We start from the raw sequence: 57,671 nt of genomic DNA on the forward strand, positions 1-57,671 counted from the left end.
TGTTGGCAAGGGCTCTGGACTGATCTACCTGGGCAGCTTCTCGAAGGTGCTGTTTCCGGGGCTGCGAGTAGGCTGGATAATCGCTGATCAAGCATTAATCGACTTTTTGGAAAGCATGAAGCGTGCGCGAAGCATCCATACCTCGACGCTGGATCAATCATTGCTTTATCAATATTTAAGCAATGGCCATTTCGAGAAATACCTGAAACGGGCACGCACCGAATACAAACGCAAATACGAGCTGGTCGTGCGCTGTCTTAAGCAGCATCTGCCCATGTGCAGAATATCCGGGGAAGGCGGACTTCACTTGTTCGTTCAGTTCCCTGAGGCGTTCAGCACGCGAGAGCTGCTGGAAGCATGCAAGGCAAAAGGGGTTACCTTTATGCCGGGCGATACTTTTTACTTGGAGGAAGGCCAGGGACAGAACACCATGCGTCTCGGCTTCTCCAGGGTGAGCGACGAAAACATACGCAAAGGCATTCGCATTATCGGTGAAATAGCGGCCAAATGGCGCTGATCCGACATGGGTGCAGAACGTGCACCCGAAATCATAAGGGAGGGCATTACATGAAAGTGGGCGTGATTATGGGCGGAACATCTTCGGAGCGGGATATTTCCCTGCTGACCGGAAAGGAGATGATTGCCCATCTCGACAGGCAAAAATACGAGGTCGTCCCGGTGGAGATTAACAGCAAACGCGATCTCATTGACAAAGCAGCCGGTTTGGATGTGGCCTTGCTTGCTCTCCATGGAAAATACGGGGAGGACGGCACCGTACAAGGCACGCTCGAATCGCTCGGCGTACCCTATACGGGATGCGGCGTGCTCGCGAGCAGCCTGTGCATGGACAAAGACTTGTCCAAACGTATTATCCAACATGCGGGCGTAACCACCGGAGCATGGCTGCAAGTGAGCAGCCTGGATGAACTGTCCGGGCCTTCGGTACAACAGCTGTCGTACCCGGTCGTCGTCAAACCCAATTCGGGCGGCTCCAGCATCGGCACGCAGATCGTGCGTGAAGAAGCAGGACTGCGCTCTGCGGTAGAAGCAGCTCTGGCTTGGGACGAAACGGTGATGATCGAGCAATATATCGAGGGCGACGAGATCACCTGCTCCATTCTTGACGGCCGTATGCTTCCGGTCCTGTCTATTCGCACGAACGCAACGTTCTTCGATTATGAAGCCAAATACAGCGACGGCGGGGCCGTCGAACAGGTTATCGAACTTCCGGCCGATCTGCATCAGCGCGTGGAAGCGGCGGCTCTCGCCTGTTACCGGGCCTTAAAATGCAGCGTCTATGCACGCGTCGATATGCTGATTAGGGACGGCATCCCTTATGTGCTTGAAGTGAATACCCTCCCTGGCCTTACCAGCAACAGTTTGCTTCCCAAAAGCGCGGCAGCGGCCGGTTTATCGTTTGCGGGTTTGCTAGATTCCATTATTGATTTATCGTTGAAACAACGGGCGAAGGAGGCTGCATTGGCATGAGTCTGGATGTCAGCATACGGCACAGTACGGAAAACGATATACAGGATATGGTTATTCTCATGGATCAACTTGGTTATCCAACCACCTATGCCGAAATGAGCGAACGCTACCGCCATCTTGCGTCAGACGCAAACTTTACTACACTGGTCGCCGAAGTACGGGGACGCGCCATTGGGCTAATCGGTCTGCAAACCTCGTATATGTATGAAAAAAACGGACGCCATTGCCGCATCATGGCACTGATCGTGCATGATCAGTTCAGAGGTTCGGGCATCGGCACCCGGTTGATTCAAGCCGCTGAGCAATGGGCAGCGGAGCAGGGCGTATTCTCCCTGTCCCTGAACAGCGCCAACCGCGAGGAGCGCCAGGCTGCCCACCAGTTTTATCGCGCGATGGGATATACAGACGGCAGTACCGGCTTCAGCAAAACACTGCGAGTTCCGCAGCACGTTTAATAAACGGATCTTATTCTAATGAAAAGCCCGCTCCCGGACATCATGCCGGAAACGGGCTTCTTTTTTTAATCGTTTTTTTCACCCAATTTGCATCTTTCATAAGCCGCCAGCAAATCCTCCACAGCTACCCCGTCGATCTTCATGCCTTTCACGCTGCATCCGTCCAGCTGCACGCCGGACAGATCGCAATCCCGAAATACAGTACCGGCAAGGTCGCAGCGCTCCCACTGCATGGGCCTTCTCTCTGCGCCAAGATGCGTATCGCGAAAATGGATGCCATCCAGCGCACCCCATTCCACCACGCTTCCGCTTAAACGCAAATCTGCTAGCAGCATGTCGGTCATGTTCAAATTCGTAAACCGGCTGCCGCTCAAATTGCAATCCGTGACGCGCAGGCGGGACAGATTGCTGCTGCTGATTCTTCCCTCTTCCAAATGAGCCTGTATCCATTCGACGGAGCCTTCATCCAACATGGGTTTCGGAACAGACCGATGCAAACGTTTCTCATACCCATACTCATCCTTGGAGCTATATAACCGCTCATACCCCATCTTCTCGTAAAAGTGGTGATTGTTCGGTTGCCGCCCGGACGTCTCCAACCTCCATACCGCAACCTCGGGATATGCGGCCTCAATAAGTCTCACGACCTGAGCCCCGACTCCCCGGCCCTGCCACGCGGGATCGATAAAGATTTTGTCGAGCCGCGCATAAGCACGCCCCAACACCTGTACGCTCACTCCCCCGATCAGGCAATCGCCCAGTTCGACCGTAAAGTAATCCCACTCGCGAATGACGTAACGATGCATGTGTACCGACGAATAGCCGGGCGGACACAGGTTGGGGTCCAGATCATCCGGCCCTTTGGACCATTCTTTCATTGCTTGGTCAAATGCACGGGTACAAGTCTCCGTCAGCATGGCGGCGTCTTCCATCTGGGCTCGGCGCAGACGTACCCGTGCTGGCGGTTGATCATTGCCTGTCTGGCCTGATTCCTTGCCGATCAGTTCAAAATAATCATAATCCGCTCCATCGGCCAGCCTTCGGCGTGAAACCAATCGAAAGCCCGCGTGCTCCAGCACCTTGCGGGAGGCCATGTTAAATGGTTTGACGATGCCTACGATTCGTTCCAAACTCGTATGCTCGAACAGATGTCGGCTGATGGCCCGAACCGCCTCGGTCATGTATCCCTTGCTCCGATGATCACGGGAAATCGCATACGCGACTTCACGGTCGGAAGCGTCCAGCATGTCGTTGGGAAATACGCCGCACCAGCCGATCACGCGTTGATCCACATTGTGAATCACTGCCAGCATTACACGCACATCTCCCGGATCGAATTGCTCGTAACTCCCAATCACAAACTGCAGGAAGCCTTTCAGTTGCTCGACAGTCATCTTCCACTCGGGCAAAACATTCGTAATCTCCGGTTGGGCAATCAGGCACAACAGCTCGGCTTGATCTTCCATGGTAAAAGGGCGAAGCGAAATATGGTTGCTCTGGATAAACAAATGATGGTTCATATACAAACACCTCTGGGGATTATTTTGGTGATGACGCAAAAAAGGCACCTCCAATCGAGGTGCCCCCTTCGTTTCATCGTTTCAGAAACGCCGAGGTTCCTCGTAACGGGTAAAAAAGGACACACGTATCCCGTAGACCAATCCACGGAATTTTTTAAATGTGCACTTCATCGCCATTACAAGAAATCCGGCATATTCCGAAATCCCCTTTCATGAACATCATTTCAAATGAAATCAAATTTTACTTGCGTTCGATCCAAAGCCAACCTGCATCGTCCTCCGTCACTGTTGCACCAAGCGATTCGGCTGCAAACTGGAGCGGCACATAGGTTTTACCATCTCTGCCTACAAAGGCAGATCCCGTCATTCTCACTTCTTTCCCCGCTACGGTTGCCTGATCCGAATTCAGAGTCAAGACAACCTCATTCCCGGTAATGTCGTCGATGACGACGATTCGATCCGATCCTTTGGTCCACTTCACTTCGGCATCCAACTGCTCGGACAGGTAACGAACGGGAACAAACGTGACTCCGTCAACGTCGACTGCACCCGAATATTCGTCATCCGTTTGGAGCATAACCGTTTTGCTTGTAATGCCTGCTTCGTTTTTGAGCAAGTCATAGATGACGGAATCCGATTCGAAGTTGCGCAGGAATTGACCTGGCGTAATACCCGAATCTTCCACATCGATTACGCCGTTCGTTGTATCGACCGCATTGACCGCAACCGTGCCGCCAATGTTCCACATCTCGCTCACGCTCGACAATGTCGCGGATTTAATCGGCAGGAACTCGGAAGCCGGCAGCGCCACTTTCAAGTCAAGGCTTTGCTTGCGGATGTTCTGCGCACTGTCCAGATAGAGGTCCAGCTTCAGTACGGTGTCTTTGCCAAGCACCGTCTTCAGTTCAGGCGTGTCCGCGAGAAGCTGCTTCAGCCCCTCATCGTAACTTGCGAGCAATTCATCCAAGCCTGCTTTTACCATGCCGTACATTGCCGTTACTGCCGCATCGCGGGATTCGGGCACGATCGCAGCAAAAGCGTCATCTCCGGCGCCCTCCACCGTATTCACGGCTTTAACCAACGGATAGAATACGTCATACAGGTCTCCAATCAGACTTTTGAGTCCTTCTTCATCCTTCGCCACACTGGTGAGGAACGGCTTAACCAGCGCCAGCAGTTCTTCACCGTTAATCTCCACGTGCAGTTTGGAAAGGCTGAGCGATTCCCCGTGAACCGTTTCCTGTACAGAATTCACGGAAATGTTTGTTGGATTGGACAGATGTTTCAGCATAAATGCCAGCAATTTCGGAGAGAGCTCCTCGATTTGCTTCTCGAACGCGGCCGTATCCAAACCGAGCAGGGCATCATTGCCTGCAAGCGATATGTAGAGCGGCTTTTTCGCGCCATCTACATCAAACACGATGGCCGACTCGTCCATCGACAGATGGAAAGGCAGCTTTTTGTCCTGAATGCTCAGCGCGCCCTCAATGGAGGCCGTCTTGGAATCTTTCAATTTGGCATCCGTAATATTCAGGGATAACGAATTAATCAGTTCTATCATCTCAAGGTCATCGTCCGAATCGATCCATTCGGATGCCGGTTCGAGCTTTATGTTCAGCGTTTGATTGGATTCAGCGGATTTCACTGTTGCATTGTTCTCAATGGCTTTACCAACGTCAACCCCACCTACGGCTTGGCACCCCGTAAGCGTAACCATAATCAAAATGAGCGGTATGGCGATCCATTGCGCAAATTTGCGGTTAATAATACGATCTCCTCCTTTTTCATGGGCGAAATGTCGTTCATTTCTATTATGGAGGCAGAGGTAATTGTTGTAAATGATATTGATGCAAAAATTCCAAAAAAAGTTAAACATCCGGCGATCATGTGAACGAATCGGGATAATACGCAATGGATCAGATCCATTCATCAGGGATCTCCCATTTAACACAGACGTCAAAGTACTGCATGTGTCGGAAGATACCGCATCCATTGCAGCTCATTGACGGCAGGACGTTCATCCGCCTCGGGATAGAGGGTGGACCACAATGTGGTTTGTTCGACCACAAGTCCCGCTTCGTTCATTCCGCCCCTCATAAAGGCGCATTGACTTATGGAAACATCTGTATGAGAATCTAAATAGTCCAACCTTTTCAACCTAGCCTATAAAAGGAGAATGCATATGATGTCATCCCCCAACATTCCATTAAGCACCGGGCAGAACACAGCCATTCCGTCAGCCGCCCAACTGCAAGTAACGATCCAATGCGATTCGGGGCCATCAACGCTCGATGTCAGTTGTTTCATGGTCAACGAGCGGGGCCATGTTCCTTCCGACGACTACTTTGTATTTTACAACCAGACCTCGGACCCTCATCGCAGCGTAGAGCTGCAACAGATGGAGGCGCGCAAAACTACTTTTGCAATCGACACTGACAGACTTCGCCAGGCCCCCGTCGAAAAGTGCGTTTTCACCGCTACCCTGGATGAAGGCGGCACTTTCGCTCAGGTCCGCAACTGCCGGGCCATTGTACAAGCAGGGCAACAGCAAATTACATATGAGATTACCCAGGCAACCGCCGAAACGGCATTGATTTTCATCGAAGTTTACAAACATAACGGCGAATTCAAGGTACGCGCCATTGGACGCGGCTTCTTCGGGGGACTTAAACCACTGGCCGAATCGTTCGGCGTGGAAGTTGAGGGCAACCCCGGACCAGAGGTGGCTGCTGCTACAGAAACTCCTGTACCGCCTGCTGCCGAGCCTGAGCCAGCCCCGTTAAACCTGACCAAGATCGATCTGCTTAAACGAAAAGTGAATTTGTCCCTGCAGAAGAAGCAGGCCGAACCGATCCGGGCACGCGTAGCGGTTGTATTTGACGCCTCCGGCTCCATGTACCACCTGTATCGCAACGGAACCGTGCAAGAAGCGTTCGAACGCATTCTGGCCATTGCTGCAGCCTTTGACGATAACGGCGAACTGGATGTTTGGTTTTTTGCCAAAGACTTCTTGCGTGCACCGAGCGTAACCGCGCAGGATTATGAAAACTACATCAATCGCGCATATACTTTGGGAAGCAAGGGCGGAACCAACAATGAGCCTCCTGTAATGGAAGACGTCATCCGCAAATATACGGTGGAGGAACCCAATGTGCAGATCCCAACATATATTATCTTTTTCAGCGATGGGGGCGTGGGTAGCAAAGGAAAAATCACACGGTTGATCACCGAAAGCTCTACCAAAAATCTGTTCTGGCAATTCGTTGGCTTGGGGCGAGCCAATTACGGCATTCTTCAGAAGCTGGACGACATGCCCGGCCGATTCATCGATAATGCCAACTTTTTCGAATTGGACGATATCTCACGGATCAGCGATGAAGAATTGTATGACCGCCTGCTGGGCGAATTCCCTGCCTGGATTAAGGAAGCTCGTGCCAAAGGCATTCTGGCTTAAAGATGGAGCCTTGCAACATAGGTATTGCCCCTTAGCCCTTTTCAAATTCGATATCACCAAAAATAAACGCCAAAAGACGCTAACCATGAAGTAACCACGGTTAGCGTCTTTTGGCGTTTATGTTAAGCTTGGGCTTGCTCCGCTTCCCAACGTGCGATTTCGGTCCGTACTTTCGGCGCAACTTCTTTGCCGAGCAGTTCGATCGCTCTCATGACATCGGCATGAGGCATCGTGCCGAGCGGGGTATGCAGCATGAAACGGGTAATGCCCACTTGTTTGCGCAAATAAATGATTTTTTCGGCTACGGTATCGACATCTCCGACATACAACGCGCCTTCAAGCGAACGAGCGGCGTCAAAGGTCGCCCGACTGTAATGTCCCCAACCGCGCTCGCGTCCAAGAACGTTCATGACGGCTTGCGTTGGCGGGAAAAACTTCTCTACCGCCTCTTCCGTCGTATCGGCAATGAAACCATGCGAGTGCGAGGCGACCGTCAGCTTGGATGCGTCATGTCCGGCATGTTCCGCCGCTTTCTTGTACAGCTGCACCAGTGGCGCGAATTGGGTTGGGCGACCGCCGATGATGGCCAGCACAAGCGGCAATCCGAGCAAACCTGCGCGCACGACCGACTCCTGGTTGCCGCCGCTGCCAATCCAGACTGGCAGTTTTTCTTGTACCGGACGTGGATAGATGCCCAGGTTGTTGAAGGAAGGACGATGTTTGCCTTCCCAGGTTACTTTTTCGGAGTCCCGCAGTTTCAGGAGCAAATCCAACTTCTCGTCGAACAGTTCATCATAGTCGTTCAGGTCATAACCAAACAGCGGGAACGATTCGATGAACGAACCACGTCCGGCCATAATTTCCGCGCGCCCGTTCGAAATGCCGTCCAGTGTGGCAAAATCCTGATACACCCGCACAGGGTCATCCGAGGACAATACCGTCACTGCACTTGTCAGGCGAATACGTTTCGTTTGGGATGCTGCCGCTGCCAAAATAACGGCTGGAGAAGATGCCGCATAGTCCACGCGATGATGCTCGCCTACTCCGTATACGTCCAAGCCTACCTCATCCGCAAGAACGATCTCTTCCACGACTTCGCGAATGCGCTGCGCATGGCTGATCACCTCTCCCGTTTTGACGTCCGGCGATGTTTCTACAAAGGTACTGATTCCGATTTCCATGCCTAATTCCTCCCTTATGATTAATGTTCCGTATTTACTGCTCATCTATTTCTAACGTATTGTAAGCTAATAACATTTCGTTAATAACTACTCTAAACGATTTGAGATAAAAAAACAAGTGCCCTCTGCTCAGGTACGCAGAGGGCTTTGCAAGGATCTACCACGCAGATTGTTTAGCTGCTGATCCTGCCTAGATTTTTTTCACAAACTCCGACTTCAGCTTCATTGCGCCGAGGCCGTCGATCTTGCAGTCGATGTCATGGTCGCCTTCGATCAGGCGGATGTTTTTAACTTTCGTCCCCATTTTGACGACGAGCGAGCTGCCTTTCACCTTTAGTTCCTTAATGACGGATACGGTATCCCCGTCCTGAAGCACATTGCCGTTCGCGTCGCGGACGACCTTTTCCTCTTTCCCGGCCGTTTGTTCGGATTCCGGATTCCATTCATGTGCGCATTCGGGACATACCAGCATGAAACCATCCTCGTACGTATACTCGGATTTGCATTGCGGGCAATTTGGCAAATTGGACATATGTATTTAGCTCTCCATTTCTATGATGGCTTCCTCGCAAGTATACGGGAATATGCGCCGTTGTTCTACCTCTGGATCGAAGGTTAATGGAAAGAAGGAGTGTTTGCCATCCGGGAACAAGACCATCTGGCTCATCGTTTAAACTAAATTTAAGGTTGGCACGTTCCTTGATTTAAGGTAAACCGCTTATGATGGAGATCCGGAACAACTTTCCATGTTAATATTGTAAGCATGCAGTCAGAACATATATGATTTTTTCAGAAAAAGGAGCTTCCCTGTATGACACCCTATGTGTTTCCCGTCAAAACCGCTTTTTTCATTTTTCTTATCGCTGCCATGTTTTTGTTGATTCCTTGGCTCATTTACGGCTATCGCAAGGACGGTTTTTTTAGCTGGTCCCGCTTTGCGATCAGTTTTTCGTTTGTTTTCTATATGCTTGCCGCCTACTGCCTCGTTATTCTGCCGATGCCCGAAACCCGCAACAATTGCGCACAGCAGGCGGCGGACGCCGTTTATTACAACCTGATCCCGTTCACCTTTATCAGCGACATGTTCAAAGAAACGCCGATGAACTGGTCGCAGCCGTCCAGTTATATGGCAATGATCCGCAGCAGAGCTTTTTTGCAGGCCCTTTTCAACGTATTTCTGCTCATGCCGCTCGGAGTATATATCCGTTATTTCATGCAGCAACGATCCCACTGGAAAAAGGCGCTGATCGCCGGATTCGGACTCTCCCTATTTTTCGAACTCACGCAAATTACGGGTCTGTATGGCTACTTTGCCTGCCCTTATCGGCTGTTCGATATCGATGACCTGATGCTAAATTCGTCCGGCGCCGTGCTTGGTTTCCTGATTGCGCCTATTTTGCTGGCCATGTTCCCTTCCAGGGCGCGCCTTCAAGCCAAAACCGAGCAGATTGTCGAGCAGAATAAAGTATTTCCGGTAGCACAGCTGCTTGCGTTAATGATCGATGCGGCAGTCATCGCGCTGTTATCCAACCTGTTTTCCATATTCAATTTGGCTTCAGGCAGCAATGTTGTCACCGGGGCCGTCAACACAACGCTAGCCATGATGATCCTGCTCTTTTTCGTTCCCATGGCACGGGGTGGCAAAACGCCAGGATCCGCATTTATGCGCTTCCGTTACGTCAATATCAGCACAGGGCAGCCTTCCTTCAAAACGTTGTTCAAAAGATGGCTGGCACTGTATATTCCCTGGCTCATTCTTAGCGCGATCCGAATCATGAACGAGTATGCAGTCATCCAAAATGCATATATCCCCGAAACCTATCAGGTGTGGATATCGGTCGGCATATATGGCCTGTACATGCTTGCCTGCATCGTTCTGGCTTTCCATCTCATACTCGTCCTCTTCTCGCGGGGTAAACGCAACTTCTATTTTGATGAAGTGTCCGGCACGAAACCTTCGCGTAAATAGTGTACTTGAGTAAAAAACGCCTCCGTCGTAAAGACGTGAGGCGTTTTGCGCATTTACTCCATGCTAATCATACTTTATTTGATTTGCGGCTATATGGGGACAAGAGCGATCGAAAGATGATTCTGACCACGTAGTGACCTATTGTGATTGATTAGAGCGTTTTCTAAAGATCAAATCACCTACACACCCAACCGTTTGCGTTTCTCCGCTTCCGGATCGTGTTCGAGCTTGATCTCGTGATTAAAGATCATCGTTGCACGATCCTGTTCATACGTCGGCCATTCCATGCCGGCTACTTGAGGCTGACCCGTTTTGGCAAAAGCAATCCATGCATCCTGCACCCGAAGCGCGAGCGCGGCGGCAGCCGCGTCCGGCTCGGCCTTCATGAATTTCAATGCATGCAGCGTATTGAAGACAAAGAACATTTCGATGCTGTGAATCGCTTTTTTGAGAAGCGGGTGCTCCGGCATGACCCAATCAAAACGATACATCCACACCGATGCATGCTTCTGCTGGGCAGCAGCATATTGGAGCGATGAACGCCAGAAGAACATATCGGTCATGGCCTGTGCCTGTCCGTCCGCCGTTTTGGGATAGCTGTCGGCAATAGCCTTGCGATCGGCAAGGTCTGGCGCCATGAAGTCGACTCCGCGCACCATGTCGATCTGCTCGGAAAATGGCGTATCGGGCTGGATAAACAGCGAACCTTCATCGAGCGTCGTACCGATCAGCACCGAAATATCCCGGGCCGCCCCTGCGGCAACGGCCTGAAGCGGAGGTTGCGGAAGCGTATCGCCATCCAGCACCGGCTGAAACAGCAAGGCCATTCCTACACCGCTTTGCTCTTTGAACCTCTCGGCAGCTTCGACGATCCGCTCTGCCGGGATGTCCTGCAGCTTGTGCAGCTCGTCCGAACCGATGCCAAGCATCTTCAACACGCCTTCACGCACCGCGTTGGCCTGCTCGGCAGGCATGAACTGCGATGCGCCGCTTTCCATAATAGCGCGCCGGAACAGGCCCTTGGCCGCAGGCATCGCCATCAGGGCAGCAATGCTCATGCTGCCCGCCGATTCACCGAATACGGTAACGTTGGCCGGGTCCCCTCCGAAAGCGGAAATGTTATCCTGCACCCATTGCAGCGCAGCGACCTGATCCAGCAATCCCGCATTGGTGGCGTACGATTCGCCGAGCGGCGACATATGCAAAAATCCGAGCGCCCCGAGACGATAATTGATCGTGACTACGATCAAATTGCCTCGTACGGCCAAGGACGTGCCGTCATATACGGGTAAGCTGCCCGAACCGGTAACGAAGGCACCACCATGAATCCACACCATCACCGGGAGGGGTTGATCGCTTTCTTTTTCCGGAGCCCAAACGTTCAGATACAGGCTATCCTCGGATTCCCGAATCGCTCCCTCAGCTTCTTTCAGGTGAGAACTGCGCGGCTGAATGTTTTCCGGCCCGTAAAACCGGGCTTCGCGCACGCCTTCCCATGATTCCGGAGGAACCGGGGCTTTGAAACGCAGTTCATCCACTGGCGGCTTGGCATAAGGAATGCCTTTCCATGCGTTCGCTCCATGCGAATTTTCGCCCTCCACAATCCCGTAGCTGGTCATCACTTGAAGTTTTCTCATTCCGCGTCTACATCCTCTCTATTGAGTAGTGTTCCGACATGTATCGGTACGATCAACTTGCAGCAATCCATGGAAAATTTTATCTACCTTTTGAGTATAGAACGCATATGTACCCTTTTACAACTTTCCCCAATTCACGCTTCATCCAACGTTTCACGTGGAACTTTTTATGACACCGGCCCTTCGTGCGCACGATTCCATGTGATCCAAATGATGATCACGAGCGATTTTAGTTCAAAGTCTGCTGTCCCTCAAATAGTTCACCGTCAACTCAGCGCCCTCAATCCAGCTCCCTTTCACGAAGTCCCTGCCCTTCACGACGACGCGATCCGCATAAACCTCCACATGCAGCCCTTGGCTTCCTTCCAAATGTTCATCATCGTCCGTCCACAAATAGGCGACAGAGGAGGCGTTGAACATCGTTGGCATGTGATCGCCGCCTTAATAAAATGAGATTTTTTATCCTGTTTTTCTTGCTGACGTATAACTTCGATGATCCGAAAGGCTTATTCCGAGTTTTGGCGCTCCATCATTTTGAGCCGGGATCGGCATGCTCCTGATCTTTACGCGGTCTATAATCCCGCAGCAGCCCCTCATAGATCAACTCCAGCCGCTCGTTTTGACGAAAATCATCCGGCGTCACCAATGCAGGCAGCTTGTTCCACAGCTTGATCCCCGATCGCTGCAAAATTTCAGCCACAAACTGCGAGCAGAAATACGAGTTGCTGAACTCCACCGGTTCTTTAAGCGTGATGCCAATGACGCCGAGCAGATTGTACATGAACTTCTGGCGGCTGCGGATGAAGATGTGCAGCACGCGTTTCATTTTTTCCACCTCGCGCTCGGTCACCTTCAGCTCATAAATGACACAAGTCGTGTCCGGAAATTTGCTGAACGTGCCCTTCTGGATATCTTCTTTCACAAAGCCGCCGCTGAGCGGATTGTTTGGATGTTTGCGCCCAAAGCTGTATAACTCGGAAAGTTCCCGATTGAATGAAATGGATGCATGATTATAGGGTGCGCGCGTGTAAGTCTGAATCATTTTGGTAAACAAAGTACCTGTATTAGTCAACAAAATATAAACCGAACGATCCGGTGTCATCGCAAAATTACCCCTTATCAAGTGTCGAGTATTCCTTCATAATAACATAGGAACCCTATAATGGAATCTCACATCCCGACAAGCAGGTGATATCGCCAAGTGAATAGCACGCTTTTTACGCTTACGCTCATCTTTTCAGCATTACTACTCGTACATATCGGTTATAAAACCGTGTCCCGACTTCAACCGGACAAGGATTACTCGGGCATCGGCAATAAAATCAAAACCTGGTGGGGCATGTTCGTTATTTTTTGTCTCGCCACATTGTTCAACCCCATTGTCTCCCTAATATCGCTCATGGTGCTGGCGTTTTTTGCGCTCAAGGAGTATTTCTCCATGATTCGCACGCGCAAAGCGGACCGCCGATTGTTTCTATGGGCATACCTGGCCATACCGGTGCAATTTTACTGGATCTACATCGGATGGTACGGCATGTTTATCGTATTTATTCCGCTGTATGTCTTTCTCGTGCTGCCGCTGCCGAGGCTGATCAACAAAGGCACGGTCGGTTTCCTTCGCAGCGTAAGCTCGACCCAGTGGGGCCTCATGCTGATGGTGTTCGGGTTAAGTCATCTTGCGTACTTTCCCTTTGCCACGCCGGAATACGGCTCCAAGCTCGTATTGTTTCTGGTTGTGTTGACGCAGCTGAACGATGTGGTGCATTATTTGGCTTCTCTCTATTTGGGCAAACGCAAAGTGGTGCCTACCGCCAATCCTTTTTTGACCTGGGAAGGGTTCCTCTGCTCCTTCGTTGTGACCACGGCCGCATCTTACTTTATTCACCCATATATGACACCGTTTAATTGGGAGTTCTCCATTTTTATCGGTATACTGATCGCGCTCGCAGGATTTTTCGGCAGCTTGACGGTATCCGTGTTGAAAAGGGACCTGTTGATCGGCGACGACACCAAATTCGACGCATTGAAAAAGAGTTACCTTAGCCGGGTCGACAGCTTGACCTATACGTCCCCGGTCATGTTCCATGTCGTTCGTTATTTCTTTGACTTTATGTAGCGTTGTGAAATCATATCTCGTTTATCAGCAACGTTCGGACTTGATGATAAAAGCAAAAGCAGCCCGCCAGGCTGCTTTTTGCATGCGCTTTTCGGTACAATCTCGAAGCTTTTCGGCCTCCCTGACCGCCTTGAATGTGCCGACAGCGACCGTCTTTTGGCACGACCGAACGATGCACATCACACACTGGCAATCATCTGAATAAGGCTCCCGCCGTTAAAGAGGCAATGCCACTTCGGTTTCGACCCGGACCTCATCGCTGCCTTGACCATCCGTATAAACCAGGGTCACTTTTCCGCTCTCCCCTTTCATCTCCCCCGTGTATCGGAAGCCTGAGATCTGACGCTTCTCGTCAATATAAAAACCCTCTTTACCGCTTTTGGCGTGCTGAACCGCTTGTCTGTAATTATCGATGACCGTAATCTGGTTGGATGTCCAACGCAGTTCGGATAGTGTATACCCTTCAGGCACCTGTCTGACCGTGAATTCGAAACGCTTGTGTTTGGCCAGTTCGTCCGTCTGATGAAGTTCAATGGACATCAATGAGCCGACTCCTTCCGAATCGTTGGCCTCGGCAGACAGCCGTCCTTCTTCAACCGCTTCCGGGTTCTTGTTTTTGGCAGCCGCATTCGGAACCGAGTTTGGACCCGCTTGCTCGATGGGCTGTTTCGATTGGGGATACGCGTGTTCCTGCACCGACTCCTTATTGTTTATGGCGCCGCATCCGCTGACCAGCAACGTCGATCCCAGAATCAGCGCGCCAAGTGCGTTGATGTTGAACCTGCTTTTATTCATCTAAAGCTCCTCCATCCTGTCTGTAATCCTTTCGTCGTGGCAACAAGCCAAACGTTCCCTATATTCATTCAATACCCATATCATTCCTCATGAAGCTCCTTGATATGTAAGCAGAAGAGACATATGCTTTTCCGCGCAAAAAAAACCGGCTATCCGGCAAAATGGCGATGATGCTCCATCTTTCGGATAACCAGTAGTATATTTGGACTATATGTAAGTTTATTGCTCATGCTGTTTCGATCAGGGTAACGTCAGAACTTGTCCAACCTGAATGGAGCTGGAAACCAGTTCATTGTATGCTTTGATCTCTTCAATGTAATCTCGCGTATCCATATCATCCGGCTTATACTTCACTGCAATATTCCAGAGCGTGTCGCCCTGAGATACGACGAGTTTGCCTCCAAGTGCCAGACGGTCCTCTTTGCCTCCAGCAAATACATTCAATACCGTGCTGCATCCGATGAGGATGATCAAAAAAACGAACAAGCTTTTTATCAAAACTGTGGGCATTTTCATACGCGGCCATTTCTTTTTGAAATCGCCTATGCCAGATTGGGCCGTTTCCGGGTTTACCGATTCGTAAATGCTCTGATACGTGGAATATCTCATCATCCAACCAACCTCCAAACCTTTGTTTCACAATGGCGTTAATAAACGTGGATCGAATCCCCAAGGGCACATGGACCTAACCATTTTCTTTTTATAGGTCTATAATACCATCTGCATCTCAACAAATTCTAAACAACGACAGGAAGCGTCAAATCGCTCGACAAAAAAATCCGTGCCTGAATTTCGGCGATGCAAAAATCATATTTGGGTATAATCGAGATACAAACTTCCCGGTAAGGACGTGAAAGCCCGATGCTCGACTTCGAAAAGAAAAAAATTTATTATCAGGCCCTGCTGGCCAAGGATACGGAATACGAAGGACTGTTCTATGTTGGCGTCAAAACGACGGGCGTGTTCTGCCGTCCCACTTGTCCGGCTCGCAAACCCAAGTTCGAGAACTGCGAATTTTTCGATACTGCGCAGCAAGCGTTGTTGGCCTCATATCGCCCATGCCAGCGTTGTCGTCCGTTATCCCATCCCAACCAGGTGTCGGACATTGTCCGCCTGCTGGTGGAAGCGGTCGAGAACAATCCGGAGAAACGTTGGAAAACCGAGGATTTCAGACAACTATCCATAGATGAATCCACGGCAAGGCGACAGTTCAAGAAGCGGTTCGGCATGACTTTCGTGGAGTATGCTCGCGCCCGCCGTATGGGGCTTGCCCTGAAAAACATTCGTTCAGGGCGACCCGTGATCGATGCGCAGCTGTCCACGGGTTACGAATCGAGCAGCGGCTTTCGGGATGCCTTTTCCCGAATCATGGGCGCACCACCCACACAAATCGATGACGAGCATGTATTAAAGGCGGCCTGGCTGGATACCCGGCTTGGTCCCATGATGGCGATTGCCGATGACGATGCCTTAGTTCTGCTGGAGTTCGTGGATCGCCGGGGATTGGAACGGGAAGTGGAGCGATTGCGGCTGCGAACGAAACGCGCCATCGTTCCCGGCGTTACCGGCCCCATTATGTCGATCGAGAAAGAGCTCGAAGAGTATTTTGAAGGTACCCGCACCGAGTTCCACACCCCGTTGTCCTGTTTAGGAACACCATTTCAAAAAAGCGTATGGGAGCAGCTGGTCGCAATTCCATCAGGAGAAACACGTTCCTATCAGGATATTGCCGTCATGTTGGGCAAACCGTCCGCATGCAGAGCCGTCGCCCAAGCCAATGGAGCCAACCAGTTGGCCATCGTCATTCCATGCCATCGCGTGATTAACGCCAGCGGCGATTTGGGTGGATACGGGGGCGGGCTGAATCGTAAAAGCTGGCTGCTCCAACATGAAAAACGGATGGAAGAAACGATCCGAGGAATAGATCGGGGACAAGCATAATCCAACGTAAAAAGCACTACTCCAAAAAACGCAGCATCAAAGGAGAGAACACATTTATGAATTCCGCCGCAGAGCAAGCATTGTCATTTCGCAGCATGCACGTCAAAGGAGATCCGCTTATCCTGGTCAATGTATGGGATGCCGGAAGCGCGGTCGCCATTCAGTCAGCCGGAGCCAAGGCTATAGCCACCGGCAGTTGGTCTGTTGCAGCAGCTCATGGCTCGCAGGATGGTGAAGCATTGCCTTTCGAACTGGTCATTGCCAACCTGAAGAGGATCGCGGCAAGCGTAGATCTGCCTGTTACGATCGATATTGAGGGAGGGTATGGAAGGTTTGTGTCAGAAATTAGCGAAAATGTGCAGCATACGGTCGAATCCGGTGCCATCGGCATTAACCTGGAAGATCAAATTCCGGGAGGGGCAGGCCTATATACAATACAAGAGCAGCATCTGCGATTAAAGGCAGCCCGGGACAGTGCCGATCAAACCGGTGTGCCTCTGTTCATCAATGCCCGCACGGATGTCTTTCTCCAAGCTCCCCCGGCTAGTCATCGTGAATGGGTCGCAGACGCCATAGAGCGGGCTTATGCCTATGAACAAGCCGGGGCGGACGGATTGTTCGTGCCCGGACTGCAAGATCCGGATTGCATCAGGGAGCTGTGCGAGCAGTGTGCCCTGCCCGTCAATATAATGTTGACTTCACGCAAGCCAACACCTGCTCAACTTGGTGAATTAGGCGTTGCCCGCGTCAGCTACGGGCCTTATCCTTACCAACACATGATGGAGGAACTTTCAAGGTTGGGCCAAGAACTTTTATTGCACCGCTAAAATCGGATATCCCGTAATTAAAGCGAAAATAAAGCAGCCCGGTATGGACTGCTTTATTTCCATTTATATTTTACGAATCCAATGTTTACCTAACGGCAATTTCCTGCAATCGTTTTATACGTTCCATTTACCAGTGTCAGCTTTTACGCCCCTTCATCACAAGCGGAGCATTCTTCATCATGGGATAGGTCGCAAGCATCAGCCCTAGACCCAAAACGCCGCTCACGATGAACAATACCGTTTTATTGGCTTTCATGATCCATTCCACAAATAAGCTCCAATCCACCTGCGTAAGTACAAGCGTTAAGACCACACTCAGTCCAAAGAACAAAATCAGAAAATTGCGCATCCCCAATCGGAGCCAGCCTACAGTTATAAATAACGATAATCCCAGCAGGAAAAATCCAACCATTAGATCGGTCCACAAGTAAGGAAAGAAGTGAAAATCTTTTACGTACAGAGCCCCAGCACTATAAAAGGTGACGCCCAACGATCCGTATTGATGAAGCAGATCCATAATCAGATAGATCAGGTTTAACGTCGTAATGGCGACAACAACCATCCAGACCGAGATCAAGTAGAACGACTTAAGAAATTGAGTCCGCGTGCTCCCCATGCCAATCGCAACCGGGTACACGTTAACGATCCCCACGATGGCAAATGCAATGATTCCTCCATACATCGGACCGAAGAGCGTCGTCGGGAAAGCAGCACCGAAAATATATCCTATCGCAAGATAGATGGCCGTCAGCGCAAGCGTGATGTACGCAAACATTTTATAATGCCACACCATGTCTTCCATGATCATGCGATTTGTGCCTTTTGCAACATTCATGGACGAACCTCCTCATGCTTTCTGGTTACGTTAACCAGGTAATCCTGTATTGCCGCCTTTTCGATGGTTACCCCGTATTCGCTGGCCTTTTCTCTCAAGGCTCCAGAGTACACTGCGTCGATCATGACTTTGTGCGTGCTGCCCAGCCGGGATGATTCCAGGACAGGGGAACCCGCTGCAACTCGTTCAACAGCGCCAATATCCCCTGTTAGAAGAATACCTCTCTCGCGCATTTCCTCCATGGATTGATGCAGCAATATGTTGCCCCCATGAAGAACGATCAAGGATTCGCATAAAGGCTGAATTTCCTCAATATGATGGGATGACAGCAGCATCAATCGCGGCTGATCCTCGTACGTTTCCAGCAAAGCGCGATAGAAAAACTTCCGCTTCTCAGCGTCCAAGCCATTGGTGGGCTCGTCAAGAATCGTAATATTTGCGCGGCTGGATAATCCAAGAATGATCTGGGCCGCCGTTTTCATGCCTTTGGAAAATTTAGCGATTTTCCGCTTCAGCGGCAGTTCAAACATATCCACCAGTCGCTCTGCCAGCTCCTGATCCCATTCGGGATGAAAATACTGGCCGTATCGCATCAAATCAACCATGCTCCAGTTTCTCCCGAAAGGATGATTCTCCTGGACATAACACAGATTCTCCTGTGCAGCCAAATTGTCGTACGGCTCATGACCCATGATCCGAATCGTTCCCTGCTCCGGCCGCTGATGGCCTGCAAGCAAACTCATCAGCGTCGTTTTCCCTGCGCCGTTCCTCCCCCACAATGCACTGATGACCGGTTCGTCTTCCCGCAGCGTGAGGTTCTTCAAAACAGGCGTTCCCTGGTAACCGTACTCCACTTGTTCCACGTGTATCATGACTCACTCTCCTTATCGCTCTTGCCTTTGATCAGGTCGATGATTGCTTCTTCACTCATGTGAATGCGTTTGGCTTCCTCAAGCAAAGGTTGAATGTATTCCTCGTAAAAATGCTGCCTTCGTTCTTGAAGCAAAGTATCCCGCGCTCCTTTTGCGACGAACATGCCCAGTCCCCGCTGTTTGTAGATAATGCCTTTGTCCGCTAACGACTGCAGCCCTTTCCGCGCCGTAGCAGGGTTGATATTGTAAAACCGCGACAGCTCATTGGTGGAAGGAACCTGTTCCTCAGCCTTTAAGCGGCCTTCTACGATGTCATCCATAATCATCAGGGCGATCTGATGAAAAATGGGCTGTGATTCGTCCAGATTCGATTTCATGCAAATCCAACTTTCATCATTGAATTATTGATTCAGGCCAAGTCAATCGGTTAGTTACTCATGTAACTAACCATACTACAAAGAAGCCACGATGTAAATAGTCCTTTTTCTTAAACGCGCCCATTTCTTTCGCTACGTCTGCGGTTTATGGATTGGACTTTTTTTCGTGGCACGATAATATTTATTCATCAGCTCGTCCAGCACTATAGACTGCCTTATCACTTCCGGATGCTGGAAACTCCCGTACTCCCGTTCCTTCACGTACAGCAGTTCCCTGGCAAGTTCAATCTCCAATTTCAATTCCGTACAATCCATAACCTCCTCCTTCTGTCACATTTTAACGGAATCTGTCGATCGCAAGATTGTACGGGATATCGCATACTTATTCTTCCAACAAAAGAAAAAAACGTCCCCTGGCAAGCTGAGGACGTTTTCTGCCGGCATACGTTTTTTACGATCCGAATCCATGGTCTGCGGTGCGCATAATATCCGGATTGGACGTCGTCAGACCTCGATCAGGACCATCAGATTGAGCACCAGGAGCTACAATGGCAATAACAATGCTAAACATGACTATCAGCGAAGCAAACTTCCTCATCATTGAGTTTCTGCACCTCACTAATCAAATTTTTGTATTGCTGCATTGCTTCATCGGTCGCATAATCCCTATACTGTTCAAACAACCCGATACTTTTAAGCATACCCCGGCCATCATGAATTTCAAGAGCAAACTTCATACTATTCAAGGCATACTGCAAACCTTTGATAAAATCGTCCTTCCGTAAATAATATGAAGCTAATCCTCCCATTAGACGAACATAGCGATCATCGGTAACCTGTTTGCTCACTTTGCCGATCCGGTTGCTTTGCTCCTGATATGACAAATGTGATTTAAACTTTTCAAGCACGAAATCGATGTTCATATCGTAGCGGTTGGCGGCCGTCACAATGTCGCAAAGCGCCGGAAAGACTTCATTTTCCCTGTTGGAGATGTACCCTACATAATCGGGCAGCACCTCGAAACGACCGGCCATCAATTGATATACATAGCGATTGCCCTCAGCCCATTCCTGGAATTGATGCATTACGATTCGTTCTTCCTCATCAGGCTGCTTCACCCAACTGCTGTCTGCGTAACGAGAAACGAAATCAAGCGCCCTGTCGTACTCCTTAAGATGATAGAACGCGCTTCCTGCAGCCAGATCGGAATATAAAATATAAAAAATAATCGGTTTTTTCGTTTCTTCCTGCTTGTTTCTCCCATTCAGTTCATAATGAACCTTAGCCTTCACCTTTAATTTTTCGGACAATTCCTGGACCTTCATCCAGCGGTGCAGCGCTCCGAACGCATTGATCAATTCGTTCAGCGCATCCAGTTGATAGCGTTCATCCAATCGATCGACGTAATACTCGAACCTGGAAGCGATAATAAGGTTCTTCTGGCGGTCTTTGCCAAGGCCCAGCTTAAATAGGCGATATTGGCAGAGTGCAAGCCGTTCCGAATGCTGCATTTTTTCACTTTCGGCAATCGTTTCGTACAAAAGAACGGCCGCTTTGAATTTTCCGCCACCGTAAAACTCCTCTGCGACTTCAAATAACAAAGGTATATAGGACAGATTATCCATCATCAACCGGATAACCTCTTCAATGCAATTCAATTTGTCCAACTCTGCACATCGATGGAGGAATGGACCAAGCCTGCGCCAGTCCGGCGTGGAGTGAACGAAACACTCTTCGATGTACAGTTCGTAATAGTAGCCCTCATCCAGCTGCATGGCCGCCGTAATACGGTCCAGCTGCTGCATCGAGATCGGGCGGTTTTTGTTTAATATGTTGCTAAGCGTGCCTGAATTGATGCCTGACAGCTCGGAAAACAGACTGATCGACATCCGTTCCCTTTTCAAGTATGATTCCAAATGATCGCGTATCGTGGTTGCCGACTCCAAACGAACACCACCCTCCAAAGTAAGCAAAACGCCTATTGACGTACATTTAAAGAAGACAGACCGCGACTTGCGGTTCTCATAAAAACCATAAACAGGATCAACGACATTTCAAAGTAATTATATGTAGGAATTGATCGAGGGTCAATAAGTTTCCTTTCAACTAATTTGTATTTATTACAATTTAATCCTTTTAAATATACAAATCTCTCATTCTATTTTATACGCTGGAAACTACGGCAATCAATATCAAAACCAAATGAAAAACACGAGCAAAACATGCCCGTGCTTCCCATGTTATTCAAGTATTCTACATCCACGAATCTCGCTTACGGCAAAATGTTGCCTGCTGCGCGATAAATGTCATACCATTCCTGACGGGTAAGATCGATCTCGCCGGCCTTGATGCAGTCTTGCAAACGGCTAACGGTCGTCGTTCCCGTCACCGGCTGCATTTTGGCCGGATGACGCAGCAGCCAGGCAATGGCAATCGTTGTATTGGTCACGCCGTATTTCGCGGCAATTTCGTCGATCTTGGCATTCAGCTCCGGGAACTTCTCGTTGCCAAGGAATACGCCTTCGAAGAATCCGTATTGGAACGGGGACCATGGCTGAATCGTAATGTCGTGCAGACGGCAATAATCCAGCACGCTGCCATCGCGGTTGACGGCGGCGTCGTTTTCCATATTCACGTTGATCCCGCTGGAGATCATCGTTGTATTCGTAATGCTCAATTGAAGCTGGTTGGCAACCAGCGGTTGTTTCACATATTTTTTCAACAGTTCGATCTGGTTCGGATTTTGGTTGGACACCCCGAAATGGCGCACTTTGCCTTCGCGCTCAAGCAGATCGAATGCTTCGGCCACTTCCTCCGGCTCCACCAGAGCATCGGGACGATGCAGCAGCAAAACATCGAGATATTCGGTTTTGAGGCGTTTCAAAATACCGTCCACCGAATTCAGGATATGTTCTTTGGAGAAGTCGAACATGCCCTTGCGAATGCCGCATTTGGACTGGAGAATCAGATTTTCCCTCACTTGGGGATTCATCTGGACAGCTTCGGCAAAAATCTCTTCGCATGTCCCTGCCCCGTAGATGTCGGCATGATCAAAGAAGTTCGCGCCCGCTTCGATGGCCGAGTGGACGAAATGCTCCGCTTCCTTGCTGCTCAGTGCATTGATTCGCATGCAGCCCACGGCTACAACCGGCACCTCAAGCGAGCTGCTTCCAAGCTTTATCGTTCTCATGATGATTCCCCTCCATATCAAATCGTAATGATCCTATGAACTACCAGATGGCTTGCACAGATGATGTTCCTCTATGATTGTGACATATATGCGCAACCGTTTTCAATGGATTTATGGAAAACTTATATGGAATAATGGACGATTTACGGCGAATGAGGCCTGCAACGCATTTTTTTGCGGCAAGGTTCAAGAAGTGTGCAGGCGGGGGCTGGTTTCGTATAGAATAGAAATGTAGAAGACGGAACGCTTTTCGGGGCTGTTCCTTTTCCGTGGAGCCTGGTTAATAACTAAGAAGTGATTTTTACATAGACCTTGCGTGTTTGCTAAACGAATCTTGAATTCAGGCGGAGGGAGTTCATGCAATGAAAAGAATAGCTCTTTTATTTGTCATATTGATCCTCTCGATCGGAGGAGCCGGACAGGCGATGGCCTACCCCATGTCCGAGCAGAAGAATAGTATTGTGGAAGATTCCGCATTGGAAACCGGGCTCAAGCTCATTTTGAATAAACCCGTCGATGCCAGCCTGACCCCGTCCGATCTTCAGCAATTGACCGTAGTCGACCTGAGCAACATGGGGATCCAGAGTCTCGCCGGGCTTGAGTATGCAACGAATCTGACGCATCTGCGCTTGTACGGGAATGAATTGAGTGACCTCACGCCGGTTGCCCATCTGACGAAATTGCGGGAAATCGACGTGCGTAACAACTATATTACATCGATTGATGCTCTTGGCGAATTGCAGAACCTTGGACGGCTGTACATCAGCAACAATTCGGTGACTTCCATTGCCGTTGTTCGGGCTTTTCCGAGACTACATACATTCTTCGCCAGCGGAAACGGGATAACGAGCATTGCGCCGCTGGAACATGCGCATGATTTGAAACGGGTCGAGGTTGCCAACAATCAGCTCACAGACCTTTCGCCCATTAGCGGCCTTACCAAATTGCAATCCCTTAACGTTGCGAACAACCGGATTGGATCATCCGGCTCCTTGTCCGAGCTTCCGGAGTCGCTGCTCCAACTCAACGTCGCAGGCAATGATATCGTTGATGCCGAACCGCTCGCCCATTTGACCAACCTGCGGTCGCTGGACGTATCCAACAATCGGATCGAACAAATCGAGGCCTTCGGGGCATTGAACAGCCTGAAGGAGTTGAACGCGGAATCCAACCAGATTTATGATCTCCGACCGCTCGCAGCGCTGAAAAAATTGCAATCGTTGAAGCTTGCAGATAATCGAATATGGGATCTGAGCCCGATTGCGAAGCTGAATCTATCCCCTGGACTGACGAATGGCGTGCAGGATATTTCTGCCTCATCATCCGCCATAGGCTCTCTCGTCCCGATCAATGAAATCGAGCCTGCACCATTGACGATTCAGCATAACTACCTGGACATTTCCAGCGGCAGCCAAACCATGCAAATGCTGAACCAGCTTAACGTTCGCGAGCAGAAACGTTCTCCGCAGGGCAGTATTCAAAGGTTGACCGAAGGGTCGACCACGGCATACGTCGGAGAAAAACCCTATGCATTGGATGCTGCCCCTTTCATCGATAAAGGCAGGACTTACGTTCCACTGCGCTTTGTTTCCGAGCATCTGAACGCAAGCGTGGACTGGCATCCCGCCACAGAAGAGGTCATTATTTCTCAGGGCGATCAGGTCATTCAATGGGCGGCTGGCCACCGGCAAGTGAACGTGAACGGCAATACCATCGTAAATGATGCCCCATTGCTGATTCAAAACGGCAAAGCGTTCGTTCCGGTCCGGTTCATTTCCGAGCAGCTGGAAACGACGGTCGGTTATCTGGCCGACAGCAGAACCATTCTGATTTTCGCAAACAAACCACCGGCGCAGCAGCCGGCTTTGCAACCTTAATCATAGGCGCAGCCGCGTACCCGTTTATTTCAATATCAGTGAACTCCCTGCCAAGCTTCGTTTTGGCAGGGAGTTTGGTTATCCATCCAAAGCATAACCGTGGATTTGGGTAAATTTCACGTGGTTTGGCACATCCTTTTTTGATCAGCTAGCTGATATACTGACTGTATTGAAACATACTATGGTTCTCGCGAGGAGGAACTGGACATGTCCCTGAAGGTGCGCGCGTATTCGACGACGCCGGATACCCCGTGGAAGGAAAGTGTATTAAAACCGACAAATGAAAGCGCTAACTTAAAAGTGTCGAACGAACTTTACCAGGAGGTGGAGGGGTTTGGCGGATGTTTTAACGAGCTTGGGTATATAGCCCTGTCCCATCTGAACGAAGAGCAGCGGCACGAACTCTTCCACTCCCTGTTCCACCCTGACGGTGAACATAAATTCACGATTTGCCGACTGCCCATCGGTGCAAGCGATTACGCGACAGAATGGTACAGCCATAACGAAACCGATGGCGATTTGGCCATGGAACATTTTTCGATCGAACGAGATTTCAAATATTTAATTCCTTATATCAAGGAGGCCTTATCCTACAATCCGAACCTGCAGCTATTCGCTTCTCCATGGAGTCCGCCGACCTGGATGAAAACGCCGAAAGCCTACAACTACGGCACGCTGCGCTGGGAAAAGGATATTTTGGATGCATATGCGCTGTATTTCGTGAAATTTGTGCAGGCGTACCAAGAAGCCGGGATAACCATCCATCAGGTCCATGTGCAAAACGAGGTTATCGCGGATCAGAAATTCCCTTCCTGCAAATGGACGGGCGAACAGCTGCGCGAATTCATTGCGGAGCACCTTGGGCCTGCATTCGAAAAGCACGGCCTGGACACGGAAATCTGGCTGGGCACGATCAATGCCCCCGATCCCTGGGAAGAGCTGATCCACAAAAAAACGAACGATTTCGACGAGTTTGCTGGACTTGTCCTTAGCGATCCCCAGGCATACTCCTACATTAAAGGCGTCGGTTATCAATGGGCGGGGAAACACGCCATACAACGCACGGTAGCGAGCTATCCCGAACTCCGGTACATGCAAACCGAAAACGAGTGCGGCGATGGAAACAACTCCTGGATGTACGCCAAGTACGTATTCAACCTGTTTCAGCACTATTTCGCCAACGGAGTGAATGCATATGTGTACTGGAACATGGTTCTTGAGCCCAAAGGTCGCAGCACATGGGGATGGGAGCAAAATTCCATGGTTACCGTCGATCCGGCAAACCAACGAGTGATCCGCAATCCGGAATACTACGTCATGAAGCATTATGCCCACCACATCGTTCCCGGTGCGCGCCGCGTCGGGCTATCCGGCCCCTGGAGCGGCAAAGCTACGGCTTTCCGCAACCCGGATGGGAGCCTGGTCGTTGTTATCAACAATCCGTTCAGCGATAACCGGGAGCTGCTGCTTGCCCATGCGGGCCAGACATTCCGAATAGAACTGGAAGCCGAGTCTTTTAATAGCATCGTCCTTTCGACTTCTTGATAAGGCTGCCATATTCGGCAATAAAAAATGGAACCAAAAAACAACCATCATCGGCCCGAAAAGGCATCGAAATGGTTGTTTTGTATGGTTATGATATTGACATCCGCTTGTCCCCAATGTCCTTTCGCATCATCAAAGTCCTGCGGACTCCAATTGACGGACCAGGACGCTTGGGGATGTTCCTCATTGGATTGCTATTTGCCAGCCCCTCCTCTCATGTTGTTATTTAGGGAATTCAACACTTTAATTCGAGGCCATGGAAAATAACAAAATTCTCCATATCAATTAATACTATATCATCGGCGCCTTGACAAAAAATAGACGAATATCGACAGTTTGTTGTTGTCGTTCTTTGGAGTAATGTGTAAATTACGCAAGCGATTCAGCAGGAAACACAGCGATTTTTGTCGAAAGTAACACCCACTATGAAAAAAACAAACACGTCCACTCATCTCAAAATGAAATATATCTGGATCATCTTGATGACCTTTGCGGTATTAGTCGGCATGCGCTGGTTCTGGACCCATCAAATGTTCCCCGTTCTGCGGGATCATTCTCCTGTAAACGGCGAGCTTGATTTGCGAAATGTCGATTTGGACAGCGCACCGTTGATGTACCTGAACGGCGAATGGGATTTCTACCCTCATCAGCTGCTAACCCTTCAGGAAATCCGATCCGGAAAATACGATTCCATCCCTATACAGGTGCCCGGAGACTGGGGAGATGCGCTTAACAACAGCGATAATACCTCTTACGGGTACGGTACTTACAGGCTGCAAATTCGGATGAACCCGATTCCGCAGCCCGTTTCATTTTGGTTCAAGAAACTCCAGGCATCGTCCGAAGTGGAAATCAACGGCGAAACCGTATCTGCACTAGGTACAATCGGCGATATCCCGGAGCAATACAAACCCAACAGTCTATCATTCACCCCTTCTTATGACGGGAACACAACGAAGATTGACTTGGTCGTTCGGATTGCCAACTTTGACAGCCCGCATAAAGGAGGGATCATGGTGCCTGCCTATTTCGGATCACAGGCCGCCATGGACTTTTCCCGCTGGTATTCGATCGGCTTTCAGCTCTTTATATTTCTCGTGTTGATGCTTCACGGGATCTACGCCGGCATCCTTTTCTTGATCAACCCGTGCGAAAAATCCTTATTATACGCCTTGTTGGTTACCGTATCGGTAGGTATAGCCATTTTGTCCGCATACGATAACATTCTGATGCTGTGGTTGCCGCTCAATTATACATGGGGACTGAAAGTTCACCTGATTGCTCTGTTAGCCCTAAGCATGTTCATTATTTTATTGTTCCGAAAATTCACGACGCGACGTTCACCCAGCCGCTGGACCCGCATATACCTTGCCATGCTGCTTGCCATGATGATCCTGACTACCGTTTCGCCGGCGTCCTTCATTTACGAAATCATCCATTATCGTATCTTTGATTGGCTGTATTGCACCGCATTCGTCTGGTTTATAACGCTCTCGGTCAAAATGGTCGGACAACAGCAGAACGACCAAGACATCATTTTCATACTGGTGTCTGCTTCCTGCATCATTTCCAACCTGCTATGGAGCTTTGCGGAACTGTCATTTAACGTTACGACGGTCTTCTATCCGTTTGATCTGATCATGGCCCTCGCGGGATTCTCGACGTATTGGTTCAAAAAATACTTCCGCAATGCCAGATTGAACGTCGAGCTGAATGAACAGCTGATCAAAGCGGACCGCATCAAGGATCAGTTTCTGGCGAATACGTCCCATGAGCTAAGAACTCCCTTGCACGGCATCATGAATATCGCCCACAATGTCGTCTCGCAAGAGAAAGGCCGGCTGCATCCCGGCAGCCTGCAGGACATGAATCTGCTGATCACGATCAGCCGCCGCATGTCGCATCTTATTGGCGATCTGCTCGATGTCGTCCGGCTCAAGGAGCACCGCATCAAGCTGCATCCCGAGCCGATCCGGGTTCAGTCCATTGTGCCCGGAGTCCTGTCCATGCTGCAGTTTATGACTGAACGCAAAACCATAACGTTGCATAACGACATTCCCGATTCGCTGCCCGCCGTCATGGCGGACGAGAAACGACTGGTGCAAATTTTGCACAATCTGATCCATAATGCCTTGAAATTTACGGAGACCGGCATGGTGACTCTCTCTGCCGAGGTACGGGAAACAAAGGCGATCATCCATGTTTCGGACACGGGCATCGGCATGGACAAGGAGACCCTTTCGCGCGTTTTCTCCCCATACGAACAAGGCCTGTCCGGAGATGGCCATGAACAGGGCATTGGGCTCGGGCTGAGCATCTGCCAGCAGCTCGTTGAACTGCATGGCGGTACGCTAAGCGCTCGCTCCGAACCTTCCAAAGGTTCAACGTTTACGTTCAGTTTGCCGCTGGCCAATACGGATCTCAGCCAGGTACGACCGGGAATACGGATGGAGCCGTGGGAAGAAGCAGCCTCTCCCTCCACGAAGCTCTCTGCCGCGGCGAAATCAGGTTCAGAAACCAATGTGGCCGAATGGTCCGAGCAGAACACGAAGGCAGCTCACGCCTCACCTGCGGTTCTTCCTTTGCTGCAGGAAAGCCCGATTCACATTTTGGCCGTCGATGACGATCCGATCAACCTGAAGGTACTCGTCAGCATGCTTTCGTCTGAGCCTTATACCGTGACGACGGCCCATTCTGCCCGTGAAGCGTTGGAGCTGCTGGACACCCGACAATGGGACCTGCTGGTCACCGACGTGATGATGCCTCAGATGTCCGGATACGAGCTGACTCAAAGAGTACGTGAACGCTACTCCGTCTCCGAGCTGCCCATCTTGTTGTTAACGGCTCGCAGCCAGCCTTCGGACATCTATACCGGTTTCTCGTCCGGAGCGAACGATTACGTGACGAAACCAGTGGATGCGCTGGAACTGAAATACCGGATTAAAGCGCTGATCGGGCTGAAACAGTCCATCAACGAACGGCTTCGGATTGAAGCTGCCTATCTGCAGGCCCAGATCCAGCCTCATTTTCTGTTCAATACGCTGAACTCCCTCATTGCATTAAGCGATATCGATACAGAGAAGATGCACAAATTCGGGGATGCGTTTGCCTCCTTTCTAAGAATCAGCTTCAACTATCTCAATACGGGAAAACTGGTGGAGCTCCCTCATGAGCTGGAGCTGGTTCAGGCCTATCTGTACATTGAACAGGAACGGTTCGGGGAACGATTGTCCATCATCTTGAATATAGAGCCTGGCCTGAACATCATGCTGCCTCCGCTTTCCGTTCAACCCTTGGTCGAGAACGCCGTTCAGCATGGGTTGCTGGGCAGGGCGTCGGGCGGAACGCTAACCCTCACCATTGCCCGTGAGAAACAGAGTCAGGCCGTGCGGGTCGAGGTTCACGACAATGGCGTCGGCATGGACTCCCAATTGGTCAAGCAGCTGCTGGACGTTTCGATGCAAGGGAAACAGGGCATCGGGGTTGCCAATACGAACCGCAGGCTGATTCAGCTCTACGGACAGGGGCTGACCATTCGCAGCGAACCGGGTGCAGGTACATCCGTCTCGTTCGTTATCCCTTATCAACAGCCTGAATCCCATGAACATGCCAGGTCTTGACCATGACAAGACCGGAAACCTGCCCCCTTCGTCAAGAAGGGGGTTTTTGCGCTCTCCAGCTGCCCTTGGGAAGGCGCTCTTCCCGCTGCAGCTCGCCCGAACCAGGTTAATTCACTCCGGCGAGGAATGTTCACTTGCCTATTTGGCCATTTTTTGTAAAATAATTGATGTAAGCGCTTTATTTCAAACTCTTGGGGAGGTGCTTGAGATGGGAAACAGGAAGACGGCTTGGATTCTGGCTTTCGCTTTGACTCTCACGCTGCTAGGCATGTATGCCGAACGAACGGAAGCGGCAAGTGCAACGATCACCAACGGTACCGATTGGCTTGATACCGCAGGCAACCCCATTCACGCCAACAGCGGCAACATTCTCAAAGTAGGCAGCACGTACTACTGGTACGGCGAACACGCCGTGAGCGGCAAGTTTGACAGTGTTAATGTATACACATCCACCGATCTGAAAAACTGGACGTTTCGGAACGCCATCCTGACCAAAGACTCGGCAACCGAACTGGCTTCCAGCAAAATCGAACGTCCCAAAGTGATCTACAACCCCTCAACGGGCCAGTATGTACTATGGGCACACTACGAAAACGGCACCGATTACAGCCTGGCCAGGGTTGCCGTAGCCACCAGCAGCACGCCGGACGGCAAATTTACGTATGAGGGCAGCTTCCGCCCCATGGATCTTGAATCCCGCGACATGACCGTATTCGTGGATACCGACGGCACGGGTTACCTCTTGTCGGCTTCTCGCAAAAACGGCGGGGCTAACGATACGATGGCCCTGTTCAAAATGAACGACAGTTATACGGGCGTGGATTCCTTCGAGGGCTGGCTGTTCGAGAACGCCTACCGCGAAGCCCCGGCCGTCGTCAAAAAAGGCAACCGCTATTACCTCTTCACCTCCCAAGCCTCCGGCTGGTACCCTAATCAGGGTGCATACGCCACAGCAACATCCATGTCCGGACCCTGGTCAACGCTTACGCCTTACGGAAATCCTTCTGCCTTCGGATCGCAAATCCATGATATTGCCACCATTACAGGGAGTACGACAACGACCTACATCTACATGGGTGACCGCTGGAATCCGCTCAATCTCGGCGAACACAAGCATATATGGTTACCACTCACCTTGAATGATAACAATGGAACTGCCTCTCTGGAATGGAGCAAAGAATGGAGCATCGATGCGGCCAGCGGAGTCGTGACCCTGCCCAATCTAGTCAATCACGCCCAAGGCAAAACAGCCACAGCCAGCTCCGTCGCTTCCGGCTCTTCTGCTTCAAATGCCAGCGATGGCAATTACCAGACTTCATGGGCGGCATCGTCCAATACGTGGCCAGCCTGGTGGCAGGTCGATTTCGGTTCACCCCGAACGATTACCGAAATCGACATTTCCTGGTTCATGTATAAAGGTTCCGAAGGATACTACAAATATAAAATCGAAATCAGCAACGATGGCATCAACTACTCCACCATTGACCGCACGACCAATACAACGTACGGCTTCACCACGGACGCAGTCCATTTTACGGCCCGTTACGTGCGCATCAGCATGGTTAATGCTGTTCTGTGGAACAACCCGAGCAACTGGTACACACCGACGCTGCACGAAGTGAAGCTGCTGGGCCCATCCACGCCCGATGCCGTCAACTACAGCCGTTTCAGTTCCCAGAACTATCCTGACCGGACCATCCGCCACGCCGATTTTGCGGCCCGGATCGATGCAAACGTCTCGCCCGAACTCGACTCCCACTTCAGGGTAGTACCTGGCTTAGCCAATTCCGGCGGCGTATCCCTGGAATCGATCAATTATCCGGGCTACTTCCTCAAGCGCAATAACAGCAACAAAATCGTGCTTGAAGTTTACAGCGATACCGCTGAATACAAAGGCGACGCCACCTTTCTCATCCGTCCGGGCTGGGCCGATCAAACGAAGGTATCGTTCCAATCCTACAGCCAGCCTGGCAGCTACATTCGGCATTACAATTACGTGCTGCAACTCGACACCGTGACCGCGTCCAGCAGCGCCACGTTAAAAAGCGATGCCACTTTCGCAAGAACGGACTTCTAGGACACCATGTTCGCCACATAAATAAAAGGTTGCTTCCACCCTGGATTCTGGGCGGGGAAGCGGCCTTTTATCCATGATTCCCATAAACTGTATGGATGGGCGGATAGTTGTGCTGTATAATTTTCCCCAAACCATAATGGAAGGAGATGTTGTATTTTCTAATGAAAACGAAAAGTTCCACACCGAGGAAAAGACGTTTACCTGCAATCCTTGCTTATAGCTTCGCCGTTCTTCTTTTAGTATCAGGCACGCTGGGAGCCTTCGGACCTTCCAACCTACCCAAGGCATACGCGGACGGCAATGTCACCACAGGATACTCCAAAGATCAGCTGGACGCGTTAAATTTTCTGAACGAGATCCGCGCCAAGGTCGGCGTGCCGCCCGTTCGTTTGAATCCGTATGTCACCCAGGCAGCGGAAGCCCATGCTTCGTACTATAATAGGAACCATGCCCAGCATCCCAATCTGAGTGCCCACTCGGAGCAAGCGGGAATGCCTGGTTTTAAAGGCGTAAATATCAAGAACCGCATCGAGGCGGCCGGATTTGTCGCCCAAAATCGCGGATTTGCCTATGGCGAGGTCATGCATTACCATCAGAAAAGCAGTTCCCAAGCCGTGCAGGGATGGCTGGATACCGCTTATCACCGCAAAATCATACTCGATCCCAGTTATGACGAGGTTGGCATCGGTCTGGTCGACGGCACGGCCGTAATGGATTTTACGGGTTCCGGTTCCCAGCCGGACAATGGAAACATGTCAGTTTACCCCTACGACCGTCAAACCGATGTACCCGTTGGTTTCTATGGGTTGGAAAGTCCGAATCCACTACGGCAGTTCAATGTGGAATTCTCGGGCTACATTATCTCTGCGTCTACAGCGGCAACCATTAACCGTTACCAGGCAAAAATGACTGACCAACAAGGAAACGAGGTTCCTTTGCATGAAGAATTGTACGGGAGCACATTATTTCTGTATCCAAAATCCGTTTTGAAAGGAAACCACACCTACACCGTAACGCTTGAGCTTTTGAGCGGTAAATCAGCGGAAGCGCTGCGCAAAACGTGGTCATTCACTACCGGAAAAGGTCATAGCTTGACCGAACTTGGCCCATATATGAAAGAAGTCACTCTGAACCAGGGAGAGCAGCTTCAACTAAAATGGAGAAGTTTTTATGATGATGGATCATGGGAAGATGCAGAGACAGGAGTCAGCTACATAACGAGCAATCCCAAGGGGCTTAAAGTATCCACAAATGGCATGATTCATGGCATATTGCCTGGCGAGTACACGCTGAAGGCTACGCTCGAAGGGAAGTCAGCGCAGGCTAAAATCAAAGTTTACCCCAAATGGAAGACTAAAACGTACAGCAAACCAATTAACAAGCTGCCTTCCGACATTCAGGGACATTCCCTTCAGGAAGCATTGGAGTGGGGATTGCGCTCAGGCATCGTGAGCGCTGATGGCCAGGGACAACTCAAGCCTGATTCAACCGTAAGCGAGTCGGAATTCTGGATCATGTTACTGAAAACATATAACGTCGACATTCAGTCTTATCAGAAGGGAAAAGAAAGCCTTGCCGACACTGCTTACCGAATCGCCAAAGACCGTAATTATCCGCTGCTGGGCCTCAAAACGGCTTCATTACGCGACAAACCGATCAATCGCCAGCGCATTGCCGAAATCGTGTCCGCTGCAGACGGCATGCATTTCATCGGCTCCAACGCGGTCAGGTACGTGCTAGCCAAGGACTACGTCCGCGGAGTCACGGAATTGTCTTACTCGGGATATGAGAGCGAGAGCACGGTAACCCGAGCAGAAGCGTTGAACATTCTGAAACGCCTTCAGAGCTCCCTGGGCACATTGAAAGGCAGACCGGCGGAACCGACAGATCAATTGGCTCTGCCTAAATTGCCGGAAAAGGTAATGTATGTCAAACCGGCCGTTTTCGAGGAACAAAGCTTGTTTGCCCAATATGACAAAGGCGGAAAGCTGATTGTGGAAGGCCAGTTTTCACAATTGAAAGACAGAACGATCCTGTTCAAGGTTCAAGAACACACCGTTACCGGTTCCCAACATATTGAGGATGTGCAGGTTACCTTTGATAGCAAAGGATACTTCCATATCGAGCCTGGCACGTATTCTCCGGACCAGCTTAACCTTTACTTGTATGCACCGTCCGCCACCTTTTTTATATCTGTGAAAAAGGACACGATGAATCTGTCGCAATATTCTACGCCTGCAGTCCAATAAAACGAACGAAAAGACGATTCCTATATCGATAGTGTACAGGAGTAGAGAACGGTTCCAGCCACTTCTTCTGTTGTTCCCGGCCTGCCTCCTTAATCCGGTCTAACCGGGCATATTTGATAGAAGACAGGGGAAAAGAACGACAAAAACAACCACTGACGGTTTTAGTCAGTGGTTGTTTTTGAATAAACTTGCTTACTTGTCAATCAAATTGGTCGTTTTCAGCAATCTTGCGATCAGCGCCGTCACTTCCGCACGCGTCATCGTTGATTTCGGGCTGAGGGTGGTGCCTTCGCCCTGAATGATCCCTGCTTCGATCAATTGCGCCACATCCGCCTTGGCCCAGTTCGATACGCTCGCACCGTCTTTATATTGGGACAGAGCAGAAGTATTCTGACTAGCCGCAGCTTCGGATTTAATCAGGCGATACGCACGGGCTACCATCGCGAAGCCCTGCTCTCTCGTAATTGGCTGGTTGCCGTAGAAGTTGCCATCATCATAACCGCGAACGATATCAAATTCATCCGCAATCGCGAGGGCATTTCCGTACCAGGCGGAAGTCGGTACATCCGGGAAGTTAATCTGCGACGCTTCCTGACGCATCAGACCCAGGCCGAGGACCACGATCTCCGCGAACTCGGAACGGGTTATGCTGCGATCCGGCGAGAACGTGTTATCCCCGTTCCCCTTCAGATCCAGTCGTGCGGCAACGTTATTCACATCCGCTTGACCCCAATGGGTTTTCACATCCGTGAAATCCTGCGGATTCCAGATTACCGAGTACGTACCGCTGCTGCGCAAATCATGGATTTGTGCATAATAACGATTGCCGATCTTCGTTACAACGGTTGGCAGGTGATATACGCTGCCGTCCGGATTCACTACAACGCCTGTCGTAATCCGGTTCGGATCGATGCCTTCCGGCAGGGCGATGTATTTGGCCGCATATCCGTTCAATTGGCCGGATCCTACGGTTTTACCGCCATGGTTAAATGTCAGATTCAGATCAACCGGATCAACCAGCAGCTCATAACCTCCCGCCGCTGCCTTGTTTTTCGCAGCTGCAATCAAGGCATCCGAAGAACGCTTGATATCGATGCGAACCCCGATATCGCTCAGCGCTGCATTGCCCAATTGACCAGCGACGGAATTCAGGTTCATTTTTCCGACAGGTACCGGATAAATGGCCAGCGGGTTGCTGATTTTCAGGTTTGCGCCCTTATCGTTCAGTTTCTTCAAGATGTCCGCCGTCAAGCCGTCAACCGTCATATCCCCTTCATTTGGCGAGTGAACCGTCAGATCCTGGCTTGTACCTTCCGATACAGCTTCACCCAGCTTGTTCGGGTCTACCTTAACTGACGTTGTCGTACGGCCGTCTGAGGTTGAAGTTGTGCCTGTTGCAAACGGATTGTCTTTGCCGTTCAAAGTTACGTCCAGATTGCCTTTTGGAGCTTCAGGCGTACTTGGTGTTGCTGGAGTAGTTGGCGTTGTTGTTGGAGTCGAGCTTCCGCCACCTCCGCCTCCACCACCGGTGTTGCCGTTATTTCCATTATTGACTACACGAAAGACGGTCAGCGTGTAGATCTTCTCCCTACCATTAACGGTAACCTTGACATTAATCGTGTTGCTGCCTTCATTCAAAGGCAATTCACCGTTTTCTTTACCGCTCGTCGCGTCCGTCCAGGCACCATTGTTGAGCGAAAACTCAATTTTGGCGTTCGGATCCAGACCTGCAAGCGAATCCAGTGTTGGTGTGAAATATACACTGTACGTTGCAGTAGTCGCGGTGTAATTGTACGTGTTCTCAGCAAAAGCCGGTGACAGAGGTATCGAAGTTTTATCATTGGCGTTCAGCTCGAGACCGACAAGATACGATTTTTGAGCAGAATCGACTACGATTGTTTTGGATTGTTTGGTTACTTTTCCATTTCTCACTGCCGTTACATCCACCGTATATTTTCCATCCGGCAGTTCTTTCGATGGGGTAAAGCTCCAGTTTCCATCTTGATCCGCTTCCACTTCCCTTGTTTCAATCACATTGCCGTTCTCATCCTTCAATTCAACGGTGACTTTCGAATCCTGGTCTGCCACGCCTTTGAGTTCAGGCTTGGACACGTTTACCAGCCCACCGCTCGGCTCGGTGATCAACAAAGGTTTCAGAAGCTCACGCGCTGCCTTTAATTCCTCAAATGCTTTATTGACTTCTTCTTGTGTTTTGTTTTTGTTGTCAAGCACGGCTTTGGCGTCTTCCAGAGCTTTTTGATACGCTGGCCATTCCTCTGCCATATAATCTTCCTGGTTCAGTTGATTCCCTTCTTCAACGGCCTGCCTAAGATCGGTAATGTTAACAATGGTAACGGATTTCTCGGCGATGATATCCAAATTTTCGTCGCCCTGCATGCCGCCGTATTCAATGACGTAGCCTGTAACACTATTGTCTACGGGGTAATCGTTCCATTGTCCTGCGTCGTCGCCAGGTCCGTAAATATGAGCTACATATTCTTTGCCGTTATAATCGTTAGGTTCGCCGCTAGCCCAGTTTGCATACCCCAGTTTGGTGCCGCCTAGATAACCTTGATAGAATTTCAGACCTTTTTCGTTGTCCGCTTTGCCTTCCGGTCCGGTTACCCAGCGCCAGTCGCCATTGGTCTTAGCTTCACCGTTTTTGCGCTCGATATCTTGTGCGCCAATCCAGCCAACGCCCAATGTTTTATCTTTTACAAACTCGTTCTCTTGTGCATCCGTAATCGTGACCAGATATCCTTCCCGTCCGAAATAATCGGCGGCGGCAGCCTCAGCCTTCGCGGCTTCCCAGGTAATATTGCTTCCTTTATTTACAAATTTATAAAAATGACCATTAGCATCATAAGGGAGGGCATCACCTAAGGCAAATCTAACGGTTCTGGCAGACGTATCGCTGGAAGTGGTTGAGAACTTGACACTGGACAATACCTTCATGTAATCTTCCGCCGAAGCATTTCCTGTCAATGTCAAGACACCATTCTTCGCTTCATAATTTCCTTGAATTCCTGCCACTGCGGTATATGACAACAAATCCCCTGCCTGAAAATTTTCAATCATCACGGTGGCAGCGTTCAAATTGGTTGTGTAAGAAGAATCCTGAATCTGAATTTGAGGATCAATAACTGAGCCTGACGATGTCTCTCCGTCAACAATATCGTAGCTGGTTGTACCACCAGATGTGGAGATTAAAGCTTCGCCTGCATCAGCCGCACTGACATTCGTCGGGACCACCGGTAAACCGCCAACGGTCAGAGCAGCTGCGAGAACTAATGCTCCATGCTTTTTCTTAAGAGACTTTTTGCTTTGTTTGGACACGTTCTTTTCCCCCAATTCCTTTATTAGACTGTTCGATATGGATGAATTTTTTTTTGACACTTTTCTATGGGAAAACGTTTTTCTTTTTCGCAACCTCCTTATTTTTTTTTAACGTTTAATCTGGTTGTGTTCAGGGTTGGGATTGCAAAAATAGAATTCTATTCTCATAAATCCCTATTCAATTTACCTGGGATCCTATGGTCGGCAATCCCGCAGTTTCTGTAAGTCGTATTATAAAGACCCAGTCTATACAAAAACTATACAAATCATCTAAAGCGTTAAAACAAAGAAGCCGCCATTTTGGCGACTTCTTGAGCGACGATGATCTTGTCTCTAAGGCAGTTCCTGCAGCAAGGCAGACGAACAACCGACTCTTTCAGTTTTTACATAAAAGCGTTTGTTTCCTGGCATCCTCATCAAGAACATTGCGTTTGAAAACCCTTACTGGACCGAAATTGTAATGACATCGATATTTGGCCCCTCCATCGTTTTTGAAGTGTACCCTTAGAATAGACATTGGGAGAAAACCCCGGGTTTAGATGAAATTTTTAGGGGTGTATTTTTGAGACAGTAGTTTTAGGTGTGAACACGGAGCAGGGAGCGTGTATAATAAACACAACCTGTAATGCTCTGGAGGAGATAAGATGACAACATTTCTGAACCTGACTGGACCCATTTTGGAAGGATAGCGCCTACCGGTCCACAAACTGCGTGTTTCCTTCATGAACGAAGGTGCCAAACTCATGATTCATCATCAAGTTATTCCCATGAAATACGACAATGTTGCCCAAATTAATGATATCGCTGGGCTGGAGCAGCAGTGCAAGCAGCTCGATTCCGCTTGCCTCAAGGCCGATCTGGAGCATCTAACCAAGGAAGACGGCGACCATGGGCTTTTGTGCTATCACAACGGCCAATTGGTCGGACTGCTAAGCTGGTATCCATCGGAAGGCACAACAGGAAGCATCAACGCTGTGGTTCATCCGCAATACCGACGACAAGGCGTCTTGCGCAGCTTGCTTGAACGAGCGAGGGAGGACGTGAGGCCTCTCGGCATCCATCGGTTAAGCTATCGCGTGCCGCAAAGCCATCCGGCTGGAATGGCTGCCGTTCAGGCGTTTGGCGCTGCATATGACCGTTCGGAGCATGCGATGAAGCTCCAGAATGATGCGTCTGCAAAACAAAGTCAAACGGTTTTCTCTTCCGGACTTGATCTGACTGCCGCAGAACCGGAAGATCTGGAGTTCATGATCGCCTGTTCATCCGCTGCATTCGGCGATCCGGAAGATTGGACGCGCGACTATTTCAGGCACACCGATGAACCGAGCCGGCCCACGTATGTGATTCGCAAAGAAAATGAGCCCGTAGGACTGATCCGGGTCAACGTCATCAACGATTCGACGGGGTTCATTCACAACTTCTGCATCCTGCCTGCGCGTCAGGGAGAGAAGCTGGGACGCGCCGCGCTCACTTTGATGGTACACCGATTGCTGGAGCAAGGTTATACGGACATTCGGCTTTCCGTCGTAACGGAAAATGAACGTGCTCTAAGCTTGTACCGGAGCGTCGGATTCGACGTGACCACGGAATATAAATATTTCATCGGCCCGATCTGAACGGGCACGGAAAGGAGATGTTCCCCCGCTAAGGGAGGACATCTCCTTTTTCACAACGACCCGAAGTTTCCCGAAACGAAAGACGAGCTTCTCTCCGTCAAAACCGCTGAGCTGCCACGTTCTTTGGCGCCGGATTCGTGAATAGTTCCCATTTGCCGCGGAAACGGTCAAAGCTCATGGCCGCAGCCTGCTCCGCAATGCCCAATCCCCGGAATGGACGCAATACAAAAAACTCATGAACGAAGTAATCCGTACCTTTGGAGCAATGCGGCGGGGTGGCGATCAAAGTAAATCTGGCAGGGAGATCATCTACGGTAATGAGAAGCGGATAAAGGCAACCTTTTTTCTCCCACCACACGTTCTGAACGTCGTACTGATCCTGCAATGTTCTGTATTCATCGCCATTATGGTGGAATGATCGTGCCGGTTTATGCTTACAGCATGAATTGCTTGGTCATGTTTCCTTTTTGCCGTACACGATTTTGCGGATGCTATCGTCCGAAAGGCAAAACTGTCCGGCCAGGTCGGCCATGCTTGCACCGTCCGCAAATTGGGCGCGAATCTGCTCGTTTCGTCGTCGGACCAACGCCCTGGCGCCGGAGTTCTCGCCCCATTTTCGATGCATTTCCTTCGGTTTCGGAATATAGATCAACCCGCCCGGAAAATGCTGCTGCACCAGCTCCACAATTTCCGCAGGCAGTACGGTATGTGCATTCACGTATTTCAATTCGCTCCACTCCTTAAAATAAAGTTTTAAGGAAGCAGAGTCCTGAAATGAACGTTTGCCGCTAATCAGGCTTGGCGGTGGTGTTTATTAAGCTCCATGCAAAACAGCCGCCGCTGTTCATCCTGTGGACTCTGCATGGAGCGGCGATCCAATCTTCTTATGGGTTTTACCATGGTATCCCCCCTTCTACAGATATTGGTTCAAACTGCTCGCGAGCAGTTCCTTGACGGCTTCCTTCAGCCCATCCGGGCGAATGACCTCTACCTCAGGACCGTAGGATAGCAGCCTGCGAGCCGTGTACGGCATCTCTTCATGCGGCACCCGTCCGCGCCACGTATTCCCTTCAACGGTTTGGAACAACGGATCGGACCCGGCCAAGCGTTGGCCGAAATCGGTAAAACGAAGCACCACCTCTTCGCCAGAACGCCCATCTTCGGCTCGAAGCCATGCTTGCAAATGCGGAACCGTGTCATCCGTCTGTTCAAGCACCCGGAGCGCCTTCATGCGATCCGTTCGGTACAGCAGCACCCGCTCGCGTCGCCGGGCCGGCATATACCAATACCCGTCATCGAAATAGATGCCGAGCGGGTACGCCTCGACTGTTTTCTCTCCGTTCCGGGAGTGATAGGTAAACGCAATGGCCCTCTTTTCCACCGCCGCTTGCAAAACGCCAGTCGTCACCGCTTCGGGCGCAACCGAGGGACGCTGCATAAATGTGATATGCCGCCTCATCCGTGCGATCAGTTCCTGCACGTCTTCAGGCAAACTGCCGAAATATTGCTCGGCCAAATGCCCACGAATGGAACCATAAGGGAAGTCCGGAACCCGCTCCAGGTACTCCAGCATCATGAACAACCCGAGCGCCTCGGTTTGCGTCAATTGCAGCGGGGGCAGAATGCGGTTGGGGAGCACCCGGTACCCGCCATGAACGCCTACCTCGGCGTACAGGGGAAAGCCCAGCTCCTGCAGATCGTTCAGGTCGCGTTGAATCGTCCGGACGGACACTTGAAATCGCTCCGCGAGTTCGCGAGCGGTAAACTTTTTGCGCGAATCCATCAGACGCATGATGGCCAGTTGCCGATTATTCATTTTACCCCGCCTAACTACGTCATTTTATGTCGTAATTATAGTTTACCATAGTGTTATATCGAAAGGAGTGATCAATACTATGCCAAAACGTAAAACGATTCTGTACATTGCCGCAAGTCTCGATGGATACATCGCCAAACCGGACGGTTCGGTGGATTGGCTGCACGACGTAGAAGGAGATGGCGGGGATAACGGCTATGGGGCCTTTTACGCCAGGATCGGAACGGTGGTTATGGGGCGCAGCACCTATGAAGAGGTGCTCACGCTTACGGATGATTTCCCTTATGCGGGTAAACCGACATATGTCCTGTCCCGTACGCCTCAGCCTCCCTCTCCGCATGTGCAATTTACGGACGAAGACGTCGCGACCCTCATCCCGAAGCTGCAGCAAATCTCCGAAGGCGATGTCTGGATTGTCGGGGGCGGAAAGCTCGTACAGACGATATTGGAAAAAAGACTGCTGGACGAGATGGAAATTGCCATCATCCCGAAAATTTTGGGCAATGGCATCCCCTTGTTCCCTGTGGGTACCCTCCCCAGCGACTGGACGATGGTCGGCACGCAAACGTTGGGACAGATCGTATCAGTCCGGTATCAATCGAAGGCAAACTAGGCGGGGAATCCCGCCTTTTCGTTGGGGAATACATCCGTGCCGCGCTACGTCCAATCCATCGATCTCGGGGCGCCAGATCAAAGGCTCGGATATTTATCCAGCTTAAGCCAATCGCCCATCTGTTTCCGGGTCAGCTTGCGCACAGGTTTAACCTTTTCGCTCTTCGCGTCATACCGGAACAAAATGAAGCGGTCAGACGGGTGCTCGCTAATAAAATCGAAGACTTTCCCGTTCTTATGCCACAAAATCAGGCTTGTGCTGATATAGTTGGTCGTCCGGGGCAGCCGAAGTACGCTGTCTTTCGCGGCATCATAGATCGCAAGGGTGCTTTTGGACGGATCTCCATAGGAAAAGGCGATCTGCTCTCCCGTCGGGGACCATTGATATGCCGTAATGGTTTCGAGAGTTCCCTTCACCTCTTGTTGCAGGCGATCGTTCAAGACGACGCTTTCCCCCGTGTCCAGGTTAACCAGCAGCAATGATGCCCCGGCGCTGCGGCTTGCCTGAATGGCCACCCATCCTGCGGCAGGCGATTCGGCGACGCTCGCAAGGTCCAGCCAGGAATCGTCGTAATCGGCCGTGTCGAGCTCGTGCCGCACTGTGCCCTTTTGGATCACGATGGATTCGATGACGTTCTGTTCAAAGTCCGCTTTATCTTCCTTTAGAACGGTATGCGCGGTTACGGTCAAGCCTTTGCCTGTCCAAACGATGCTTCCGGGTGCTGTTTTTTTGGCATATTGAGTTACGTTCTGGTACACCACTGACGAAGCAGCGCTGACTTGGGATACAGCCTGCTTTGACGTCTGCCCTTGCGCCGATGCCGCTAGCGTTGAATTGGGGATTGTCCCCAACACTCCCGCCATAACGACAACTCCGCACAATAACAGCACCGACGCCTTTCTGATCGCCACGTATTTCATTGGCCGACTTCCTTTCTCTACCGAAATTATAGGTTTATATGATGCCTTCGAGATAATCGCTTAACGCTTCGGCCGCCCTGCGATGGGACGACTCCCCTGGATGGCTTCTGGCTCCCATCGTTGCTTGCGTCGTGTCGGGGAGCTGGAAAATGGATACCTTGCGGTCTCCCGTCCGGTGGACATAACGATCCACAGCACGGTAAATCGCCGGCATCATCGGCGAGCCGAGCATGCCGTAAGCCCATACGATCCAGGCCTTGGCATTGTTGTCGCGCAGCTTGTCGAGAAACCGCTCAGCCGCCCTTTCGAACGCGGCCAGATCATCCTCGTTAAAGGAGCCGTCGTCATTCAATCTTTGCTTATGCACCTGCCCGGTCACCGGGTCCTTCCATGCCGGCGTCCGAAATGCGCCGCCATCGTTGCTGCCCAAGTTGACCACAATGACATCGGGCTGCCATGACGAAAAATCGTGAAGATTGGCTGCGCCCAGTTCCCGGTTGGTCTCTCCTGTGAGCAAGCCGCATACTTGCTCATAGTAATCCGGGATGTTGCCGTGCGGATTGTTGTCCCAACTCGTCATCACGCCCCACCCGCTCTGGGAAATGACCCGATACTCCGCATCCAGCGCAGCTGCGGTCAGGAACGTGTAATTTTGTATTGCGCTGAACCACATCGGAATCCAGTCTTCTTCCTGCCTGGCACCGATGGCACCCTCTCCGGAAGTGATGCTGTCTCCAATGAATTCGATCTTGCGCGGGCGTTCGCGCACCGGCAGAAATTCGCCATCCGTTCGCACGGCATGCATTTGCAGTACGCAGCCGGGATCGGCACTCATGGCCTGCACCTCCTTGACGATCCGCACGTTTGTCGTTTTGAGCGGATTCATTCCCCGAAAGAGGCAGATCCAATTCCGACCTTCCGCCAGCATCTGCCTGCTGACCGGCACACCGTTCACCAGCACGCTGATCCAGGACTCGTATAGTTCATAACGCGACTCGACCTCAAGCCACAGCTCGCTTCCTTGCACATTCAATTCCAGTGCGCTTCCCGTCCAGAACAGGGTCAAGGGCGACAAATTTCCCGTCGTGCGGCCATGCACCTTGAGATGTTTCACTTCTGTTAGCTCGAAATGCTGCAAACGCTTATGGGCCTTCATGCTAAATCCTCCTGCCGATAGGGAATTTACTCTACCTTAGTAAACAACAAATATTATGATTCGTTGCCATTCGTTGATATATAACGCTGAAAAAGCAGCTTGTACTCTTCATACCAGTGCTGCCATTCCTCTGTTCGGGACCCTAGCGTCCGCCCGTCAAGAAGCTCTTCAATGACGCGGAGGCAGACATGCCAGCCTGCAACGTCTTTGGGCGTATGGCTTGTCACACGGCCGATCGATTCCAGCAGCAAGAGGCGGCAGCCTTCCGTTTCAGGGTATAGTTCAAATCTCACCAGATCATCGCCCCATGTAAATTCGAGCACCGAGTTCGTCTGGGCTTCCGTAATCTTCATTTCTTCAAACGTACCGTCCTGCATGTCAAACCGGATCACGCCGCCGGTATCCAGTTCCATGACCTCCAACTCGGGAAACCACCATTTTAGTTTGTCATTGTCCGTTAGATACGACCACACGTTTTGAACCGAATGCTTCCATAGACGTTCGAATCGAACAACCACGCCCTTCGGAGTTTGCTGCACTTCCGCGATCATGATCGGCCTCCTTATTTGTATATTCGTATGGCATGTTCAACATTTGTTGAAATCGTACTTGCGAATGCATCCACCCGCCAATACCATCCATATATTGGTGGATTTTGTTTGTCCTGATTGTTGCACAGCCCTGGCGTAAAAGCAATACAGCGCTTTCGGCCTTTTCGGAGCTCGTGACACCCCGCGATCTGCCCTGCCCTATCTACTCCGAACCAAACGTATCGTGCATCTCAGATGACTTCAGCAGCTTCGCCTTCGGTATGAATACATCGAATTTGGCCCCCTGCTCCCCTTCCACACCGTCGCTGACCGTGATGCTTCCACCCAGGGACTGCACGATATCCCTCACATGGGATAGACCGATACCGGTGGCCGCAATGCCTGCCTCATTGAACTTTGTCGTGTAACCCGGCTCGAAAATGACTTCGCGTTTGGCAGCGGGAATTCCCTTTCCGGAATCCATGACGGTGACATGCAGGTTCTCCCCCCGCTCCAGCACGCGGATGTCGATGGTGCCGCTTTTGTCGACGGCCTCTACGGCGTTCGCCAACAGATTGTTCACTACCGTCAGCAGCGGTATGTAATAGGCCGTCTCGCAATCCATCTGCTGCTGTACGCGGATCTGAATCCGTTTGCCCAACATTTCGCCGTATTTCCGGTTTCCCCTTATCGCAAAATGAATAACCTCCGACACGCTCATATGGACGGCTTTCCCGTTATCGTACAGTTTCAACAACCCCGCCAGTATGCGTTGCGAATCCTTCTTGACCTCATGAATCTGCTGAGCAATTCCCAGCATGCGCTGGCTGTACTGCCCCAGCCCCTGCTCACGCAGATCGCGATAAAGCTCATAGCTGTCTGCGGCGATGCTTTCGATCGTTTTCATCGACTTCTTAAGGTAAAACACTTCACCATACAGGCCCGAGTCCACGCTGAGCATCTGCTCCATCCGCTTTTCCTGCTCCGCATGGAGAAGGCGCATCTGTCGTACGGTGATGCTGCTATACAGACCAATCACGAAGTAGCTTCGCAAGCAGGCTACCACAAGCAGATACAGCCATCCGCGGATGGAAAATATATCCGATCCCACCAGCACACCTCGAAAAAGAAGCTCCACGAGGTTGGAGGAAAAGTCGATGACGGCAATCATTCCTCCCAGCAGAAGCGGCTGCAGCTCGTTAAAGCGATACTTGAGCTTGCTCAGCATCCACGCGAATACGATGTAATACATGCCGGCCCCGATATTGTTCAGCACGCCTTCCAGAATGGACCAGTCATGCTTCTGGAGCAGCCAATCGCCCGTCTGGAATGCAAAGCTGGCAGCCCCCGTCATGATTCCGGTCTTCAGGTAAGGCAGATTGGGCAGAATCATCAGCAGCAGCAAAAAAATGCTGACGCCCAGACCGATGCGAAACACATCTTCCCGAAAAGGGTAAATTCTGAATTGTGCGCCGACTGCCGTAGCCAAGGCTACCGCGCTCATCTGCACATTTTCGTTTCTGAACCAATTGCGCATAAGATCCTCCGACGATTTCTTGTTCCGCGCCGCTGTTTAACGCAGCGACTATGAGATTACACCATCTAATATACAGCAGTCTTAGCATGATCAAGCAAAAAATAAGTGCCGCGCATCGCGTAATCATTAGAAATTTTCCGAAAACCTTGTTATGCTGCACAGGAATCGGGCTTCTTTTGTCCAATATTTCTCAATATCTGGTTTGCCTTCCGATTTCCCAGGTCCAAAAGAGCGTGTATGATGAAGGTAGAAAGTTCAGTTCAGATTCTCGGCTTAACATGTCCAGTTACATAAGGGAGAGATGAAGATGGTGCATGAATCGATTACAGAAGGCGTTATGCGCACGCGCAGCAAGCTGCGGAAAGATTTGCTGGTTTCGGTTTTTAACGAGTTCGACGAAAGCATGATGCAACTGGACTCTCTTAAACGAGAGGAGAAGTACCGCAAAATGTCGCTGTCTCCGTTTTCTTTTTTCCGGGGAAGTGCCTACCTGTTCTATTTCGATGCCACGCGGCAGTATTTCCCCTATCACACGCGGGCGGACCGTCCAACCTGGATTCAGGGCGACCTGCACTTCGAGAACTTCGGCGCGTTCCATATTCAAGGCAGGCAGATCGTATACGACGTCAACGACTTTGATGAAGGGTACCTGGGCAGTTATCTGTATGACGTGCTCCGCATGTCCAGCAGCGTGGCTCTTGTGGGCAGGCAGTTCGGTTATGCCGAGGCGGAGCAAAAGGAACTGATTCAAACCTATCTCCGCGCCTACGCGAAACAGATTCGCCGTTTTGCCGCCGGAAAGGACGACCCCGCCACCTTTATGATGAACGTACAGACGGCGAAGGGTCCTGTACGCAAGCTGCTGCGCAAATTAGAAAAACGCAAGCAAGCCCATTTTCTCGAAAAGGTTACGGCACAGATGCAGGACGGCCGCGCATTCCTGGAAAATTCCGAGCTGGTCGTGCCGGAAGCATCGGAACAACGCCGGTTGGAGCAAGCTTGGACCGATTATCTGGATACGGTGGCGGAGCGGCATCCCGACGATGGCCATTATGCCATTAAAGATGTTGCGGTCAAACACGGCTCAGGCACGGCTTCCATCGGCCTTGATCGGTATTATCTGCTGATCGAGGGCGAGAAGGGCCATAACGATGAGGACGATACGATTCTGGAGGTCAAAGAGGTTCGCGTGCCGGTTCCCGCCTATTTCCTGCCCTATTCCGAGTCGTTCTGGGCGCATTTCGGACATCAGGGCAAACGTGTGGTTACCACCCAGCAGGCGATGCATCATCAGGCCGATGCTTATCTTGGCTATCTCACCGTCGAAGGCCGCGATTTCTATGTCCGGGAACGCTCGCCTTACAAAAAACGGCTCAAGCCGCAAAACATCCAGAGCATTCAGGATATGCGCCAGGTACTTCGGGCCATGGGCAAATTAACGGCCAAAATGCACGCCCGCGCCGACATCGATGTCGCGAGCGGCATTCTTTCTTACCATAGCGAGCAGGAAATCGCCCACGCCATAGGAAGCGATATAGATGCTTTTGCCCGCTATATCGCGGACTGGAGCTATCTGTACGCGAATCAAGCGGAGCGGGACTATGCCTTGTTTACCGAGTGGATTGAGGAACGGTTCGGCATTGCCAAAGAGGAGAAGCTTGTGCCTAACATGTAGGTTCTGTCATCTTCAAAAAAACAGTGGTTGCCTGTAGGAAGCGCTATGCCTCCCCGGCAACCACTGTTTTTTCATGATCATCCCGTATTTCCTAAGGCTCCGCAGGTCAATTCGGCAATTCGGGGCACCGGGACGTCAGCCCCATTCAGCACGGGAGGGTGCATTTACTGCAAAAGCATAATTATCACCACGGAAGCTCGTTATCCATATAGTAGAATCCGCCGGTAGGGCCGTCCGCAGGCAAGGTCGCGAGGCGAACCGCCGTTGTCGCCCCTTCCTCTGGCGACAATTCCGCTTTGTTCCCGCCCATCTGCGTTTTCACGAGGCCCGGATGTACAGAGTTGACCTTCACGTTGGTTTCTGCTGTTTTCTGAGCCCAGTAGGCAGTCAGCATGTTAAGCGCGGCTTTGGACGCTGCATAGGCCGGCGTGCCAATCCGCTGCACAAGCGCTTCCGTGGACATCATGCGGATGGAGCCGATGGCACTGCTCTGGTTGACGATTCTGCCCGCTTCGCTCTTGAGCAGCAAGGGGAGCAAGGCCTCCGTAATGTAATAGGGAGCGAACGCGTTGACTTCAAATGTATCCCGGAACGCATCCCCTGCGTAATCTGCATTTTCAAGCCATACCCCTGCATTGTTCACCAAAATATCGAGTCGGCCATACGTGCTTGCGATATGCTCGGCCAGCGCTTCGATATGGGCAGCATTGGTGACTTCAAGCTCTACTCCGCTCGCCGCAATTCCTTCTTCCCGGAGCCTGGCTGCGGTTTCGTCCGCCGCCGCTTGGGTTCGAGCCGCAACCAGTACCGTAATCCCTTGCTGTCCCAACTGTCTGGCCACCTCGTAGCCGATGCCTTTATTCGCTCCGGTAATTAATGCGATTTTATTTTCCATTTCAATCTCCTCCTCTATGTTTAACCACGTTTTATTTGTTGATGGTGATCAGACCGCCTGTTTGAACATGACGGACATGCTTCAGATGGCTTGCATAGGCGATTTGGCTTTCCTCGATCTGTTCGTCTGAAATGTGGTTGGCATTATGCACAGCAAAAGGCGGCAAATAATGTGCGCTCACATAGTTGGCCAGCGCCTCCATCGGCTTCGCGATATCGCGAATGGTGAACAGATTGTATCCTCCAGGCTGATATGAAGCCGCTGTGCCCGCCGTCGAGATGGCGATGCCGATTTCCTTGCCTTTCAAATGTTCTCCCTCCGGGCCAAAAGCCCACCCGTATGCCAGCACTTCGTCGAACCATTGCTTCAGCAACGGTGGCGTGCTGTACCAAAACAACGGGTATTGGAAAATGATCCGGTCATGGCTGTCCAGCAGTTCCTGCTCACGTTCCACATTAATCTTTCCATCGGGATAAGCTGCATACAGATCGTGTACGACAATGTCCGTTTCTTTTTGTATGGCTTCAACCAAGGCGCGGTTGACGCGGGAATGCTCTAAGTTCGGATGGGCAACGACAATCAAGGTGTTCATGGTTATCTCTCCTTCACATTTTATTGAGAATGATCATTCTAATTAGGCGAAAAAAAATTGGTCTCTGCTTATTTCTCTAAAATTCGCATAGCCTGATTGGCAATCCGCTCAATCTTTTCCTTGGAAACCGAGGTCCGAACCATCACCCGAATGCCGGTCATGGCATTGTGCAACGATTCAGCGAGTTCCTTTGCTTCATAATCCGTGGTGAATTCGCCGTTTTGCTGGCCCCATGATACGATTTCGGTGAGCAGCCCTTCCGACTTTTCGAATGCGCACACCGCTTTGGCATCCACTTCGCCATCCCGCATCGCCAGCTCTGCCGCAGAATTCACGATCATGCAGCCTGGCGGGACGTCTTCTTCGCCGTAAATCATGAATTCAAACACGAACCGAACCGCTTCCTTCGCCGTCTTCGACCGCTTTACCCCAGCCGTTAATCTGGCGCTAATCCGCTCGTCGAATCGATCGATGGCTCTCAGGAACAACGTGTGTTTGTCCGTAAACGTGTCGTATAGGCTCCTGCGGTGAATGCCCATATGTTCGACGAGATCGTTCATTGACGTTTTCTCGTACCCTTGTTCCCAGAAAAGCTTCATGGCCTTATCCAATACGGCTTGCTCTTCGAACTCTTTGCTTCTGGCCATTTCATTTCCCTCCAGTGATCTCATCTTAGCATATTGGGAACGACCAGTAAAGAATTATTTTTACTGATCGTTCTAATATTGCACTCTAGCCGTTGGTGTCAGACTTTTACGTCTATATACGCCACACTAATTAATCACACAAGGCCACTGCGAGTGCAGTACCATCTTCCGATCGCTGTTATCTCCAGATTGGTTCTGCCTCTCCGTTAACGTGTGTTTTTTTGCAATTTATATAGCTTCGGCAAAACGGTGAGCAGTTTCCGCAAGTCATTGATCACAATGTCCGCTTGAGCCAACTCGTCCTCTTGGGCAAAGTCGAAGCTGCACCCAATGGCCGTCAGTCCGTTGTCTTTGGCGGCTCGGATATCCGATAAACGGTCGCCGACTACGGCCCCCTGTTCGATCTCGTATTTTCGCAAGATACTGCCTACCAGATCCGACTTATTCAAGGATGGAATGCGCTCAATGCTGAACACTTCCGTAATCCAGTGAGTCAGATCATAGTGATCCACGATGGTTTTCAAGTATCTTTCCAATCCGTTGCTGGCTATAAAAATGGAATATTGCTGTGCCCGCAGGCCGCGGAATACCTCCTCGACATGGGGATACAGTTCTCCCTTGCCCGCCTCGATATTCGAGATTAACCTTTCTAGAAAAAAACCGTCCGTCTGGGCTCGTACATGCTGAGCGTGCTCCGGCAACAATGTTTCCCACACTTTTGGCAGGGGAGCTCCCATGATTTGACGGTACTGATCGATCGGCGTCTCTCCAACCCATACACCCATGGAACGCAAACGTTCAAACGTGTCTTCCAAAGAACATTCCAGAATCTTATCGGTTTGAAACAACGTCCCGTCCATATCGAATATGATCGATTTCTTCATGCTGCTCTCTTCCCTTCATATGGATACGGATAAACGTATCGCTCACTATTTGGTGTTCATCAATAGATTATATTTTTTGATGATTTAGAAGATATCCCCATACTATCATTTAACGTAAATATACAAGGTGGATTTCAGAAAAAAATCATATGAAGCAAACTGTTTTTTCGATATAGTATCTCTGGGGAGTTGAGAAATATGGAATGGAGGGCTGTCTTTGGAGCCATTGAAACATCTCTTGGAAACGCGGTCAGCCGGACACCTGTTGGACATTGGAACAGGAACGGGAAAATTCATCCCCACCCTGCTGAATGCATTTCGGAATGATTATGCTCGAATTACAGGAATCGATACCGATATCCGAGCCATAGAACAGGCTAATCAGCAATACAGCGATGACGGTAACATCCATTTCCTCGTCATGGATGTGGAGAGTTTGCAGTTCGGCGAGCATACCTTCGACACCGTGTGTATATCGAACACCTTGCATCATTTGCCCACCCTCACAAACGCTCTGACCGAAGCCGTCAGGGTGCTTAAACCCGATGGCCTGATGTTGATCAATGAAATGTTCCAGGATCACCAGACGGAGGCACAACAAAATCATGTCCTGTACCATCATCTGGAGGCGGACATCGATTCGGCCCTGGGCATCTTGCATAGACACACCTACAAGAAGCAGGAAATTCTCGATCTGATCGAAACGCTGAATGTAACGATTATCGATACGATAGAGTACGTGGAGCCCAAATCAGACTTAAAAAATGAGCAGGAAATGACCATCGTGGCACATGCCTGCGACAACCATGTTGCTCGAACCATTCACCTGCCCAACCACGAGCATTTCAAACGACGGGGCGAAGAATTCAAAGCGAGACTCCGTGCATATGGCATTCTGCGCGCTACGCAGTTGGTTGTAATATGTACGAAACACTAAATAAGAGTTCGAGGGGCGACGCTGCACCTTGTCGCTGCGGGAACCTACGGTTCCGCTTATGAAAAGAAACGCCTATTCCTAAGGAATGAGCGTTTCTGCCGTGACCTTTACTATATAGATTGAACCGTAAATTTACACGATAACGAAGAGGGCAGAAAGAATCTGGAGAAGCGAAGCGGTCGCATTTATCACCGGATTTTCCCCTTGAAAAAGGGGATCAAAGAAATCAGGGGATAAGAGCGATCGAAAGATGGTTCTGACCGCGTAGTGACTCTGTGTAAAAATCATTGGTTCAACCTATATAGCTCTTTTTCTGTACAGGTATCCAAATCTCGCTTCGATATTGCGGCGAAGTCACGTCCGGGTGTTCATTCCACAGCATTTCCGGTCCTTCCGCCAATTCAAAATTCGATGAAGGAAGCCATTCCGCAAAGATTCGCCCCCATACCTCCTGAAGCGTATCGGGAAAAGGACCAACGGCAGTAAACACCGCCCACGTTGAAGCCGACACCTCCAATGCTGCCAAACCCTCCGGAGCTTTCAACGTCGTGGCCGCTCCTATGAAATGATCCAGCTCGCCCTTCTCCTCCATCCTTCCCTCACCAAAGTGAGAAGAAGCACTGATGATGCCTGAAGGTTCGATATTGGACAATCCCTTGATCGCGCCGATCAGCTCCGGCGTCAGGCTCTGGTACATTGCAGCGATATCCGGGTTCACTCCATGAAACACGATAGGTACCCTTTTGCTGATGCCCACGATGCGAAATGCTTCCTTTTGCTCCACACGGTAATTCATTTCTCCGCCTCCCTGAATGGTCAATTGAAATGTCATCCGCGGGAAGGCTTTGAGCGATGAACCATGGCCCCTAGCCTCGGAGGGCGTAACCCCATGCACGGCCTGAAAAGCTCTCGCAAACGAATCCGGCGAAGCATATCCGTATTTGATCGCAACGTCAATAACTTTGCTGCCGTCCCGGCTTAGATCGAATGCAGCCAGCGTCAACCGCCGGCGCCGGATATATTCGGATAACGTCATGCCGCTGAGAAAGGAAAACATGCGCGTGAAATGGTATTCGGAACAGCAGGCAATCCGAGTCACCTCTTTCATATCCAGCGTGCTGTCCAGATTCTTTTCCACGTACTTCAAAGCTTCGTTTAATCGAGCCAGCATATCCATGCCCTCACCTCCCCGTACATTCAGCATAACAAAGCCATTCGCTGCCGACCCGACATTCCCTGCACCATTTTGCAGGCTGCACCGCTTTTGTTGCCGGCTCAAACGGTATGAATAAACCAGGCGGATACAGAAAGACAGGCAAAAGAGCAGCCTTGCAGCAACGCCCGAATGCCTGTTTTGCCTTCGCAATGATTTTTGACAAATCTCAAATCTCTCGCAATTTCACATCAAATACTCTGCCATGATCCGCTCAATTTCAAATGGTGTGATTCCTTGATCCACCGCATAGACGGTATCGGCCTGATCCGCTGCATCCACCAGTTCACCCCGGGCCTTGGCATGCATCATGAACAGCTGGTACAGGTCCGGCTTACGCAATGACGTCATCGCTTTGCCGATCAGCACCATGCCTTTCTGGTTGCTTTCGACGTTGTTGGAATACTGGAGTTGGCTCGTCAGCGCCAGATCGGTCCAAATGACCGTTCGCTCTAACAGATCGAGAATGACGGGGATCGCAATCTGGGTGTCGGCAGCGACGTCGATTTTGTTCGCGACTGTCTTCGGCTCGAACGCCTCGCCGGAACCCGGCTTTTTGCGCATCATCCAGCCCACGAAGCACTCCGGCAGGTCGCAATACGGATGACTGGTGTACGAGAGCAAACTCGCCACGACATAACGCCCGCCATACTGGACGATCGATGGAATATGCAGATCGATGAACTCGCACGCGCCATGTGGCGCAGTCACGATATCGCCGCTGTGGACCGCCTTGTACTTGGAAGAGCGCAGGTTCGTATATGAAATATGCTCGACGTAGTTCCACTGGTCGTCATACATTACCGCAGACAGGTCAATATCGACACGTCCGGTGTCCTGTCCATTGACCTTGCCTTCTTTCCACCAGCTGAAAAAACGGATGGTGTCCCCCTCAGCCATCGGCATCCGAGACCCGCGTACGACTGTGTGCAGTGCCTTGCTTGCGGATCTTTGAGAAAATGGCACAACATAATCATTCAGACGCGGATCAACATACGTCTTCCCAAGCGCAGGCAGGTCAGTGAATCGCCTGATCAGTGCCTGCTCGCACAACTCGACCACGTCCCGGCAGGTCTCCTCATCGATGACAGGCAGCTCATCCGGAATGGCAAACGCTTTGGCGACATTGCCTTTCGGGAAAAACACTCGTAAATCCTGCGGTTCATTCCTGCGCGCAAAATGCTCCTTCACCTGCAGCAATACAGGTGTCGATACCTGATGCACGACTTCACCAAACGCCAGCAGCACATACACCTTGTCTTCGGTTAACCGCAACAGCTGATCCAGTCTTCTCGCAAATTCGCCAGGGCGCTGCGACAGCAGGTCGATCAGGCTCCACACATTTTCATACTGGAACGCCAACTCCACACTACCGTTAAACGTGGTGAAAGGTTTATCGTTCCGCAGGACGTCAAAAGCCTCCTGACAGCGCGGATAACGATGCTTATACTCGGAAGGATGCAAAATCTCGCCGAGGCGAATCCAGCGTTCTTTATAACGAAGCATATCCTCGGTCATTGAACCGCATTGCTCCAGTAATCCAAGCAAAAGGCGCCGCTCACGGCGTTTGAATTTGCGAAAGCGCGAAGCCGAGGCAAGGCTTACGTCGCCATCTGACCAAGCAACGGCCAAGCGAAGAACATCCGTGGCTGTTTTGAAATAACCCCCGACGAGGTCCATGCTTGCCTTTTCGTGTCTCAATAATGCTGCTACGACGAATCCGGCGTTTTCCTTGAACGGGATCTCGTCAGGCAATAACGCCTGCAGCTGTTCGGGACCGGCTTGCTCCAGCACCGCATCAATGTCTTTTTTGTCCGTTTCCGAGATGGAGCCCTTTGCTTCGATCAACTGGCGGATCAGGCCAATGAAATGATGCTCGCTTCCCAGGTCGATGACTTTCAAGTCCACACGTTCCAACAATGGCAGCGGCTCTCGTTTTGACACCTTCTGTTCCGGCAGGATATTCGTCAGATAATGAAGGATGGCATTCAGGTATAACTCGGCTTCGTCCGCCTCCATGACTTGTGCCGGAAATCCGGCATACATCGGTTTGTACTTCACATGCGCTCCGACCATAAGCTCCAAATCGACGACAAGCTGCTTAACCAATGCTTCGAATTGATCCTGGGAAAGCTGGCGAACAGCCTGGATTAACCGATCCGAGAAGGTGAAACCAAGCGACTCGATATTTTTCAGGGCAGTGGCCAGCATGTCGTTTGCCACCCGGTTCTCCTTGTTCGTTTGTTCTATATATGGTTCTACAATAAGTTTTTTCGCTCTTCTTACATAAATGGTATTCATCATGATTAAAGAGTCCAGGAAAGCCATGTCCCTATCAAACATAAAGGTTTTGGGTTAGAAGGAAGGAACATGATAGCCTGGACGCCTCCTCTCTGAAACAGAATCTTCAGGAGACCTGCAACCCTAAATCTCCAATGATGTAGAAGGAAGGATCGCAATAGCCTGAAGACCAAAGACCCGAAGCTCGTGGTCCGAACCTTTGATGAACCCATCTTCCCATATTCCTGCAATTCCCAACAGGGCAAAAGTATTACGACTCGAAATGGACGCTCATGGTTTGATGACGATGAGGGATTCATGTACACTTTTAGATGTGATTTCCAATGAATCTGATAAGAATCGAGGATAAGATTCGATGCATATACAACATCTGTATCATAGTTATTTGAATATGAAATACAACCGGGCGCTGCCGTTACTGGAAACCCGACCATTCGAGTACGCTTTATGCGAAGACGGCGGGGCGGAACTGTTTTTCACCGATCACCCGGAAGAAACGTTTGCAGAGTGGCTGTCGGAGCTGCAGCCAAGAGATCCGAATTACGTTGCAAACCCGGATTGGAAGCCCATGCTTCATGAGCAATTTGCGCAACTGGACGTTTATGAGGAGCTGATTCTGTATTATCTGCTGTACACCATCAACGCCACAACGTCGATCGCCAGCCTGAATCCGTACAATGCCATGAACGACTTTATGAAAAACTATGCTTTCTTTCAACTCAACCCATTGACGGGCATAAGCAGACTCAGCGATGAGCAAAAAGGACAGTTAAGGGAATTTTTCTTCTTTTTCTATCTCTACGCCCATCCCGTAAACGAGGAGACGTTATACGCCTTTTCGTTCAAGGGGCATACACTCGTCCATAACAAGACTAATATCGAGGTAGAACGGTATATTTCCGCATTCCATGACCATTGCATCCACAACTTTGCGGATTTCGAAGACCGGCTGTCCATTCTCCCGTCCAACATCAAGGCGTGCAAACAACTCACGCTGGAATTACTGCGATCCATTGAAGGCCATGCGCCCAAGCTGACCATGCCGCCGGAAGAGGGAATCGAGACCATATTGCGCCTCATCAACGACGTCGATGAAATGCTGCGCATGCATTCGGAGAACAACGCCGAGTTGTTTGCGGTGATGCGTGATTTTATGGAGAACAACCCCGGCGCTTCAACTCCCTATTCCGAACACTGTTTCCGCATCCTGTTGCAAAACTATGTTTCGTACATCCTCTTTTTTAACTTCGATGCCATTCGTGATCTGGTGAAGTACTTCAAGGATGACCCGCTGTGGGGCAAAACGATCATCAACCATATGTTCACGGACGCGATTTTGATTCAAAAAATCATGCGGCAGCTCCGGATTGATCTTGCCTTCTACCCGGAGGTCACTGCATTGTTCGAGGAGCAGGCGCGCCAGATTTATTTGTGAGTCCGTCCTTATTCCTTAAAGCGCATTCCCTCCAAAAGACGTTTGAAAGGATGGCTCTTTATATGCAGGATTTTGGCTTATTATGTCGAAAAGCATGTGTACTATGAAACCATTAAAACGTATGCCCATCCCTAGATATGTAGTCTTGTCCAGCCTGTTTCTAACCCTTTTGCTTGGATCCCGCTTCGTTTGGTCGGAAGGCTTCACCATGCCGCCATCGCCGCAGCCGGTGAATGGCACCTTGGATTTGCGCGGCTGGGATCTATCATCCGCATCGCCTGTTTCGTTGGACGGGGAGTGGATGTTTTACCCGAACGCCCTGTTTTCCCTCCAGAAATTACTCTCGTCCCCCAATCCACCCCGATCGATTATCGTGCCCGGCGATTGGCAGAGCGAGATGTCCACCTCATCTTCGTCGTTCGGGTATGGAACGTATCGGCTGCGCATCCTTATCGACTCTTCGGTGAAGGACGTCGCCCTCTGGGCCCAAAAAATCCAGGCCTCCTCCATCGTGGAAATCAACGGGAATACCATCGCCGGATTCGGCCGTCCTGCCGTCCGCGAGCAGGACTACAAACCCGAAAGAACAGCCTTCACGGCAACTTACGCCACGAACGGAGCCACGGAGCTTGAGCTTCTCGTGCAGGCGGCGAACTTCGATGATCCGTATAGCGGCGGTTTAACGCGCTCGCTCTATTTCGGCACCCCGGAGGCTATTGCCCGCGATCACGGTCTCTCGGTCGATTTGCAGAAAATCACGTTTGCCATTTTGCTCTTGCATAGCTTGTATGCCCTTGCCATGTTTTTTTTCAATCGCAAACAACGCGCATTGCTGACATTTTCCCTATTGACCTTTTCAGCGGCGCTTACTGTCGTATCCGACCATGACGGCTTATTGCTAAGCTGGCTGCCGCTTAATTTTACTTGGATGGTCAAGGCCAAGGCGCTTTCCTATCCGTTGTTTTCGTTTTTCATGCTGCTGTTGGCCAGAAGCTTTTCCAATAGCTCCAAAGCCATTTCGATATTTCGCATGTATGCTGGATTGCTTGGAGCCCATTGTGCATTTTTGCTGGTTGCTCCGGTGCGCAGCATCTATGTCTGGCTCGAAACCGGAATATCCGATGTGCTATACCTGTTCCCGATCGCATGGTCGGTCGTTCTGTTCATGAAAATGGCTGCCGACAAACGGGATGACGCGACATTCCTTCTCTTTGCAGCGACAAGCAGTCTGTCCAGCGTGTTATGGGGAATGGTTAATTCGCATAACGAAATTACCAACGTCTACTATCCCATCGACGTCATCGCTGCCATATTCGGCTTTTCCGCGTACTGGTTCAAGAAGTATTTCCGAAACGCGTCGAAAATCCAACATTTATATGATCAGCTCAAAGAAGAAGACGCGCAAAAAGATCAGTTTTTGGCCAACACGGCCCACGAGCTCCGCACGCCGCTGCACGGCATGATCAACATTGCCGAAAGCATTGCCGGGGAGGAGAGGCGCCGTACCGGAAAAGCGCATTCGGAAGACATGAAATTGTTGATT

Annotated in this window: 48 protein-coding genes and 1 pseudogene (2 of these 49 cut by a window edge); 19 read left to right on the top strand and 30 right to left on the bottom strand. The window is 50.6% G+C overall.

Annotated features, from left to right (window positions below):
- The 3 genes in view from MKY59_RS30250 to MKY59_RS30260 are tightly spaced (at most 50 nt apart) and all read left to right on the top strand, a layout consistent with a single transcriptional unit that may run on beyond the window.
- Window positions 1-517 carry the 3' portion of a PLP-dependent aminotransferase family protein gene (locus MKY59_RS30250; RefSeq protein ID WP_339275246.1) on the top strand. It extends 938 nt beyond the left edge of the window, so the window shows 517 of its 1,455 coding nt (coding positions 939-1,455); the start codon falls outside the window, past its left edge; its stop codon occupies window positions 515-517.
- Between the two features lie 50 nt (window positions 518-567).
- Complete coding sequence (locus MKY59_RS30255) at window positions 568-1,488, top strand: D-alanine--D-alanine ligase (RefSeq protein WP_236413464.1); 921 nt, start codon at window positions 568-570, stop codon at window positions 1,486-1,488.
- Window positions 1,485-1,943: a GNAT family N-acetyltransferase gene (locus tag MKY59_RS30260; protein WP_339275248.1), complete on the top strand. Its 459-nt coding sequence runs from the start codon at window positions 1,485-1,487 to the stop codon at window positions 1,941-1,943. The genes MKY59_RS30255 and MKY59_RS30260 overlap by 4 nt, the downstream gene beginning before the upstream one ends.
- Before the next feature lie 65 nt (window positions 1,944-2,008).
- Here MKY59_RS30260 and MKY59_RS30265 read toward each other — a convergent pair whose 3' ends face one another.
- The 3 genes from MKY59_RS30265 to MKY59_RS30275 all read right to left on the bottom strand — a co-directional run bounded on the left by MKY59_RS30265 (window position 2,009) and on the right by MKY59_RS30275 (window position 5,548).
- The gene (locus MKY59_RS30265; protein ID WP_339275250.1) at window positions 2,009-3,463 is read right to left on the bottom strand and encodes a GNAT family N-acetyltransferase; all 1,455 of its coding nucleotides are present in this window, start codon (window positions 3,461-3,463) and stop codon (window positions 2,009-2,011) included.
- Between the two features lie 241 nt (window positions 3,464-3,704).
- Window positions 3,705-5,393, bottom strand: coding sequence for a copper amine oxidase N-terminal domain-containing protein (locus tag MKY59_RS30270; RefSeq protein WP_339275252.1), 1,689 nt, complete (start codon window positions 5,391-5,393; stop codon window positions 3,705-3,707).
- 26 nt (window positions 5,394-5,419) lie between these two features.
- Window positions 5,420-5,548, bottom strand: coding sequence for a hypothetical protein (locus MKY59_RS30275; protein ID WP_290371420.1), 129 nt, complete (start codon window positions 5,546-5,548; stop codon window positions 5,420-5,422).
- 97 nt (window positions 5,549-5,645) lie between these two features.
- On the opposite strand from MKY59_RS30275, the gene MKY59_RS30280 reads away from it, so the two are divergent.
- Window positions 5,646-6,917, top strand: a complete 1,272-nt coding sequence (locus MKY59_RS30280; RefSeq protein WP_339275254.1) for a VWA domain-containing protein — start codon at window positions 5,646-5,648, stop codon at window positions 6,915-6,917.
- Window positions 6,918-7,039: 122 nt separating this feature from the next.
- Here the strand turns inward: MKY59_RS30280 and MKY59_RS30285 are convergent, their stop codons facing one another.
- Window positions 7,040-8,098 (bottom strand): LLM class flavin-dependent oxidoreductase, encoded by a 1,059-nt coding sequence (locus MKY59_RS30285; RefSeq protein ID WP_339275255.1) that lies wholly within the window; start codon window positions 8,096-8,098, stop codon window positions 7,040-7,042.
- A 190-nt stretch (window positions 8,099-8,288) separates the two neighbouring features.
- The gene (locus MKY59_RS30290; protein ID WP_236413473.1) at window positions 8,289-8,630 is read right to left on the bottom strand and encodes a zinc ribbon domain-containing protein YjdM; all 342 of its coding nucleotides are present in this window, start codon (window positions 8,628-8,630) and stop codon (window positions 8,289-8,291) included.
- A gap of 279 nt (window positions 8,631-8,909) precedes the next feature.
- On the opposite strand from MKY59_RS30290, the gene MKY59_RS30295 reads away from it, so the two are divergent.
- Window positions 8,910-10,067: a VanZ family protein gene (locus MKY59_RS30295; protein ID WP_339275258.1), complete on the top strand. Its 1,158-nt coding sequence runs from the start codon at window positions 8,910-8,912 to the stop codon at window positions 10,065-10,067.
- Window positions 10,068-10,246: 179 nt separating this feature from the next.
- On the opposite strand, the gene MKY59_RS30300 is transcribed toward MKY59_RS30295, so the two are convergent.
- The 3 genes and pseudogenes from MKY59_RS30300 to MKY59_RS30310 all read right to left on the bottom strand — a co-directional run bounded on the left by MKY59_RS30300 (window position 10,247) and on the right by MKY59_RS30310 (window position 12,806).
- Window positions 10,247-11,704: a carboxylesterase/lipase family protein gene (locus tag MKY59_RS30300; protein ID WP_339275259.1), complete on the bottom strand. Its 1,458-nt coding sequence runs from the start codon at window positions 11,702-11,704 to the stop codon at window positions 10,247-10,249.
- A gap of 234 nt (window positions 11,705-11,938) precedes the next feature.
- Window positions 11,939-12,145, bottom strand: a pseudogene (locus tag MKY59_RS30305) (hypothetical protein); the annotation flags it as partial.
- 88 nt (window positions 12,146-12,233) lie between these two features.
- Window positions 12,234-12,806 carry a hypothetical protein gene (locus tag MKY59_RS30310; protein ID WP_236413478.1) on the bottom strand — a complete coding sequence of 191 codons (573 nt, stop codon included), beginning with the start codon at window positions 12,804-12,806 and terminating at the stop codon, window positions 12,234-12,236.
- 99 nt (window positions 12,807-12,905) lie between these two features.
- Here MKY59_RS30310 and MKY59_RS30315 point away from each other — a divergent pair, with 99 nt between their 5' ends.
- Entirely contained in the window at window positions 12,906-13,820 is a 915-nt protein-coding gene (locus MKY59_RS30315; protein WP_236413480.1) for a phosphatidate cytidylyltransferase, read from the top strand.
- A gap of 216 nt (window positions 13,821-14,036) precedes the next feature.
- Here MKY59_RS30315 and MKY59_RS30320 read toward each other — a convergent pair whose 3' ends face one another.
- Together MKY59_RS30320 and MKY59_RS30325 are read right to left on the bottom strand one after the other, a co-directional pair.
- A complete protein-coding gene (locus tag MKY59_RS30320) occupies window positions 14,037-14,615 on the bottom strand; it encodes a hypothetical protein (protein ID WP_339275260.1) in 579 nt (192 codons plus the stop codon).
- 240 nt (window positions 14,616-14,855) lie between these two features.
- Window positions 14,856-15,227 carry a LysM peptidoglycan-binding domain-containing protein gene (locus MKY59_RS30325; protein WP_339275261.1) on the bottom strand — a complete coding sequence of 124 codons (372 nt, stop codon included), beginning with the start codon at window positions 15,225-15,227 and terminating at the stop codon, window positions 14,856-14,858.
- Between the two features lie 249 nt (window positions 15,228-15,476).
- Between MKY59_RS30325 and MKY59_RS30330 the strand changes: the two genes are divergently transcribed.
- Entirely contained in the window at window positions 15,477-16,556 is a 1,080-nt protein-coding gene (locus MKY59_RS30330; RefSeq protein ID WP_236413486.1) for a trifunctional transcriptional activator/DNA repair protein Ada/methylated-DNA--[protein]-cysteine S-methyltransferase, read from the top strand.
- A 56-nt stretch (window positions 16,557-16,612) separates the two neighbouring features.
- Complete coding sequence (locus tag MKY59_RS30335; RefSeq protein WP_339275263.1) at window positions 16,613-17,383, top strand: isocitrate lyase/phosphoenolpyruvate mutase family protein; 771 nt, start codon at window positions 16,613-16,615, stop codon at window positions 17,381-17,383.
- A 136-nt stretch (window positions 17,384-17,519) separates the two neighbouring features.
- Here the strand turns inward: MKY59_RS30335 and MKY59_RS30340 are convergent, their stop codons facing one another.
- From MKY59_RS30340 to MKY59_RS30365, 6 genes are all read right to left on the bottom strand, one after another.
- On the bottom strand, window positions 17,520-18,218 hold the full coding sequence (locus MKY59_RS30340; protein ID WP_236413489.1) for a hypothetical protein: 699 nt from the start codon (window positions 18,216-18,218) through the stop codon (window positions 17,520-17,522).
- Window positions 18,215-19,090 carry an ABC transporter ATP-binding protein gene (locus tag MKY59_RS30345; RefSeq protein WP_339275264.1) on the bottom strand — a complete coding sequence of 292 codons (876 nt, stop codon included), beginning with the start codon at window positions 19,088-19,090 and terminating at the stop codon, window positions 18,215-18,217. The genes MKY59_RS30340 and MKY59_RS30345 overlap by 4 nt, the downstream gene beginning before the upstream one ends.
- Window positions 19,087-19,467, bottom strand: coding sequence for a GntR family transcriptional regulator (locus MKY59_RS30350; RefSeq protein ID WP_236413492.1), 381 nt, complete (start codon window positions 19,465-19,467; stop codon window positions 19,087-19,089). Before MKY59_RS30350 ends, MKY59_RS30345 begins: the two co-directional genes overlap by 4 nt.
- 132 nt (window positions 19,468-19,599) lie before the next feature.
- Window positions 19,600-19,782, bottom strand: coding sequence for an aspartyl-phosphate phosphatase Spo0E family protein (locus MKY59_RS30355; protein WP_236413493.1), 183 nt, complete (start codon window positions 19,780-19,782; stop codon window positions 19,600-19,602).
- A 248-nt stretch (window positions 19,783-20,030) separates the two neighbouring features.
- Window positions 20,031-21,413, bottom strand: coding sequence for a helix-turn-helix transcriptional regulator (locus MKY59_RS30360; protein WP_339275267.1), 1,383 nt, complete (start codon window positions 21,411-21,413; stop codon window positions 20,031-20,033).
- A 326-nt stretch (window positions 21,414-21,739) separates the two neighbouring features.
- Window positions 21,740-22,657, bottom strand: a complete 918-nt coding sequence (locus tag MKY59_RS30365) for an aldo/keto reductase family oxidoreductase (RefSeq protein WP_236413495.1) — start codon at window positions 22,655-22,657, stop codon at window positions 21,740-21,742.
- Between the two features lie 362 nt (window positions 22,658-23,019).
- Here MKY59_RS30365 and MKY59_RS30370 point away from each other — a divergent pair, with 362 nt between their 5' ends.
- From MKY59_RS30370 to MKY59_RS30390, 5 genes are all read left to right on the top strand, one after another.
- The gene (locus tag MKY59_RS30370; RefSeq protein ID WP_339275269.1) at window positions 23,020-24,534 is read left to right on the top strand and encodes a leucine-rich repeat domain-containing protein; all 1,515 of its coding nucleotides are present in this window, start codon (window positions 23,020-23,022) and stop codon (window positions 24,532-24,534) included.
- 207 nt (window positions 24,535-24,741) lie between these two features.
- Window positions 24,742-26,079, top strand: coding sequence for a glycoside hydrolase family 30 protein (locus MKY59_RS30375; RefSeq protein WP_339275270.1), 1,338 nt, complete (start codon window positions 24,742-24,744; stop codon window positions 26,077-26,079).
- Window positions 26,080-26,504: 425 nt separating this feature from the next.
- On the top strand, window positions 26,505-29,699 hold the full coding sequence (locus tag MKY59_RS30380; protein ID WP_339275271.1) for an ATP-binding protein: 3,195 nt from the start codon (window positions 26,505-26,507) through the stop codon (window positions 29,697-29,699).
- Window positions 29,700-29,967: 268 nt separating this feature from the next.
- On the top strand, window positions 29,968-31,776 hold the full coding sequence (locus tag MKY59_RS30385) for an AbfB domain-containing protein (RefSeq protein WP_339278502.1): 1,809 nt from the start codon (window positions 29,968-29,970) through the stop codon (window positions 31,774-31,776).
- A gap of 161 nt (window positions 31,777-31,937) precedes the next feature.
- Window positions 31,938-34,025: a CAP domain-containing protein gene (locus tag MKY59_RS30390; protein WP_339275273.1), complete on the top strand. Its 2,088-nt coding sequence runs from the start codon at window positions 31,938-31,940 to the stop codon at window positions 34,023-34,025.
- 192 nt (window positions 34,026-34,217) lie between these two features.
- Here MKY59_RS30390 and MKY59_RS30395 read toward each other — a convergent pair whose 3' ends face one another.
- Window positions 34,218-37,361 (bottom strand): S-layer homology domain-containing protein, encoded by a 3,144-nt coding sequence (locus tag MKY59_RS30395; RefSeq protein ID WP_339275275.1) that lies wholly within the window; start codon window positions 37,359-37,361, stop codon window positions 34,218-34,220.
- Window positions 37,362-38,104: 743 nt separating this feature from the next.
- Here MKY59_RS30395 and MKY59_RS30400 point away from each other — a divergent pair.
- Complete coding sequence (locus MKY59_RS30400; RefSeq protein WP_339275277.1) at window positions 38,105-38,977, top strand: GNAT family N-acetyltransferase; 873 nt, start codon at window positions 38,105-38,107, stop codon at window positions 38,975-38,977.
- A 97-nt stretch (window positions 38,978-39,074) separates the two neighbouring features.
- Here MKY59_RS30400 and MKY59_RS30405 read toward each other — a convergent pair whose 3' ends face one another.
- From MKY59_RS30405 to MKY59_RS30415, 3 genes are all read right to left on the bottom strand, one after another.
- Complete coding sequence (locus MKY59_RS30405) at window positions 39,075-39,362, bottom strand: hypothetical protein (RefSeq protein ID WP_339275278.1); 288 nt, start codon at window positions 39,360-39,362, stop codon at window positions 39,075-39,077.
- 69 nt (window positions 39,363-39,431) lie between these two features.
- Window positions 39,432-39,695 carry a CD3324 family protein gene (locus MKY59_RS30410; RefSeq protein WP_339278503.1) on the bottom strand — a complete coding sequence of 88 codons (264 nt, stop codon included), beginning with the start codon at window positions 39,693-39,695 and terminating at the stop codon, window positions 39,432-39,434.
- Between the two features lie 195 nt (window positions 39,696-39,890).
- On the bottom strand, window positions 39,891-40,793 hold the full coding sequence (locus tag MKY59_RS30415; RefSeq protein ID WP_339275279.1) for a YafY family protein: 903 nt from the start codon (window positions 40,791-40,793) through the stop codon (window positions 39,891-39,893).
- 79 nt (window positions 40,794-40,872) lie between these two features.
- Here MKY59_RS30415 and MKY59_RS30420 point away from each other — a divergent pair, with 79 nt between their 5' ends.
- Entirely contained in the window at window positions 40,873-41,406 is a 534-nt protein-coding gene (locus MKY59_RS30420) for a dihydrofolate reductase family protein (protein ID WP_339275280.1), read from the top strand.
- Between the two features lie 77 nt (window positions 41,407-41,483).
- On the opposite strand, the gene MKY59_RS30425 is transcribed toward MKY59_RS30420, so the two are convergent.
- The 4 genes from MKY59_RS30425 to MKY59_RS30440 form a co-directional block, all read right to left on the bottom strand.
- Window positions 41,484-42,326 (bottom strand): hypothetical protein, encoded by an 843-nt coding sequence (locus MKY59_RS30425; protein WP_339275281.1) that lies wholly within the window; start codon window positions 42,324-42,326, stop codon window positions 41,484-41,486.
- A gap of 34 nt (window positions 42,327-42,360) precedes the next feature.
- The gene (locus MKY59_RS30430) at window positions 42,361-43,482 is read right to left on the bottom strand and encodes an SGNH/GDSL hydrolase family protein (protein WP_339275282.1); all 1,122 of its coding nucleotides are present in this window, start codon (window positions 43,480-43,482) and stop codon (window positions 42,361-42,363) included.
- A 53-nt stretch (window positions 43,483-43,535) separates the two neighbouring features.
- On the bottom strand, window positions 43,536-44,033 hold the full coding sequence (locus tag MKY59_RS30435; RefSeq protein WP_339275284.1) for an SRPBCC family protein: 498 nt from the start codon (window positions 44,031-44,033) through the stop codon (window positions 43,536-43,538).
- Between the two features lie 202 nt (window positions 44,034-44,235).
- Window positions 44,236-45,549 (bottom strand): sensor histidine kinase, encoded by a 1,314-nt coding sequence (locus tag MKY59_RS30440; protein ID WP_339275286.1) that lies wholly within the window; start codon window positions 45,547-45,549, stop codon window positions 44,236-44,238.
- Between the two features lie 307 nt (window positions 45,550-45,856).
- Between MKY59_RS30440 and MKY59_RS30445 the strand changes: the two genes are divergently transcribed.
- The gene (locus MKY59_RS30445) at window positions 45,857-47,224 is read left to right on the top strand and encodes a DUF2252 family protein (protein ID WP_339275288.1); all 1,368 of its coding nucleotides are present in this window, start codon (window positions 45,857-45,859) and stop codon (window positions 47,222-47,224) included.
- Between the two features lie 184 nt (window positions 47,225-47,408).
- Here MKY59_RS30445 and MKY59_RS30450 read toward each other — a convergent pair whose 3' ends face one another.
- From MKY59_RS30450 to MKY59_RS30465, 4 genes are all read right to left on the bottom strand, one after another.
- A complete protein-coding gene (locus MKY59_RS30450; RefSeq protein WP_236413519.1) occupies window positions 47,409-48,119 on the bottom strand; it encodes an SDR family oxidoreductase in 711 nt (236 codons plus the stop codon).
- A gap of 31 nt (window positions 48,120-48,150) precedes the next feature.
- A complete protein-coding gene (locus tag MKY59_RS30455) occupies window positions 48,151-48,711 on the bottom strand; it encodes an NAD(P)H-dependent oxidoreductase (RefSeq protein WP_339275290.1) in 561 nt (186 codons plus the stop codon).
- A gap of 68 nt (window positions 48,712-48,779) precedes the next feature.
- Complete coding sequence (locus tag MKY59_RS30460) at window positions 48,780-49,358, bottom strand: TetR/AcrR family transcriptional regulator (protein WP_339275292.1); 579 nt, start codon at window positions 49,356-49,358, stop codon at window positions 48,780-48,782.
- A 206-nt stretch (window positions 49,359-49,564) separates the two neighbouring features.
- Window positions 49,565-50,242, bottom strand: coding sequence for an HAD hydrolase-like protein (locus tag MKY59_RS30465; protein ID WP_339275293.1), 678 nt, complete (start codon window positions 50,240-50,242; stop codon window positions 49,565-49,567).
- Between the two features lie 217 nt (window positions 50,243-50,459).
- On the opposite strand from MKY59_RS30465, the gene MKY59_RS30470 reads away from it, so the two are divergent.
- Window positions 50,460-51,179, top strand: a complete 720-nt coding sequence (locus tag MKY59_RS30470; protein ID WP_339275295.1) for a class I SAM-dependent methyltransferase — start codon at window positions 50,460-50,462, stop codon at window positions 51,177-51,179.
- Window positions 51,180-51,471: 292 nt separating this feature from the next.
- Here the strand turns inward: MKY59_RS30470 and MKY59_RS30475 are convergent, their stop codons facing one another.
- Together MKY59_RS30475 and MKY59_RS30480 are read right to left on the bottom strand one after the other, a co-directional pair.
- Window positions 51,472-52,356, bottom strand: coding sequence for an AraC family transcriptional regulator (locus MKY59_RS30475; RefSeq protein WP_339275296.1), 885 nt, complete (start codon window positions 52,354-52,356; stop codon window positions 51,472-51,474).
- A 222-nt stretch (window positions 52,357-52,578) separates the two neighbouring features.
- Window positions 52,579-54,696 (bottom strand): TerD family protein, encoded by a 2,118-nt coding sequence (locus tag MKY59_RS30480; protein WP_339275297.1) that lies wholly within the window; start codon window positions 54,694-54,696, stop codon window positions 52,579-52,581.
- Between the two features lie 352 nt (window positions 54,697-55,048).
- Between MKY59_RS30480 and MKY59_RS30485 the strand changes: the two genes are divergently transcribed.
- The gene (locus tag MKY59_RS30485; protein ID WP_339275299.1) at window positions 55,049-56,128 is read left to right on the top strand and encodes a hypothetical protein; all 1,080 of its coding nucleotides are present in this window, start codon (window positions 55,049-55,051) and stop codon (window positions 56,126-56,128) included.
- A 103-nt stretch (window positions 56,129-56,231) separates the two neighbouring features.
- Window positions 56,232-57,671: the beginning of an ATP-binding protein gene (locus MKY59_RS30490; protein WP_339275300.1), read on the top strand. 1,671 nt of this gene lie beyond the right edge of the window; only the first 1,440 of its 3,111 coding nucleotides appear in the window; the start codon lies at window positions 56,232-56,234; the stop codon falls past the right edge of the window.

The sequence above is a fragment of the Paenibacillus sp. FSL W8-0426 genome (assembly GCF_037969725.1).
GTDB lineage: Bacteria > Bacillota > Bacilli > Paenibacillales > Paenibacillaceae > Paenibacillus > Paenibacillus hubeiensis.

What these genes read in the sequence shown, in the direction of transcription:
- MKY59_RS30255 (WP_236413464.1), top strand. Translation starts at nt 568, where the DNA reads ATGAAAGTGGGCGTGATTATGGGCGGAACATCTTCGGAGCGGGATATT.
- MKY59_RS30260 (WP_339275248.1), top strand. Translation starts at nt 1,485, where the DNA reads ATGAGTCTGGATGTCAGCATACGGCACAGTACGGAAAACGATATACAG.
- MKY59_RS30265 (WP_339275250.1), bottom strand. Translation starts at nt 3,463, where the DNA reads ATGAACCATCATTTGTTTATCCAGAGCAACCATATTTCGCTTCGCCCT.
- MKY59_RS30270 (WP_339275252.1), bottom strand. Translation starts at nt 5,393, where the DNA reads ATGAATGGATCTGATCCATTGCGTATTATCCCGATTCGTTCACATGAT.
- MKY59_RS30275 (WP_290371420.1), bottom strand. Translation starts at nt 5,548, where the DNA reads ATGAACGAAGCGGGACTTGTGGTCGAACAAACCACATTGTGGTCCACC.
- MKY59_RS30280 (WP_339275254.1), top strand. Translation starts at nt 5,646, where the DNA reads ATGATGTCATCCCCCAACATTCCATTAAGCACCGGGCAGAACACAGCC.
- MKY59_RS30285 (WP_339275255.1), bottom strand. Translation starts at nt 8,098, where the DNA reads ATGGAAATCGGAATCAGTACCTTTGTAGAAACATCGCCGGACGTCAAA.
- MKY59_RS30290 (WP_236413473.1), bottom strand. Translation starts at nt 8,630, where the DNA reads ATGTCCAATTTGCCAAATTGCCCGCAATGCAAATCCGAGTATACGTAC.
- MKY59_RS30295 (WP_339275258.1), top strand. Translation starts at nt 8,910, where the DNA reads ATGACACCCTATGTGTTTCCCGTCAAAACCGCTTTTTTCATTTTTCTT.
- MKY59_RS30300 (WP_339275259.1), bottom strand. Translation starts at nt 11,704, where the DNA reads ATGAGAAAACTTCAAGTGATGACCAGCTACGGGATTGTGGAGGGCGAA.
- MKY59_RS30310 (WP_236413478.1), bottom strand. Translation starts at nt 12,806, where the DNA reads ATGACACCGGATCGTTCGGTTTATATTTTGTTGACTAATACAGGTACT.
- MKY59_RS30320 (WP_339275260.1), bottom strand. Translation starts at nt 14,615, where the DNA reads ATGAATAAAAGCAGGTTCAACATCAACGCACTTGGCGCGCTGATTCTG.
- MKY59_RS30325 (WP_339275261.1), bottom strand. Translation starts at nt 15,227, where the DNA reads ATGATGAGATATTCCACGTATCAGAGCATTTACGAATCGGTAAACCCG.
- MKY59_RS30330 (WP_236413486.1), top strand. Translation starts at nt 15,477, where the DNA reads ATGCTCGACTTCGAAAAGAAAAAAATTTATTATCAGGCCCTGCTGGCC.
- MKY59_RS30335 (WP_339275263.1), top strand. Translation starts at nt 16,613, where the DNA reads ATGAATTCCGCCGCAGAGCAAGCATTGTCATTTCGCAGCATGCACGTC.
- MKY59_RS30340 (WP_236413489.1), bottom strand. Translation starts at nt 18,218, where the DNA reads ATGAATGTTGCAAAAGGCACAAATCGCATGATCATGGAAGACATGGTG.
- MKY59_RS30345 (WP_339275264.1), bottom strand. Translation starts at nt 19,090, where the DNA reads ATGATACACGTGGAACAAGTGGAGTACGGTTACCAGGGAACGCCTGTT.
- MKY59_RS30350 (WP_236413492.1), bottom strand. Translation starts at nt 19,467, where the DNA reads ATGAAATCGAATCTGGACGAATCACAGCCCATTTTTCATCAGATCGCC.
- MKY59_RS30355 (WP_236413493.1), bottom strand. Translation starts at nt 19,782, where the DNA reads ATGGATTGTACGGAATTGAAATTGGAGATTGAACTTGCCAGGGAACTG.
- MKY59_RS30365 (WP_236413495.1), bottom strand. Translation starts at nt 22,657, where the DNA reads ATGAGAACGATAAAGCTTGGAAGCAGCTCGCTTGAGGTGCCGGTTGTA.
- MKY59_RS30370 (WP_339275269.1), top strand. Translation starts at nt 23,020, where the DNA reads ATGAAAAGAATAGCTCTTTTATTTGTCATATTGATCCTCTCGATCGGA.
- MKY59_RS30375 (WP_339275270.1), top strand. Translation starts at nt 24,742, where the DNA reads ATGTCCCTGAAGGTGCGCGCGTATTCGACGACGCCGGATACCCCGTGG.
- MKY59_RS30380 (WP_339275271.1), top strand. Translation starts at nt 26,505, where the DNA reads ATGAAAAAAACAAACACGTCCACTCATCTCAAAATGAAATATATCTGG.
- MKY59_RS30385 (WP_339278502.1), top strand. Translation starts at nt 29,968, where the DNA reads ATGTATGCCGAACGAACGGAAGCGGCAAGTGCAACGATCACCAACGGT.
- MKY59_RS30390 (WP_339275273.1), top strand. Translation starts at nt 31,938, where the DNA reads ATGAAAACGAAAAGTTCCACACCGAGGAAAAGACGTTTACCTGCAATC.
- MKY59_RS30400 (WP_339275277.1), top strand. Translation starts at nt 38,105, where the DNA reads ATGATTCATCATCAAGTTATTCCCATGAAATACGACAATGTTGCCCAA.
- MKY59_RS30415 (WP_339275279.1), bottom strand. Translation starts at nt 40,793, where the DNA reads ATGAATAATCGGCAACTGGCCATCATGCGTCTGATGGATTCGCGCAAA.
- MKY59_RS30420 (WP_339275280.1), top strand. Translation starts at nt 40,873, where the DNA reads ATGCCAAAACGTAAAACGATTCTGTACATTGCCGCAAGTCTCGATGGA.
- MKY59_RS30425 (WP_339275281.1), bottom strand. Translation starts at nt 42,326, where the DNA reads ATGAAATACGTGGCGATCAGAAAGGCGTCGGTGCTGTTATTGTGCGGA.
- MKY59_RS30430 (WP_339275282.1), bottom strand. Translation starts at nt 43,482, where the DNA reads ATGAAGGCCCATAAGCGTTTGCAGCATTTCGAGCTAACAGAAGTGAAA.
- MKY59_RS30435 (WP_339275284.1), bottom strand. Translation starts at nt 44,033, where the DNA reads ATGATCGCGGAAGTGCAGCAAACTCCGAAGGGCGTGGTTGTTCGATTC.
- MKY59_RS30440 (WP_339275286.1), bottom strand. Translation starts at nt 45,549, where the DNA reads ATGCGCAATTGGTTCAGAAACGAAAATGTGCAGATGAGCGCGGTAGCC.
- MKY59_RS30445 (WP_339275288.1), top strand. Translation starts at nt 45,857, where the DNA reads ATGGTGCATGAATCGATTACAGAAGGCGTTATGCGCACGCGCAGCAAG.
- MKY59_RS30450 (WP_236413519.1), bottom strand. Translation starts at nt 48,119, where the DNA reads ATGGAAAATAAAATCGCATTAATTACCGGAGCGAATAAAGGCATCGGC.
- MKY59_RS30455 (WP_339275290.1), bottom strand. Translation starts at nt 48,711, where the DNA reads ATGAACACCTTGATTGTCGTTGCCCATCCGAACTTAGAGCATTCCCGC.
- MKY59_RS30460 (WP_339275292.1), bottom strand. Translation starts at nt 49,358, where the DNA reads ATGGCCAGAAGCAAAGAGTTCGAAGAGCAAGCCGTATTGGATAAGGCC.
- MKY59_RS30465 (WP_339275293.1), bottom strand. Translation starts at nt 50,242, where the DNA reads ATGAAGAAATCGATCATATTCGATATGGACGGGACGTTGTTTCAAACC.
- MKY59_RS30475 (WP_339275296.1), bottom strand. Translation starts at nt 52,356, where the DNA reads ATGGATATGCTGGCTCGATTAAACGAAGCTTTGAAGTACGTGGAAAAG.
- MKY59_RS30480 (WP_339275297.1), bottom strand. Translation starts at nt 54,696, where the DNA reads ATGATGAATACCATTTATGTAAGAAGAGCGAAAAAACTTATTGTAGAA.
- MKY59_RS30485 (WP_339275299.1), top strand. Translation starts at nt 55,049, where the DNA reads ATGCATATACAACATCTGTATCATAGTTATTTGAATATGAAATACAAC.